The organism is Rhizobium sp. CNPSo 3670 (genome assembly GCF_057784555.1).
In genome coordinates this window covers 109,670-165,498 of record NZ_JBXSOL010000013.1, presented here as the reverse complement: position 1 = coordinate 165,498, position 55,829 = coordinate 109,670, and the positions used below count along the sequence as shown (strand labels likewise).

At 61.8% G+C, this 55,829-nt stretch carries 54 protein-coding genes and 3 pseudogenes (1 of these 57 cut by a window edge); 25 read left to right on the top strand and 32 right to left on the bottom strand.

The features are described from left to right. The 7 genes from AC13QO_RS16090 to AC13QO_RS16060 form a co-directional block, all read left to right on the top strand. A protein-coding gene (locus AC13QO_RS16090) for a carbohydrate ABC transporter permease (RefSeq protein WP_085777432.1) crosses the window boundary here: on the top strand, positions 1-287 show its final stretch. The gene continues 592 nt to the left of window position 1, outside the view; the window shows 287 of its 879 coding nt (coding positions 593-879); its start codon lies off the left edge, out of view; it ends in the stop codon at positions 285-287. Next, a complete protein-coding gene (locus AC13QO_RS16085) occupies positions 284-1,117 on the top strand; it encodes a carbohydrate ABC transporter permease (protein ID WP_085777431.1) in 834 nt (277 codons plus the stop codon). Before AC13QO_RS16090 ends, AC13QO_RS16085 begins: the two co-directional genes overlap by 4 nt. Positions 1,118-1,121: 4 nt before the next feature. Then, positions 1,122-1,325 carry a DUF2160 family membrane protein gene (locus AC13QO_RS16080; RefSeq protein WP_207241065.1) on the top strand — a complete coding sequence of 68 codons (204 nt, stop codon included), beginning with the start codon at positions 1,122-1,124 and terminating at the stop codon, positions 1,323-1,325. 4 nt (positions 1,326-1,329) lie between these two features. After that, positions 1,330-2,370 (top strand): NAD(P)-dependent alcohol dehydrogenase, encoded by a 1,041-nt coding sequence (locus AC13QO_RS16075; RefSeq protein ID WP_097599883.1) that lies wholly within the window; start codon positions 1,330-1,332, stop codon positions 2,368-2,370. 122 nt (positions 2,371-2,492) lie between these two features. Beyond that, positions 2,493-3,563, top strand: coding sequence for an ABC transporter ATP-binding protein (locus tag AC13QO_RS16070; RefSeq protein WP_488541202.1), 1,071 nt, complete (start codon positions 2,493-2,495; stop codon positions 3,561-3,563). A 25-nt stretch (positions 3,564-3,588) separates the two neighbouring features. Further along, the gene (locus AC13QO_RS16065; RefSeq protein WP_488541226.1) at positions 3,589-4,317 is read left to right on the top strand and encodes an SDR family oxidoreductase; all 729 of its coding nucleotides are present in this window, start codon (positions 3,589-3,591) and stop codon (positions 4,315-4,317) included. Positions 4,318-4,340: 23 nt separating this feature from the next. Then, positions 4,341-5,069 carry an SDR family oxidoreductase gene (locus tag AC13QO_RS16060; RefSeq protein ID WP_488541201.1) on the top strand — a complete coding sequence of 243 codons (729 nt, stop codon included), beginning with the start codon at positions 4,341-4,343 and terminating at the stop codon, positions 5,067-5,069. Positions 5,070-5,222: 153 nt separating this feature from the next. Here AC13QO_RS16060 and AC13QO_RS16055 read toward each other — a convergent pair whose 3' ends face one another. Continuing rightward, positions 5,223-6,029, bottom strand: coding sequence for a class I SAM-dependent methyltransferase (locus tag AC13QO_RS16055; protein ID WP_488541200.1), 807 nt, complete (start codon positions 6,027-6,029; stop codon positions 5,223-5,225). Positions 6,030-6,490: 461 nt separating this feature from the next. Between AC13QO_RS16055 and AC13QO_RS16050 the strand changes: the two genes are divergently transcribed. From AC13QO_RS16050 to tam, 3 genes are all read left to right on the top strand, one after another. After that, the gene (locus tag AC13QO_RS16050; RefSeq protein ID WP_488541199.1) at positions 6,491-6,952 is read left to right on the top strand and encodes a cupin domain-containing protein; all 462 of its coding nucleotides are present in this window, start codon (positions 6,491-6,493) and stop codon (positions 6,950-6,952) included. Between the two features lie 390 nt (positions 6,953-7,342). Continuing rightward, positions 7,343-8,623 carry a hemolysin family protein gene (locus AC13QO_RS16045; RefSeq protein WP_221113239.1) on the top strand — a complete coding sequence of 427 codons (1,281 nt, stop codon included), beginning with the start codon at positions 7,343-7,345 and terminating at the stop codon, positions 8,621-8,623. Positions 8,624-8,698: 75 nt separating this feature from the next. Continuing rightward, complete coding sequence (gene tam, locus AC13QO_RS16040; protein WP_488541198.1) at positions 8,699-9,469, top strand: trans-aconitate 2-methyltransferase; 771 nt, start codon at positions 8,699-8,701, stop codon at positions 9,467-9,469. Positions 9,470-9,571: 102 nt separating this feature from the next. On the opposite strand, the gene AC13QO_RS16035 is transcribed toward tam, so the two are convergent. From AC13QO_RS16035 to speB, 7 genes are all read right to left on the bottom strand, one after another. Next, positions 9,572-10,591 (bottom strand): Ldh family oxidoreductase, encoded by a 1,020-nt coding sequence (locus AC13QO_RS16035; protein WP_488541225.1) that lies wholly within the window; start codon positions 10,589-10,591, stop codon positions 9,572-9,574. Positions 10,592-10,605: 14 nt separating this feature from the next. Further along, positions 10,606-11,739: an alpha-hydroxy acid oxidase gene (locus AC13QO_RS16030; RefSeq protein ID WP_285193025.1), complete on the bottom strand. Its 1,134-nt coding sequence runs from the start codon at positions 11,737-11,739 to the stop codon at positions 10,606-10,608. A 142-nt stretch (positions 11,740-11,881) separates the two neighbouring features. Then, positions 11,882-12,679, bottom strand: coding sequence for an ABC transporter permease (locus AC13QO_RS16025; protein ID WP_097599894.1), 798 nt, complete (start codon positions 12,677-12,679; stop codon positions 11,882-11,884). Beyond that, positions 12,676-13,533, bottom strand: a complete 858-nt coding sequence (locus tag AC13QO_RS16020; protein WP_285193024.1) for an ABC transporter permease — start codon at positions 13,531-13,533, stop codon at positions 12,676-12,678. Before AC13QO_RS16020 ends, AC13QO_RS16025 begins: the two co-directional genes overlap by 4 nt. Beyond that, complete coding sequence (locus tag AC13QO_RS16015) at positions 13,530-14,564, bottom strand: ABC transporter ATP-binding protein (protein WP_097599896.1); 1,035 nt, start codon at positions 14,562-14,564, stop codon at positions 13,530-13,532. Before AC13QO_RS16015 ends, AC13QO_RS16020 begins: the two co-directional genes overlap by 4 nt. A gap of 60 nt (positions 14,565-14,624) precedes the next feature. Then, complete coding sequence (locus tag AC13QO_RS16010) at positions 14,625-15,707, bottom strand: ABC transporter substrate-binding protein (protein ID WP_488541197.1); 1,083 nt, start codon at positions 15,705-15,707, stop codon at positions 14,625-14,627. Positions 15,708-15,811: 104 nt separating this feature from the next. Next, positions 15,812-16,870, bottom strand: coding sequence for an agmatinase (speB, locus tag AC13QO_RS16005; RefSeq protein WP_097599898.1), 1,059 nt, complete (start codon positions 16,868-16,870; stop codon positions 15,812-15,814). Between the two features lie 173 nt (positions 16,871-17,043). Between speB and AC13QO_RS16000 the strand changes: the two genes are divergently transcribed. Together AC13QO_RS16000 and zwf are read left to right on the top strand one after the other, a co-directional pair. Then, positions 17,044-17,922: a LysR substrate-binding domain-containing protein gene (locus AC13QO_RS16000; RefSeq protein WP_488541196.1), complete on the top strand. Its 879-nt coding sequence runs from the start codon at positions 17,044-17,046 to the stop codon at positions 17,920-17,922. A 179-nt stretch (positions 17,923-18,101) separates the two neighbouring features. Then, on the top strand, positions 18,102-19,619 hold the full coding sequence (gene zwf, locus AC13QO_RS15995; RefSeq protein WP_285193020.1) for a glucose-6-phosphate dehydrogenase: 1,518 nt from the start codon (positions 18,102-18,104) through the stop codon (positions 19,617-19,619). A 12-nt stretch (positions 19,620-19,631) separates the two neighbouring features. Here zwf and AC13QO_RS15990 read toward each other — a convergent pair whose 3' ends face one another. From AC13QO_RS15990 to AC13QO_RS15980, 3 genes and pseudogenes are all read right to left on the bottom strand, one after another. Then, positions 19,632-19,949: a hypothetical protein gene (locus AC13QO_RS15990; protein ID WP_085777413.1), complete on the bottom strand. Its 318-nt coding sequence runs from the start codon at positions 19,947-19,949 to the stop codon at positions 19,632-19,634. A 119-nt stretch (positions 19,950-20,068) separates the two neighbouring features. Then, positions 20,069-20,525, bottom strand: a pseudogene (locus AC13QO_RS15985) (NUDIX hydrolase). An 86-nt stretch (positions 20,526-20,611) separates the two neighbouring features. After that, a complete protein-coding gene (locus AC13QO_RS15980; RefSeq protein ID WP_085780007.1) occupies positions 20,612-21,004 on the bottom strand; it encodes a hypothetical protein in 393 nt (130 codons plus the stop codon). Positions 21,005-21,202: 198 nt separating this feature from the next. Between AC13QO_RS15980 and AC13QO_RS15975 the strand changes: the two genes are divergently transcribed. Then, positions 21,203-22,759: a helicase HerA-like C-terminal domain-containing protein gene (locus tag AC13QO_RS15975; RefSeq protein WP_488541195.1), complete on the top strand. Its 1,557-nt coding sequence runs from the start codon at positions 21,203-21,205 to the stop codon at positions 22,757-22,759. A gap of 168 nt (positions 22,760-22,927) precedes the next feature. On the opposite strand, the gene AC13QO_RS15970 is transcribed toward AC13QO_RS15975, so the two are convergent. Beyond that, the gene (locus tag AC13QO_RS15970; protein WP_488541194.1) at positions 22,928-23,104 is read right to left on the bottom strand and encodes a hypothetical protein; all 177 of its coding nucleotides are present in this window, start codon (positions 23,102-23,104) and stop codon (positions 22,928-22,930) included. Here AC13QO_RS15970 and AC13QO_RS15965 point away from each other — a divergent pair. Both AC13QO_RS15965 and AC13QO_RS15960 read left to right on the top strand, forming a co-directional pair. Further along, positions 23,091-24,683 carry an ABC-F family ATP-binding cassette domain-containing protein gene (locus AC13QO_RS15965; RefSeq protein ID WP_488541193.1) on the top strand — a complete coding sequence of 531 codons (1,593 nt, stop codon included), beginning with the start codon at positions 23,091-23,093 and terminating at the stop codon, positions 24,681-24,683. The two genes, AC13QO_RS15970 and AC13QO_RS15965, sit on opposite strands and share 14 nt — an antisense overlap. A 469-nt stretch (positions 24,684-25,152) precedes the next feature. Next, positions 25,153-26,685: an ABC-F family ATP-binding cassette domain-containing protein gene (locus tag AC13QO_RS15960; RefSeq protein WP_488541192.1), complete on the top strand. Its 1,533-nt coding sequence runs from the start codon at positions 25,153-25,155 to the stop codon at positions 26,683-26,685. 161 nt (positions 26,686-26,846) lie between these two features. Here AC13QO_RS15960 and AC13QO_RS15955 read toward each other — a convergent pair whose 3' ends face one another. Genes AC13QO_RS15955 through AC13QO_RS15945 form a run of 3 tightly spaced genes read right to left on the bottom strand, consistent with a single transcriptional unit; the run spans position 26,847 to position 28,916 of the window. Continuing rightward, on the bottom strand, positions 26,847-27,626 hold the full coding sequence (locus tag AC13QO_RS15955) for a VOC family protein (RefSeq protein WP_488541191.1): 780 nt from the start codon (positions 27,624-27,626) through the stop codon (positions 26,847-26,849). 50 nt (positions 27,627-27,676) lie between these two features. After that, a complete protein-coding gene (locus tag AC13QO_RS15950) occupies positions 27,677-28,144 on the bottom strand; it encodes a DUF1579 domain-containing protein (RefSeq protein ID WP_488541190.1) in 468 nt (155 codons plus the stop codon). 43 nt (positions 28,145-28,187) lie between these two features. Further along, positions 28,188-28,916: a DUF899 domain-containing protein gene (locus AC13QO_RS15945; protein WP_488541189.1), complete on the bottom strand. Its 729-nt coding sequence runs from the start codon at positions 28,914-28,916 to the stop codon at positions 28,188-28,190. 86 nt (positions 28,917-29,002) lie between these two features. Between AC13QO_RS15945 and AC13QO_RS15940 the strand changes: the two genes are divergently transcribed. Further along, positions 29,003-29,524 (top strand): MarR family winged helix-turn-helix transcriptional regulator, encoded by a 522-nt coding sequence (locus AC13QO_RS15940; RefSeq protein WP_285193013.1) that lies wholly within the window; start codon positions 29,003-29,005, stop codon positions 29,522-29,524. A gap of 175 nt (positions 29,525-29,699) precedes the next feature. On the opposite strand, the gene AC13QO_RS15935 is transcribed toward AC13QO_RS15940, so the two are convergent. Continuing rightward, entirely contained in the window at positions 29,700-30,122 is a 423-nt protein-coding gene (locus AC13QO_RS15935) for an organic hydroperoxide resistance protein (protein ID WP_064837534.1), read from the bottom strand. 124 nt (positions 30,123-30,246) lie between these two features. Here AC13QO_RS15935 and AC13QO_RS15930 point away from each other — a divergent pair, with 124 nt between their 5' ends. Further along, positions 30,247-30,729, top strand: coding sequence for a MarR family winged helix-turn-helix transcriptional regulator (locus AC13QO_RS15930; protein WP_285193012.1), 483 nt, complete (start codon positions 30,247-30,249; stop codon positions 30,727-30,729). A gap of 39 nt (positions 30,730-30,768) precedes the next feature. Here the strand turns inward: AC13QO_RS15930 and AC13QO_RS15925 are convergent, their stop codons facing one another. The 10 genes from AC13QO_RS15925 to AC13QO_RS15880 form a co-directional block, all read right to left on the bottom strand. Continuing rightward, positions 30,769-31,005 carry a hypothetical protein gene (locus AC13QO_RS15925; RefSeq protein WP_285193011.1) on the bottom strand — a complete coding sequence of 79 codons (237 nt, stop codon included), beginning with the start codon at positions 31,003-31,005 and terminating at the stop codon, positions 30,769-30,771. Between the two features lie 139 nt (positions 31,006-31,144). Then, entirely contained in the window at positions 31,145-31,381 is a 237-nt protein-coding gene (gene rpsU, locus AC13QO_RS15920) for a 30S ribosomal protein S21 (protein ID WP_011424510.1), read from the bottom strand. Between the two features lie 56 nt (positions 31,382-31,437). Beyond that, entirely contained in the window at positions 31,438-31,722 is a 285-nt protein-coding gene (locus AC13QO_RS15915) for a cold-shock protein (protein ID WP_085777400.1), read from the bottom strand. Positions 31,723-31,889: 167 nt separating this feature from the next. Beyond that, entirely contained in the window at positions 31,890-32,099 is a 210-nt protein-coding gene (locus AC13QO_RS15910) for a cold-shock protein (protein WP_085777399.1), read from the bottom strand. 227 nt (positions 32,100-32,326) lie between these two features. Beyond that, positions 32,327-33,061, bottom strand: coding sequence for a L,D-transpeptidase family protein (locus tag AC13QO_RS15905; RefSeq protein WP_085777398.1), 735 nt, complete (start codon positions 33,059-33,061; stop codon positions 32,327-32,329). A 141-nt stretch (positions 33,062-33,202) separates the two neighbouring features. After that, the gene (locus tag AC13QO_RS15900) at positions 33,203-34,009 is read right to left on the bottom strand and encodes a L,D-transpeptidase (protein ID WP_285193009.1); all 807 of its coding nucleotides are present in this window, start codon (positions 34,007-34,009) and stop codon (positions 33,203-33,205) included. Between the two features lie 122 nt (positions 34,010-34,131). Continuing rightward, positions 34,132-35,055, bottom strand: a complete 924-nt coding sequence (locus tag AC13QO_RS15895; protein ID WP_285193008.1) for an alpha/beta hydrolase family protein — start codon at positions 35,053-35,055, stop codon at positions 34,132-34,134. A 118-nt stretch (positions 35,056-35,173) separates the two neighbouring features. After that, a complete protein-coding gene (locus AC13QO_RS15890) occupies positions 35,174-36,799 on the bottom strand; it encodes a cisplatin damage response ATP-dependent DNA ligase (protein WP_488541188.1) in 1,626 nt (541 codons plus the stop codon). A 228-nt stretch (positions 36,800-37,027) separates the two neighbouring features. After that, positions 37,028-38,038, bottom strand: a complete 1,011-nt coding sequence (locus tag AC13QO_RS15885) for a ligase-associated DNA damage response exonuclease (RefSeq protein ID WP_488541187.1) — start codon at positions 38,036-38,038, stop codon at positions 37,028-37,030. A gap of 51 nt (positions 38,039-38,089) precedes the next feature. Then, entirely contained in the window at positions 38,090-38,893 is an 804-nt protein-coding gene (locus AC13QO_RS15880) for an alpha/beta fold hydrolase (protein WP_488541186.1), read from the bottom strand. Positions 38,894-39,047: 154 nt separating this feature from the next. Between AC13QO_RS15880 and AC13QO_RS15875 the strand changes: the two are divergent. Then, a pseudogene (locus AC13QO_RS15875) lies at positions 39,048-39,788 on the top strand (glycerophosphodiester phosphodiesterase family protein); the annotation flags it as partial. Positions 39,789-39,997: 209 nt separating this feature from the next. After that, positions 39,998-40,207 (top strand): annotated as a pseudogene (locus AC13QO_RS15870) (glycerophosphodiester phosphodiesterase family protein); the annotation flags it as partial. Positions 40,208-40,226: 19 nt separating this feature from the next. Here the strand turns inward: AC13QO_RS15870 and AC13QO_RS15865 are convergent. Next, positions 40,227-42,017, bottom strand: coding sequence for a methyl-accepting chemotaxis protein (locus AC13QO_RS15865; protein WP_285193004.1), 1,791 nt, complete (start codon positions 42,015-42,017; stop codon positions 40,227-40,229). 462 nt (positions 42,018-42,479) lie between these two features. Here AC13QO_RS15865 and AC13QO_RS15860 point away from each other — a divergent pair, with 462 nt between their 5' ends. After that, positions 42,480-43,202, top strand: coding sequence for a LuxR family transcriptional regulator (locus AC13QO_RS15860; protein ID WP_285193003.1), 723 nt, complete (start codon positions 42,480-42,482; stop codon positions 43,200-43,202). A 312-nt stretch (positions 43,203-43,514) separates the two neighbouring features. After that, a complete protein-coding gene (locus AC13QO_RS15855; protein WP_488541185.1) occupies positions 43,515-46,823 on the top strand; it encodes an adenylate/guanylate cyclase domain-containing protein in 3,309 nt (1,102 codons plus the stop codon). A 154-nt stretch (positions 46,824-46,977) separates the two neighbouring features. Here the strand turns inward: AC13QO_RS15855 and AC13QO_RS15850 are convergent, their stop codons facing one another. Then, positions 46,978-49,287: a sensor domain-containing protein gene (locus tag AC13QO_RS15850; protein WP_488541224.1), complete on the bottom strand. Its 2,310-nt coding sequence runs from the start codon at positions 49,285-49,287 to the stop codon at positions 46,978-46,980. Between the two features lie 246 nt (positions 49,288-49,533). Here AC13QO_RS15850 and AC13QO_RS15845 point away from each other — a divergent pair, with 246 nt between their 5' ends. Beyond that, entirely contained in the window at positions 49,534-50,901 is a 1,368-nt protein-coding gene (locus AC13QO_RS15845; RefSeq protein WP_488541184.1) for a TIGR03808 family TAT-translocated repetitive protein, read from the top strand. A gap of 19 nt (positions 50,902-50,920) precedes the next feature. On the opposite strand, the gene AC13QO_RS15840 is transcribed toward AC13QO_RS15845, so the two are convergent. After that, positions 50,921-51,385, bottom strand: coding sequence for a YbhB/YbcL family Raf kinase inhibitor-like protein (locus tag AC13QO_RS15840; RefSeq protein WP_488541183.1), 465 nt, complete (start codon positions 51,383-51,385; stop codon positions 50,921-50,923). 69 nt (positions 51,386-51,454) lie between these two features. Beyond that, positions 51,455-51,691 carry a hypothetical protein gene (locus tag AC13QO_RS15835; RefSeq protein WP_285192999.1) on the bottom strand — a complete coding sequence of 79 codons (237 nt, stop codon included), beginning with the start codon at positions 51,689-51,691 and terminating at the stop codon, positions 51,455-51,457. 246 nt (positions 51,692-51,937) lie between these two features. Between AC13QO_RS15835 and AC13QO_RS15830 the strand changes: the two genes are divergently transcribed. Beyond that, positions 51,938-52,603 carry a glutathione S-transferase family protein gene (locus AC13QO_RS15830; RefSeq protein ID WP_488541182.1) on the top strand — a complete coding sequence of 222 codons (666 nt, stop codon included), beginning with the start codon at positions 51,938-51,940 and terminating at the stop codon, positions 52,601-52,603. 2 nt (positions 52,604-52,605) lie between these two features. On the opposite strand, the gene AC13QO_RS15825 is transcribed toward AC13QO_RS15830, so the two are convergent. Next, a complete protein-coding gene (locus AC13QO_RS15825) occupies positions 52,606-53,502 on the bottom strand; it encodes a LysR substrate-binding domain-containing protein (RefSeq protein ID WP_488541181.1) in 897 nt (298 codons plus the stop codon). A gap of 179 nt (positions 53,503-53,681) precedes the next feature. Between AC13QO_RS15825 and AC13QO_RS15820 the strand changes: the two genes are divergently transcribed. Then, positions 53,682-53,867: a hypothetical protein gene (locus AC13QO_RS15820; RefSeq protein ID WP_285192997.1), complete on the top strand. Its 186-nt coding sequence runs from the start codon at positions 53,682-53,684 to the stop codon at positions 53,865-53,867. 258 nt (positions 53,868-54,125) lie between these two features. Here AC13QO_RS15820 and AC13QO_RS15815 read toward each other — a convergent pair whose 3' ends face one another. Continuing rightward, entirely contained in the window at positions 54,126-54,587 is a 462-nt protein-coding gene (locus AC13QO_RS15815; protein ID WP_488541180.1) for a DUF2231 domain-containing protein, read from the bottom strand. 314 nt (positions 54,588-54,901) lie between these two features. On the opposite strand from AC13QO_RS15815, the gene AC13QO_RS15810 reads away from it, so the two are divergent. Next, positions 54,902-55,780 (top strand): SDR family NAD(P)-dependent oxidoreductase, encoded by an 879-nt coding sequence (locus tag AC13QO_RS15810; RefSeq protein ID WP_488541179.1) that lies wholly within the window; start codon positions 54,902-54,904, stop codon positions 55,778-55,780. Positions 55,781-55,829: the final 49 nt, after the last annotated feature.

The window sequence follows — 55,829 nt, the reverse complement described above, 5'->3', positions numbered from 1 at the left end:
AGATTTTCTGGTACGTGATCGTTCCGATGTTGAAGCCGGTGCTGCTGACAACCGTCTTCATCCGGCTGATGGACGCATTGCGCTCGGTCGACGAAATCTGGATGCTGACCAAGGGTGGCCCGGCTGAGGCGACCCGGTTCATCGGCCTTCATATCTGGATCAACGTCTTTCCGAAGACCGATTACGGCTACGGTGCGGCCATGTCGCTGCTGACGCTATACGTCACGATCGTTCTGAGCTGGCTGCTGTTCGTTGCCATGACCGGCCGCAAGGGAGGCGCACAATGAGACGTTCCGGTATAGCGTCCTTCGTCCTTTGGATCTGTCTGACCATTCTGACACTGCTTCCGGTCTGGTGGATGCTGGTCGTTTCCATGCGCCCCCGCGTGAAGCTTTATTCGAAGTCGTTCCTCATCGACGATCTTTACTGGAACAATTTCCTGGCGGTGCTGAACAGCTCGACCTTCCTGCAGTATCTCTGGAATTCGCTGATCGTGGCGACATCGAACGCAGCGCTGGTGTGCGCGCTCGGCCTGCTCGCGGCGTTCGGGCTGTCGCGTTATAAAATCGGCGGCGGTGACAACGTGTTTTTCTGGCTGATCACCAACCGCATGGCGCCGCCAGCCGTGTTTCTGCTGCCGCTCTTCCTGCTGTTTACCAAGTGGTTCGTGTTCGGCGATTTCATGCTGTTCGACACGAAGATTGGCCTGATCCTGCTCTATTGCGTCTTCAACCTGCCATTCGCCGTCTGGCTCTTGAAGGGCATGCTCGACGGGATTCCGCTGGAGCTTGACGAAGCGGCGCGGGTCGATGGTGCGACAACCGGCCAGGTGCTGTCCAACGTCATCCTGCCGCTAGCGCGGCCGGGGTTGGCCGTCACCTTCATCCTGACCTGGATTTTCGCCTGGAACGAGTACCTGTTCGCAGCGACCCTAACGTCGTCGGCTCACGCCAGGACGGTGACGACAGCGCTCGCTGAATATGTCTCGGTGACCGGAACGAACTGGGGCGAGATGGCGGCGATGGCGTTCCTGACCACGCTCCCGGCCCTTATCGTGCTCGGCTTCGTCCAGAAGCACATCGTGACCGGCCTCACGTTCGGCGCATTGAAAGGGTAAGATGATGGCTGGCGTTCAACCCCAGAAAACCCAACGCGACGGATTCCTGCCTATCCGAACCAACGGCTTCGACAGGGGCTTCATCTCGGTCGTGATCCTAATCCTGGTGCATCTTCTCTGGATGCGCTTCCTGGAGGGCGTATTGCCCCTATGGGTGGCGACGGTGCTCTGCCTGGCGCTCGCCGTGTTCATTATCCGAAAGGGCTGAAGACATGAGATCACTCGTCCTCGAACGCAAAGACGAACTGCGCATTCGCGACCTGGACCCGAAGGAGGCGCTCGGTCCAACCGACGTGCGCATCGCCATCAAAACCGTCGGCGTCTGCGGATCGGACGTTCACTATTACACCCACGGCGCGATCGGCCCGTTCGTTGTGCGCGAGCCAATGATCCTCGGCCACGAAGCCGCCGGCATCATCGAAGAGGTCGGCAGCGCGGTACAGAACCTGAAAGTGGGCGACCGTGTTTGCATGGAGCCCGGCATTCCCGACCCTCAAAGTCGCGCGTCGCGGCTGGGTCTCTACAATCTCGATCCCGCGGTGCGCTTCTGGGCGACGCCGCCGGTGCATGGCGTACTCCGACCGAGCGTGGTCCACCCGGCGGCCTTCACCTTTAAGCTTCCGGACAACGTTTCGTACGCCGCTGGCGCTATGGTCGAGCCGCTGGCTGTAGGCTTTCAAGCAGTTTCCAAAGCGAGGCTGACGCCCGGTGCGATCGCGCTGGTCACGGGCGCCGGGCCGATCGGCATGGTGACAGCGATCGCGGCGCTGTCGGCTGGTTGCGCCAGAGTTATCGTTACCGATGTTGTCGACGAAAAGCTTGCCGTGGCGCGCAAGCTCGGCCCTGCCATCATGACCGTCAATGTACGCTCGCAGGACCTGAAGAGTGTCATAGCCCGCGAAACCGACGGCTGGGGCGTCGATGTCGTCTTCGAATGTTCCGGCGCGGCCGACGTGATCGCCGACACGGCGCACCATGGTTGCCCCGGCGGCGCCATCGTCCTTGTCGGCATGCCCCTGAAGCCGGTCCCGCTCGATGTCGTCATCGCCCAGACCAAGGAGCTGCGCATCGAACACGTGTTCCGCTACGCCCATGTCTACCCGCGCATCGTCGCGCTGTTGGGATCGAACCAGATCAATGTCGACGCGCTGATCACCGATACCTACGCTTTCGAGGATTCTGTCGAGGCGTTCGATTACGCCGTGCGACCGAAGCCGTCCTCCGTGAAGATCCAGATCGAGCTTGGGAGGTAGCATGTACCTGCGGAAGTTGGATCTCAGTGGCGGATGCAGGATACACCTCGTGGTGAAGCTGCCCGTGGACCCGTCCCGAATGATCGGCGGCCAAGCCGCCACAACTGACTAAGGATTGACACATGGCGACGATCGAGCTCGACCAGGTCGACAAGCATTACGGCTCCTATCACGCACTGCGCAACATCTCGTTCGATATAGCCGACGGTGAGTTCGTCGTACTGGTCGGTCCCTCCGGTTGCGGCAAATCCACGCTGCTGCGGTCGCTTGCCGGCCTTGAGGAGATCACCGGCGGCACGATCAAGCTTGGCGGACATCGCGTCGACAACATCGCTGCCAAGGACCGTGACGTGGCGATGGTGTTCCAGAACTACGCGCTCTATCCGCACATGACCGTTCGGGAAAACATGGCCTTCGCCCTGAAGTTGCGCGGCGAGAATCTTGCGGATCGCAATACCAAGGTCGACAAGGCTGCCGAGATGTTGCGGCTTACGCCCTATCTCGACAGATATCCGAAGGCGCTTTCCGGAGGCCAGCGGCAGCGCGTTGCCATGGGGCGCGCGATGGTTCGCCGCCCAAAGGCGTTCTTCTTCGACGAGCCGCTGTCAAACCTGGACGCCGCGCTGCGCGTAGACATGCGTTCGGAAATCAAAACTCTTCACCAGCGCCTCGGCGCGACTTCCGTGTATGTCACGCATGACCAGATTGAAGCCATGACAATGGCGGACCGCATTGTCGTGCTTCGCGACGGCAAGGTGGAACAAATCGGTGCGCCACTAGAGCTTTACGACAGGCCGGCAAATATCTTCGTCGCCGGCTTCATCGGATCGCCGGCGATGAACATGCTGCCGGCCACAATCGATCTCTCCTTGAACTCCGCGCGGCTCGCTGACGGGTCGGCCCTTCCCCTTCCACAAGGCACGCGGGCGAGTAACGGCCAGGAGGTTATATACGGCGTACGTCCAGACCAGTGGATACTGTCGAATGGCGATGCGGGGGTACCGGCAACTGTCGAGTTGATCGAGCCCACGGGGGCCGAAATTCTGCTGGCAGTCCAATTGGCGGGCAAGCGGGTCTTGTGCGCCTTTCGCGAGCGCCACGCGCTGAAGCCGGGCGACAGGATACGGCTCGACGTCGATCCTGCCGCGGCTCATGTGTTCGACAGGCAAACCGAGCAAAGACTCCCGTTCTGAGCAACAGGCATCGGAAGGATCAACCATGTCGGACTTTACAGGAAAAACGGTCATCATAACCGGTGCTGGCAAGGGTATCGGTCGCGCCTGCGTTGAACTGCTCAGCCACCGTGGCGCTCGAATCGTAGCCTTGTCGCGGACGCAGGCCGATCTGGATGATCTTGCGGCAAAGTTCGGTGCAACCGTAATATCAGTTGACCTCGCCGACAATGCAGCAGCACGCGCCGCCATGAAGAAGGCGGGACTGGCAGACGCGCTGATCAATTGCGCGGGAACCAATGTGCTTGAAAGCGTCATCGATATGACGGAGGAGGGCTATGAGCAGGTCCTCGGCATCAACCTGCGGGCCGCGCTGATTTGTGCGCAGGAGTTCGCGCGGGCTCGCATTTCAAACGGCGGCGGCGGTACGATCGTGAATGTGACCTCGATCGCCGGACATCGTGGTTTCGTGGATCACGTGGCTTACGCCGCTTCGAAGGCGGGGCTGGAAGGCGCGACACGTGTGATGGCCAAGGAACTCGGCGCCCATGGAATCCGGGTCAATGCAGTGGCGCCTACGGTTACCATGACGGAGCTTGCCGCTAAGGCGTGGTCCGAGCCTTCCAAACGTAACCCGATGATGGTTCGCCACCCGATGGCGCGCTTTGCAGAGGTCGACGATGTCGCACGATCGATTGCACTGCTTATTTCAGAGGACGCAGCCATGATCAGTGGCGCAGTCCTGCCAGTCGATGGCGGCTTCCTTGCTGTCTGAAAATCAAAAGGCGAGACAAGACGATGACTAAATCACTCGAAGGAAAGATCGCTGCGGTAACCGGCGCAGCTTCCGGTATCGGCCTGGCGACGACCCGTGCCCTGGTCGATGCCGGCGCCAAGGTCGTGATGGTCGACTACAACAGACAGGCGCTTGAAACATACGCTGCCGAGTTCGGCGACGCCGTGGTCATGCAGGTCACCGATCTTCTGGACGCCGCAAGTTGTGCGGCCATGGTGCCGGAAATCCTGGCAAAAGTCGACCACCTCGACATCCTGCACTGCAATGCAGGGTCCTACATTGGCGGGGATCTTATCGATACCGATACCGCGGCAATCGATCGGATGCTGAATCTCAACGTGAACGCCGTCATGAAGAACGTCCGCGACATCGCTCCGCATATGATCGAGCGCGGGACCGGAGACATTTTGGTCACTTGCTCCGTAGCCGGCCATGCGCCGATCCAGTGGGAGCCGGTCTATTCCAGCTCCAAATGGGCGATTACCAGTTTCGTCCAGATCATGCGCCGGCAGTTGAAAAACCACGGAATAAGGGTCAGCCAGGTCTCGCCCGGCCCTGTCGTTTCCGCTCTGCTTGCCGATTGGCCCGCGGAAAACCTTGAGAAGGCAAAAGCCAATGGGAGTCTGATCGAGCCCTCAGAGGTCTCCGATGCCATCATCTTCATGCTGACCCGCCCGCGAAACGTGACGATCCGGGACATGATTGTCTTGCCGACAAATTTCGACATCTAGGTAATGAATACCAAGTCGTTGCAGAAGCTCAGTTCCGGGCTTCACGTCATAGGTCTGACTGCTTTGAGGCCTTTAGCGGCCTTTCAGCTTTTGGGCTGCCGAAGAACGATAGCTGACGCGGGGCCGGCGCAGGCCCCTGCATGCTCTCCAGTGTCAGGCTGGGACCAAGCCACGCACCATACGGAACATCATCGGAAATGACCGGGGTCCATCGGGCAAGCCAACCAGATACCCAGCACGAACATGCTGTTCGATCGAACCTCGGGCGTCGTCAGAAAGTGCCATCAATGTGCTTGTGGTGCTGCCTGGGCCGTCTGTGAAGGTGGCCCAATAGTCCGCGAAGGACGCATACTCGCAATCCACGACAATGGGAATCTCGGTCACGTCAACGAGGCCGATCTTCCGCCACAACGTCGCCTGACCATCCGGCCAGAAGAGCTGGCGCCCTGCCCGCATGGATCTCAGCCTTGCGAAGTCGGTCTCAAGGACGGCGCCGGTGTTAATCACGAGGTCGAAGGCGGGCATGCCACCAAGGAACTGAGTAACGGCGGACGCGACCACACCGCCTGGACGGGTCACGCGCTTCATCTCCGAAACTACCTGTTCAATTTCCGGGATGACGTCCAAGGCAAGGGTAGAAACTGCAGCATCGAAAGAATTGGCGTCGAACCGCAGTTTCCGGACGTCGCCATGTTCATATGCGATATTGGGGTGGGATCGTCGACGGCGGGCTCCTTCCAGGTATCCCTCCGATGCGTCAACACCGATCACCTGCGCTCCCGCCTCGGCTAGTGCTTTCGACAACACTCCCGTCCCACATGCTACATCGAGCACGCGATCGCCGCGAGTAACATTGGCACGACTGAGAAATGGGCTTGCCAGATGTTCGCTCCAGCGCCCTATGAATGTCTCGTAGACGTGGGAATCAGCCCAATTATATCGTAGCTCTGCTGTTTCCATGGCTCGCCATGCTCCCTCGACCACGAATGGACCGTAACGGCCATTCAGGTAGCGCGTATCGCCGTCACACCCAATCCAGCTGAACCTTATTAACGTTTCTCAAGAAAATATGACATAGCGGGAACCCATAAAATCACACTGGCCTTCTCGTCGATCGCTGCTCCGAGTCCCCGCTTGTCGGTCTGACCAATGTGATCCGCGCAGGTCGCGGTGAGACAAGACTCAGAACGCGGCAGGACCGTGTCATTTTCACGCAGGCCGCCCTGGATCGGGGACCTTGCGGAAGCGGCCCGCTGCACCGATATCCGCCGCGACGCTTCATCAGGTACATCCCGTGCCGAAGCCATCCGGCGATCTTTCCCCGGCAACGGGGCAGTTGCCAAAGGCGGCGCAAACGTCTAACGGCTGCGCCGGCAAGAAGGCGCCTACAAGAAAAGCCTCGTTAAGAAGAAGAAAGAGACATGATGTCCAACTCGTTTGTGAAAATGCCTGCCGAAAACACGAAGCGATATTTCGTGCTCGGCGAACGGATCGAGCGGCGGCTTCGGCTCCGCGGAACCTGGTTCAACATCTTCGACGTCACAGTGCCATCCGGCAGCCGGACGCCGAAACACGCGCATGCAAGCCCGGAAGTCTTCCGCATTCTCGAGGGCCGCTTGACGATCTGGCGGCTGACCGACAGTGGTCCCGAGGAGATCGAGGCCGATGTTGGCGAGATCGTCACGATCCCGCCTTTCACGGTGCACGGCTATGCCAACCGCGGGACCGTTCCGGCAGTCTTTTCGGCCGTCGTCGATCGCGAGATGGCAGAGTTCATCGAAACGGAAGGCACCAGCGAGCCGCTGAAAGCCCCCTCGCCTGAGACCATCGCCCGGATGACGGCCGCTGCCAATGCTTATGGAATCACCATTCTGGCGGCGTGACATTCGAGCGCGTGATGCCGCAGCGTTCGGCGTTCGGCATCACGCAGGAATGCGTGAAGGCATGCTTGCCGCCGTTTTTCGAAACTGTCACATCAAGGCGCTATAAGGAATTCGCCCAGCGCATCTTGCGCCGGACCTGTTTCACCGCCAAAATTGCGCCATGCCTGATAGCGACCCATCCAGTACAAGCTCCGCCCGTTCAAACCGGAAAGCCGCCGCAGAAGATGCCGGCCCCTGTCGTAGACGGTGTGGCGATGTCTGCCTCGCGCCTCGCATCCAGCCGAGTTCACAGAAAGCTTTGCCGATGGGTGATGCGCATATATAGCGTCTCTGCGAAAGCTCCGCCGCCTCGCCTTATGCGGCATCAAAACCTCAACGAATAGGGTCCCTGTGTTTCTGGAAATTGGAATTGTGGCGTTTCTCACCATCCTGAATGGTGTGCTCGCCATGTCTGAGCTGGCTGTCGTGTCTTCTCGAACAGCCCGCCTGAAGGTCCTCTCCGACAATGGGAGCAAAGGTGCAGCTCAAGCCATCAAACTTGCCGAAAACCCCGGTCGCTTTCTTTCCACGGTTCAGATCGGCATCACGCTCGTCGGTGTTCTCTCCGGCGCTTTTTCCGGGGCCACGCTTGGCGGCCGCCTGACAGCATGGCTGGAGGCGCAGGGAATGTCATCGACGGCCGCTGACGCCATTGGCGTCGGCTCCGTCGTCGTGGCGATCACCTATCTTTCCCTGATCGTCGGCGAACTTGTGCCAAAGCAGATCGCATTGCGGGAACCGGAAGCGGTTGCGGCGAGGGTCGCGCCCGCCATGGCGCTGCTTTCACGAATTGCGCTGCCGCTCGTCTGGCTTCTGAACGCGTCGGGAAATCTGATGCTCAAGCTGCTCGGCCAGACAGGAAAAGCCGGCGACAACGTCTCTGACGAGGAGATCAAGACCGTTCTGGCCGAGGCGCAGTCGGCGGGCGTCATCGAAAGCGAAGAGTCGGCGATGATATCAGGCGTCATGCGGCTGGCGGACCGCACCGCCCGGGCGCTGATGACGCCGCGGCGGGACGTCGAAATTATCGATATCGACGACAGTCTCGATGAAATCCGGGCGCAGTTGCACCGGACGAAGCGGTCTCGACTGCCGGTCCGCAAAGGCAGTTCGGATGAGGTGATCGGCATCCTGCCGGTCAAGGATTTTTACGATTCGATATCGGAACACGGCAGCGCCGATATCAAGGCTCTGACGCAGGACGTCCCGGTCGTATCAGACCTTGCAACCGCGACCAGCGTGATCGAAGCCATCAGGAAATCGCCTGTTCATATGGTGCTGGTGTTTGACGAATACGGCCATTTCGAAGGGATTGTTTCGTCAGGCGACATTCTGGAAGCGATCATGGGCGCGCTGCAGGAGGGACCGGTCGATGAGCAGGCCATCGCGCGTCGAGACGATGGTTCCTATCTCGTCTCCGGCTGGGCGCCGATCGACGAATTCGCCGAGTTCCTGAACCTCAAGCTCGAGGATGATCTCGAATATCAGACGGTGGCCGGCCTGGTGTTGGAGGAGCTGAAACATCTGCCGGAATTGGGGGAGAGCTTCACGAGAGATGGATGGCGCTTCGAGGTCATTGATCTCGATGGCAGGCGCGTGGACAAAATCCTCGTCTCTGAAGTTCGCGACTGAGCTCTACGGGCGCAACATCGAAACGTTCCGCATCCGCCACAGGAAAGACGTGGCCCGACATCAGGAGGTATCGCCATGGCATGGTCCGCCAGCCAATATGTGAAGTTCGAGGACGAGCGCACGCGGCCGGCGCGCGATCTTCTGGCGCAGGTACCGCTGCAGAGCCTTCGCCGCGCCGTCGACCTCGGCTGCGGCCCGGGCAATTCGACCGAGCTGATCATCGAGCGTTATGGGGCTGCCGGCGTCTCCGGCCTCGACAGCGACATCAACATGCTGGAGGCGGCCCGCAAGCGGCTTCCCGGCACCGCCTTCGTCGAGACGGATCTTGGCAGCTGGCAGCCGACGGAGCCCGCCGATCTGCTCTTTGCCAATGCCGTCTTCCAGTGGCTGCCCGATCATCTCGACATTTTCGAGCGGCTGATGGACGGGCTTTGCGAAGGCGGCGTTCTTGCCGTGCAGATGCCCGACAATCTCGGCGAACCCTCGCATCTGGCGATGGAAGAGACTGCCCATGCCGGCCCTTGGAAGGCCGCCTTCGAGGCGAAGAGCGTGCGCCGTCAGCCGCTGGCACCGCCGTCCACCTATTATTCCAGGCTGATTGCCAAGGCGGCGCGCGTGGATATCTGGCACACCATCTACAATCACCCGATGGCCGATGCGGGGGCGATCGTCGAATGGGTCAAGGGAACCGGGCTGATGCCCTATCTCGCCCATGCCGGCGAGAGACATCGCCAGGCTTTTCTCGCCGATTATCTGGAACGGGTGGAAAAGGCCTATCCGAAGCTGTCGGACGGGCGGGTGCTGCTGCGCTTCCCACGGATTTTCATCGTAGCAGTGAAGAAATGACCGACTGCGGCCCGATGATGACTTCGCACCAATGGTTTCGAAGCTTGTGTCGATCACTCTGTCGTGGCCACGAAACCACTGCACATTTCCGAACGACGTGCTTTATTTGACGGCGGCCAGTCCGCCAGCCAACAGCGTATCCAGTTGGGCAATCTCCGCTGCGGTGAGGCTGATCCCTTCGGCTTCCGATTTGAAGCGCGCGGCGAAGCGGCGCTGCGACGGAAGCCGCGCGCCTTGCCCGACGATCGTTTCGAAGAGCGCTTCGGCGCGTGCGAACGGATCGCCGGGACGGCCCCTGGCGAATGCTTCGGGTGACATCGCAATGATCAGTTCGCCATGGAACGGCGCCAAGGTCGTCGTGCCGAGGTAGTCTAAGACCTCGGGACTGGTGAGATCGCCGATCATGATGCCGGCGAGCAGCTCTATCATGGTGGCGATGGCGGACCCTTTGTGGCCGCCAAAAGGCATCATTGCGCCTTCAAGCGCGGCAGTCGGGTCAGTGGTGGGATTGCCGTCAGCGTCGATCGCCCAACCCTCCGGCAGTTGCTTGTCGGCGCGGCGGTGCAGTTCGATCTCACCGCGCGCCGCCACCGACGTGGCAAAATCGAACACGTAGGGCGGCCGGTCTTTGCGAGGCCAGCCGAAGGCAAGTGGATTGGTGCCGAGCAGAGGCTTGCTGCCTCCTGATGGGGCAACCGTCGCATAGCTCGGACACATCACCAATGCCGCCAGGCCGTGCGCCGTCAGCGCCTCGACCTCGGGCCACAGGGCCGAGAAGTGCGAGCAATCGTTGATGACCATCGCGGCGATGCCAAGCCGCCTGGTGCGTTCCGCCAGGGCGGGTACGCCGAGTTCAAACGCCGCGCTGGCGAAACCGCCCCGCGCATCGACCCTGACGATGGCGCTGCCGTCATCCGGTGCAACGACGGGAGCGGCATCAGGCATCACCTTGCCCGCCTTTACCGTGCGCAGCGCACCCTCGATGCGGTATATTCCGTGCGACTTGCAGGCATCGCGTTCTCCGGCCACGATGACATGCGCCAAAGCCGCCGCCTGCACCTCGTTCAATCCTGCGCGTTCGAAGATGGCAACGACTCGATTTTGCAGGGCTTCGACGCTCATGGTAACGGCTTCAGTCACGCAATTCTCCATCCGAGATCAAGTTCCGCTTTCGCCCGCCCTGCTTTTGGCCGCCAGTGACACGCTGGCAAGTCCTCAACTGCCTTGCAGCCCAGCTGCGCCATCGTTGCCCTCAGTTCGGCTTTCAGGACGTTCATCAAATGATCGCCGCCGCGACGCCCGATGGCGGCGGAAGCAAACAGGAATGGCCGGCCGATCAGGACAAAATCGGCGCCGAGCGCCAGCATCCGGGCGATATCGAGGCCGGAGCGCACGCCTCCGTCTGCGAGAAGTAAGGCCTTGCGGCCAAGTCGTGCGCGGATTTCACCGATGACCTCCGCCGCCGACGGCGCGGCGTCGAGTTGGCGCCCCCCATGATTGGAGAGGATCAGACCATCGCCGCCCAAGGACATATATTCCTCCGCTTCGTCGGCGCGAAGCACACCCTTGACCAGGATCTTGCCTGGCCATGCGTCTCGGATTTTCTTGAAGCGCTCGCGCGTGACGTGACCCGTCATCACCCTGCCGACAAATTCGGCCGCTGCGGCAAGGCTCGAGCCCTTCGGGTAGTAGGGCGAGAGATTGGCGAAGTCGGGAGCGCCGTTTTGCAGAATGCCCATCGCCCATGACGGACGCATCGCCACCTGCATGATCGTCGAAAGGTCGTAGACCGGCGGGATGCTCAAACCATTGCGGATGTTGCGCTCGCGCCGCGTGGACGCTGGAATGTCGACAGTCACGACAAGAACGTCGTAGCCCGCTCTGCGCGCCCGCTCCACCATGTCCTCTTCCATGGCGGGATCATTGGGTGGATAGAACTGGAACCAAGTGTGATCACCGCCTGCAGGACGGATCGTCTCAAGCGAGGTGTTGGCGAAAGTGCTGAGGATATAGGGAAGGTTATGCTGCCTGGCAGCCTGTGCCAGCGGTAGCTCCGACCCGGGCCACAGAAGGCCGGCCAGCCCAAGCGGCGCGACGGCAAATGGCGCGTCGAAACGATGACCGAACAGGCATGCGCCGATATCGGGCTCGTCAGCGTCGGCCAGGTAGCCCGGCATAAGCACAACCTCTTCCATGGCCGCCAGATTGCGCCGCAAGGAAGCTTCGCGCCCGAGTCCGCCGGCGAGATAGTCCCAAGCGAAACGCGGCATGCGTCTTTGGGCGGCTTTTTCCATGTCCGCGACGCAGGGAAACCGTCGTTCTAGCGCTAGGTCCATCTCGGGTGCTTCGATGTTGAGGAGGACGGGGACCGCTGATCGCCTGGCGTTTCGCGGCGGGGACTGGTTGCTTCGATCAGGGTTCGTTTGACGTCATCGCGCCAAGCAGTTTCGGCAGGTCGCCGAAGCGGGCGACGAGGCTGAAGACGATCGCTGCGGTCGCCACGAACAGGATCGTCACCGCCGCCATGGTCGGCGTGTAGCCGTATCGGAGCGAATTGAAGATCTTAATCGGCAGCGTTTCCAGCGTGAAACCGACCGTCATGTAGGCAACGATGTATTCGTTGAGCGACAGCACAAAGGCAAAAGCGTAGCCCGACACGATGTACGGCGAAATTAGCGGCAGAACGACGGTTCGGAACACAGTACGGTCGTCGCCTCCCAAGGTCGAGGCGGCCTCTACCAGCGAGCGGTCGATCGCCGAAAAGCCGAGCGAAATGGTCACCAGCGGCAGCGTGACGAAGAAAATGGCGTGGCCGATCACTGCCGTCCAGGGTTGCCCGTAAAATCCGGTCGTGGCCCAGAAAGTCAGCAGGCCGAGCGCCGTGATAACCGGCGGCAAGGTAAAGGGCGCCACGCCAAGCAACTGGAAAATATTGGCCCAGGGAGCGTGGCGGCGCCAGAGGAACCAGGCGAGTGGCAAGGCGATCAGCACCGCAAGCGCCGCCGACGACAGCGCCAGCACAAGCGACGCGATCAGCGCGTTGCGCCATTCCATATCGAGAAATATCTGGCCATACCAGCCGAGCGAGAAGCCTTGCGGCGGGAAGGTCAGGCTCTGCTTGGCATTGACCGAAACGCCGGCGACAATGATCAGCGGCAAAGCGAGAAACAGTCCGACGACCCCGAAAAGAACGTTGCGGAGAATGGTCATTTAGTCGCTCCTCCTCGGCGGCCAACGAGCAGGGTGAGCGCTACAAGGGCCAGTGTGACCAACACCAGGAAAACCGCCATCGCAGCCGCGAAGGGCATGTTCGACTGATAGATAGCCTGGTCGGTAATGTGCACGGAAAGCGTCCAGTGCTGCGGGCGGCCGAGCAGTTGCGGCAACAGATAGGACCCGAGCGCGAAGATGAAGACCATGATCAGCGTGGCGAGAATCGTGTCGCGCAACGCAGGCACGACGACGGTGAAGAAGGCCTTGACCGGCGAAGCGCCAAGCGTACGCGCGGCCTCCGAAAGCGTCGGATCAAGCCGCACCAGCGCGGGGTAGAGCACCAGGACCGTGTAGGGGAAGGCCTGATAGACCATGCCTGTGACGACGGCTCCGATGCTTGGCGTCAGGGCGACTGCCTGCTGCATGAGGCCGAGCCATACAAACAGGTTGGTGATGCCGGCCGTGCGCGAAAACAGCGTCGACCAGGCGAAACCGATGATCACCTCAGACAAAGACAGGATCGAAAGGAGTGCGACCAGCCAGGCGACCTGGGTGCTCCGCTTCATGCGGATCAGCAGGTATGTGAAAGGCAGGGCCAGAACGACACAGGTCGCGGCCACCGCGATCGCAAGGAGCAGCGAGAAGCTGAGCACGCCGCCGAAGAAGGCTGAGAGGAAGCGAACATAATTGTCGAAGACGAAATCAGGCGTGTAGAAGCCGCCCTGCTGGCGTTTGAAGAAGCTGACGGAAATCATCGTGCCGAAAGGCACGACGAAGAACACGATCAGCATGATTGCCGGGAATGCGAGTGGGGCATAGTCGCCGAGCGTCTGCGGGGGTTCGCGTCTCATTGCTCGAGCACCACGCAATCCTTGTCGGTCAGCGCAATGCCCACCCTCTGGCCCACCGCCACGTCAGGGCGCTCGCGTGGCGTCGAGACCGCAATGAACTGCTGCCCGCCGACATTGACAAAAGTCTCGACGACTCCGCCGAGATCGCGCACGAAGGTGACCTCGCCCGTCAATGCGCCGGCCTCGGGCGGCCCCAGGCGCACGTCTTCCGGCCGGATCGAAAGCGTGGCGCGCTCGATACCTGCCGACAGCGACAGGGCTGCGACCGGCTGCCCCAATATGCTGACTGCGCCGCCCTCTCGCCTGGCTTCGACCAGATTTGTCTGGCCAATGAAATCCGCGACGAAGCTGTCTGCCGGCCTGCGATAAATCTCCGTCGGCGACGCCGCCTGGCGTATCTGACCGCCGTTCATGACCACGACCGTATCGGCCATGGTCATCGCCTCGCGCTGGTCGTGCGTGACGGCGATCGTGGTGATGCCGAGCCGCTGATGAAGCTGGCGAAGCTCCACCTGCATGGCTTCGCGCAGCTTGGCATCAAGCGCTGACAGCGGCTCGTCGAGCAGAAACAGTTTCGGCGAAATCGCCAGTGCCCTTGCGATTGCGACGCGTTGCCTCTGGCCGCCGGAAAGTTTCGACACGGAGCGGTCAGCGTAGCCCGGCAAATAAATCATCGCCAGCAGCTCTTCGACGCGCTTCGCCTGCTCGTCCTTCGGACGGCCGCGAATGCGCAGCGGATAGGCGATATTCTCGCCTACCGTCAGGTGCGGGAACAGCGCCAGCGACTGGAACACCATGCCAAGCTCGCGCTGGTGCGTCGGCGTCCTAGTGATGTCTTTCCCGTTGAGCGTGATGCGGCCCGAGGTCGGCAGATCGAGACCTGCGATCATGCGCAACAAGGTCGTCTTGCCGCAGCCGGAGGGGCCGAGCAGACAGACGAATGCCCCGTGCGGCACCGTCAGGTCGACATTGTCGACGGCGCGAATGACGTTGAAGTCCTTGACGATATTCTGAAGCGTGAGTCCCGACATATGCCTCTTCCCGACCGAAAGGCAGGCCCCTGAACGGGGCCCGCGAAAGCACAATGAGCGTCAGCTGGCGATCATTTCCGTCCACTTCTCGTTCAGCCAGTCGGCCTTGGAGAGGTACATGTCGTAGTGTGGAATGATCGGTTCGATGTCGGAGGAAACCGCCGCAAATTCCTTCTCGTTCAGATCGGTCGTTTCGCGCTTGACCGTTGGCGACGTGCCCACCTTGCGTGACAGCACGGCCTGGATGGACGGCTGACACATATAGTCGATGAAGATATGCGCCTCGTCCGTCTTCTTCGACGCCTTCGACAGCGCCCACGAACCTGCGTCCTGAATGCCGCCCTCCTTCGGGAAGGTCGAGCGAACGGGCTGGCCGTCCGCGGCGGCGAGGCCGGTCACGTCGTGATAATACTGTCCCATCGGAATTTCACCCGACTTCAGCGCCTGTTCGAACTGCGCCTCGTCGCGATACCACAGTCGTACATTCGGCTTCAGTTCGGCCAGCTTGGCGAAGACCTTGAGGATGCTCTCCTCAGTGTCGAGGGCCTGGGCGCCGCCGAAATAGGTCTTTGCCGTCACGTCGAGCAGGAAGGAGTTGGACACGAGCGCCAGCAGACCGAGCTTGTCGGCATTGGCAGGGTCCCACAGCGCTGTCCAGCTGGTCGGCGCTTCCTTGTAAACATCTGTGTTGGTGACCAGGGTGATGAACCATGAGACCGCGCCGATGCCGGCGACGCGGCCATCCGGGTATTTGTTGATGAAGCGCTCAAGCAGGTTGCTGGAATTCTTGATCTTGGCGAGATCGAGCGGAGCCCAGAGCTCTGTGGCCTGGCCCTTGCGCATCGACACCTGCGACATCATCGAAACGTCAGCCGGCGCCTGACCTGCCTGGGCTGCCTGCTGCATCTGCACCAGCCAGGCCTCACCGGTCGGTTCTGCGACGGATTCGACCGCGATGCCGGTCGCCTTGGTGAACTCCGGAAAGATGTTCTTGTCGAACGAGTCCTTGAAGTAGCCGCCATAAACACCGACCTTCAGCGACTTGTCCTGGGCGCGCAGCACATTGGGCATCGCCAAAATTGCCATACCAGCACCTATTCCGACGCCGAGCACGGTGCGGCGGTTCATTGTCAATTTCGTCATCGTCTTTCTCCTAACCGATGCGGCACGCCGCTTCCCTCTTTCAATGTATTCGAGGCCTTTGCGGCCTTCTTGTCGTTCCTGGCCTTGAGCTGCGGCCAGGCCCGTCACGCGGTACGGCGGATTGCCGGGCTGAACGCCATCAGGCTCAATATTTCGAACAACATCTGCGCGCCGGCATGGGCTGTGTTGGTGGTAGCGTCATACTGGGGCGCAACCTCGACGACATCGCCGCCGACCAGGTTCACGCCTTTGAAGCCGCGGATGAGCTCCAGGACCTCGCGGGTGCTGAAGCCGCCAATCTCCGGCGTGCCGGTGCCCGGCGCGAAGGAAGGATCGAGGCTGTCGATGTCGAAGGAAAGATAGGTCGGCCCGTCACCGATGATGGCCTTCGCCTTCTCGATGATTGCAGGGATGCCCATTGCCGAGATCTCCTCGGCATGGATCACCGTCATGCCCGAGGCATAAGAAAACTCCCAGAGATATTCCGCCGAGCCGCGAATGCCGATCTGAATCACGCGCGTCGGGTCGAGCACGCCGTCGAGCACGGCGTTGCGGAACGGTCCGCCGTGGTGGAACTTGGTCAGGTCGTAAGCACCGCCGGTGTCGCAATGGGCGTCGATATGGATCATGCCGACCGGCCGCTCCTTGCCGACGGCCCGCAGAATCGGATGGGTGATCGAGTGGTCGCCGCCTACCGAGAGCGGCAGCACTCCTGCGGCAACGATCTGCGCGACGCGTTTTTCGATATCCTCATGTGACAATTCCAGACGGTAGCGGCTCTGAAACGCTACGTCGCCAATGTCTGCCACGCGCAGTTCCTGAACCGGCGCGCAGCCGAGCACATGGTTGTAAGGACCGATGCGCTCAATGGCGCGCAACGCGCGCGGTCCAAAGCGCGAGCCCGGGCGGTTCGTCACGCCAAGATCCATGGGCACGCCGAGGATCGCCACCTGCAGATCACCGAAATCCGGATTCTCGTTGTCGACCTGCATCAGCGGGGCGGAGAGGAATGTCGGGATTCCCGAATAGGGCGCGAGCCGGGTGCCGCTCTTGTTAAAAATCTTCTCCGCTACCTTGCGGAACTCCGGATGGTGCAATTCACCGCCGTGGCTGTCGCCATATCTGGTTCGGAGTTCGGAAAGCTTGGTTTCATTCCAGGACATGACGGCCTTCTTGAGGATGACGATGCTGCGATCAGGATGGCAAATCGGTCCTCGGCTGCAGCTCTGCCGCAGAGGCCGATGGCTTCTTCAGTGATTGAACGGCAAGCTCGCTGGAAAATCAATTGATATTAATCTACAGTTTCATGCGATTTTTTCTCACAGGTCGTTGTCTCATGTCCAGCCGTCTGCCGCCCCTCAACCCGCTGCGCGCGTTTGAGGCCACTGCCCGCCATGGATCGGTTTCCGCCGCGGGACGCGAGTTGAACGTCACCCACGGCGCGATCAGCCATCAGATACGCACCTTGGAGGAATCGCTCGGCGTGCGCCTGTTTGAGCGCGGCGGCAAATGGTTGAAGCTGACCAGCCAGGGCGCGTTGCTAATGCCGGTCGTCTCCAACGCATTTTCGGAGATCGCAGCAGCGAAAGCCGCGATGACCCGGCCGGCGACTGGCGGCACGCTGCGGATAACCTGTGTTGCGGCGGTGCTGTCGCTCTGGCTGATGCCACGGCTGCAGGAGTTCACCGATCAATACCCCGATATTCAACTCGACCTGCGCGCCTCGAATGACCCGAAAAATCTGAGTTCCCCGAATGTCGACCTGTGCATTCTCTACGGCGGCGGCAACTGGCCCAATTATTGGTCGCGCCTCTGGAGCCGGATGGAGCTCTTCCCCGTCGCCAGCCCGGCCCTCATGAACAGGCGGCCGTTGCGCTCCCTGCGCGATCTGCGCGACCACATGCTCCTGCATGCCGATCGCGGCAATGAGTGGAACACCTGGCTCACCGCAGCCGGCGTTGCGATGCCGGCGCGCCAGCACATGATGAGCGACGCGCGCCTGTCGATCGAGGCCGCCATGTACGGCCATGGCATTGCGCTCGGCGACAACATCACCACCGCGCACATGATTGCACGGGGCGAGCTGGTCGCGCCATTCGATCTTACGGTTCCGGCCAATGACGCGGTCTATGTGGCCTGCCGATCCGAGGCTCAGGCGACGCCAATCGTCCGCGTCTTCATCGAGTGGTTCTATGCTTCTCTCGTCCGAAACTGAGCATGGGTTGAGGCTGCTTGGCTGAGCGCCACATTGACATCGCCACGCCCCTTGCAACTCGCCGGTTCTCGGCACTCCCGCCGCCCCAGTGTGTCAAATGGGCGTTACCTCTCGCCGCCTATGTTGCGGCGAAGCCGGCAGGCATTATAGTCGGCCGCACAATCTCGGAGATGACACATATGCACGCTGCCCCTACCCCGCCGGTCACCCTCGTCATCTTCGGCGCCACCGGCGACCTGACGCGCCGCCTCCTGGTGCCGGCGATCATCAACCTGACGCGCCAGGGCCTCGTTGGTGAGGACCTCAGCATTCTCGGCATCGGCATCGAAGCGGGCGACGACGAATTCCTGCGCGGGCGGCTCGATGCCTTCCTCAATCATCTGAACGGAGACGAGCAGACGGTCAAGGACCAAGCCTGGGAGAGCCTGCGCCGGCGCATTTCCTATATGTCGGGCGATTTTACCAAGGATGACATCTTTATCGAAATCGGCAAGCGGTTGGGGCCGAACGCCAATGCCGCCTTCTATCTCGCGGTGCCGCCATCCTTCTTCGGCACCATCGTTGAGAAGCTTGCCGCCCATGGGCTCACCGATGAAAGCGAGGGCGTCTTCCGCCGCGTCGCGATCGAGAAGCCGTTCGGCACCGATCTCGCCTCTGCGCGGGCGCTCAATGCGCAAATCCTCACCCAGATCGGCGAAAGCCAAGTCTACCGGCTCGATCATTTCCTCGGCAAGGAGACGGTGCAGAACCTGATGACGGCGCGTTTCGCCAACATGATCATCGAGTCGCTGTGGAACAGCCGCTATATCGACCACGTGCAGATCACTGCCGCCGAGGTCGTTGATGTCGGCGGCCGCGGCAAATTCTACGATGCCACGGGGGCGCTGCGCGACATGGTGCCGAACCATCTCTTCCAGCTCTTGGCGATGATTGCCATGGAACCGCCGAACAGCTTCGATGCAGAGGCGATCCGCAACGAGAAGAGCAAGGTGCTGAAGGCACTGCGCATCTATACGCCAGAGGAGGCAAAGACGCATGGCGTGCGCGGCGCCTATGCGGCCGGCCCGTTGAACGGCGTCGATCTTCCCGCCTATCGCGACAGCAAGGATGTTTCCCCCAACAGCCGGACCGAGACCTATGTGGCGCTGAAGCTTTATGCCGATACCTGGCGCTGGGCCGGCGTCCCTTTCTATTTGCGAACCGGCAAGGCACTGACGGCGCGCGACACCGAGATCGTCATCACCTTCCAGCCGGTGCCCTTCGCGCAGTTTCGCGAGACCGAGGTCAATCGCCGCCTGCCGCCGAACCGGCTGGTGATCCAGGTACAGCCGGACGAGGGTTTGAGCATGGAAATCTCAATCAAGTCGCCGGGGCTTTCGGTCGATACGACGCCCGTGTCGCTCGATTTCCGCTATGCCGACAAGTTCGATATCGGCAAGACGACCGGATATGAATCGCTGCTCTACGACCTCTTCATCGGCGACCAGACGCTGTTTCAGCGCGCCGACGGCATCGAGGCCGGCTGGGCGGCGGTGCAGCCCTTCCTTGACATCTGGAGCAAGGATCCGAGCACGCCCGAAGCTTACGCGCCGGGCAGCATGGGTCCCACCTGCGCCGACGAGCTCATCGAGCGCGACGGACGCAAATGGCACGAACTCGGGGTCATCCTGCACCGCGACAGCCAGAACGGCAAATAGGGCGTGCCTGGATCATTGACCTTCGCGGCACGCCGGGCTGACGGAGGCGCCGCTGTTGCCGCCCTGCGTGGCAAGCGCGCCACGGGCCTTGCGCGGCGGGCAGCGCGCCCAGTCGACGCGGCCGCTCGGAACGCCGTTGTCGACGCTGCCTGTTTCGATCGAGTCGAGCGGGATGACCAGCCCGGCTTGCGGCTCCGCGCCCGGCGCCGTGCCGAGCGGCGGCGTGCCATCGAAGCGGCCGCTGGCATCCATGCCCATGTTCGATTGGGCAAGAACCGGACCGGAAAGGCTGAGGAGAGCGATCGACGTTGCTGCAATGAACCTGCGCATGATGCTGTTCCTTCTGATGTCAACGATGCGGCAGAAACAGCAATTCTACTCCCTTGTTCCCTCTGGAGCGAGTACGGGCGATCAAAGTTTGGCGAGCAGATTCAAAACGTCCTTGGGGCTCAATCACGCCAGCGCGACAGCAGCGTCTCGAGGCCCGTGGGAAAGAGATCGAGGCCGGCGTCACGCAGCATGTCGCGACTGAACCAGCGCGCCGTCGCCGCCGTTTCGTCCAGTTCGCAATAGCGGATCTCGTCGCGCTCGTAGAGGGCTTGATCGGCCAGTTCGACATCGGCGGCGAAGATGAATTCATGGCCGATCGAACCATGGTGTTCGAAGATATTTTCGAGAACATGCCAGGGGCCGACGATGCGGATTTCCGTGCCGAGCTCCTCCCGGATTTCGCGGTGCAGGGCCTGTTCGCGCGTCTCGCCGAATTCGATCGAGCCGCCGAGCGGCCGGACACCTTTGATGCGGCCGCTGTCATCTTCCACTTCCGCGGCGAGCAAGCGGTTCTCTCGCCAGGCAAGGCCGATCACCTTCACCCTGATCTGCTGCGGCGGGCGCCCAGACGGTCATGCAGTTCGTCCATCTTGAGAGCTTCGGGGAGCGACAAAATTAAGCCCCGCAGCGGCGCCGCGGGGCCCTTGCCGTTCTGTCGTCGTTCAGACGAACTGGCTGAGGCCGGGGACGGAGGCGACGACTTCGTCGACGACCTCTTCGCCGGCATATTGCTTGGCGATCGCAATGGTCTCCTTGGCGAGCGAGGTGATCTCGCCCATGCCGAGGCCCTCGCCCATAAGCTGCTGGCCGAGCCCCATGATGCCGCCGCCGCCGAGCGAGCTCATCAGCCCGCCGAGCAGACCGCCGCCGCCGGCACCCGCGCCATTGAACTGGGCGACGAGATCCGCGCCGCCGGGGATGGCCTCGATCATCCGGGCAACCGGGCCGTCGGCGGCCTCGCGCTGCAGGAAGCCGAGCATCATGCCGAGCGCCTTCTCCGCCTGCTCCGGGGAAATGCCCACCCGATCGGCGATTTCAGTCACAATTCCATTCATCGTCAGCCTCCTCATATTTTTGACGTTAACGTCAACGTTAATCGAGATTCGAATGCAACTCAAGCCAGCGGTTTCGCTTTCGATGCAAACAGTTGTCCGCATTCGCCTGCCTGCTTATAACAGGGAAACAATGGTTCGATGAAGGCGGCGGAAGCCAGACCTTCTCAACAAACGGCGGCAGGCCGAAGGGAGATTGCGATGATCGAAGACGGCAAGATTTTCATCGGCGCGAGCCGCAATCCCGACGACAGCATCAACAAGCCGGAATATCTCGACCTGAAGTTCGGAAACCGCCACGGTCTCGTCACCGGCGCCACCGGCACCGGCAAGACAGTGACGCTGCAGGTGCTGGCCGAAGGTTTTTCGCGGGCCGGCGTTCCGGTCTTTGCGGCCGATATCAAGGGCGATCTTTCCGGCATCGCCGCCAAAGGCGAGCCCAAGGATTTTCTCACCAAGCGCGCCGAGCAGATCGGTTTCACCGATTACGAATTCGACCAGTTTCCGGTGATCTTCTGGGATCTGTTCGGGCAGAAGGGCCACCGAGTGCGCACCACCGTCGCCGAGATGGGGCCGCTGCTGCTCGCCCGGCTGATGGACGCTTCCGAGCCGCAGGAAGGCGTTATCAACATCGCCTTCAAGATTGCCGATGAGGCCGGCCTGCCGCTGCTCGATCTCAAGGATTTCACCTCGCTTTTGAACTATATGGGCGAGAATGCCACCGAGCTTTCCAGCCAGTTCGGCCTGATCTCCAAGGCCTCGGTCGGTTCGATCCAGCGGGCGCTGCTCGTGCTCGAACAGCAAGGCGCCGAGCACTTCTTCGGTGAACCGGCGCTGAAGATCTCCGACATCATGCGCACCCACACCAATGGTTACGGTCAAATCTCGGTGCTTGCCGCCGACAAGCTGATGATGAACCCGCGGCTCTATGCCACCTTCCTGCTGTGGCTGCTGTCCGAGCTGTTCGAGGAACTGCCGGAAGTCGGCGACCCCGACAAGCCGAAGCTCGTCTTCTTCTTCGACGAGGCTCATCTGCTCTTCAACGACGCGCCGAAGGTTCTGATCGAACGCGTCGAGCAGGTGGTGCGGCTGATCCGCTCCAAGGGCGTCGGCGTCTATTTCGTCACGCAGAACCCGCTCGACGTACCGGAAACGGTGCTCGCCCAGCTCGGCAACCGCGCTCAGCATGCGCTGCGCGCCTATTCGCCGCGCGAACAGAAGGCGGTGAAGACGGCCGCCGATACGTTCCGCCCGAACCCGGCCTTCGACTGCGCCACCGTCATCACCAATCTCGGCACCGGCGAGGCGCTGGTCTCGACACTGGAGGCCAAGGGCGCACCATCAATCGTCGAGCGCACGCTGATCCGCCCGCCATCGGGCCGCGTCGGCCCGCTGACCGATGGCGAGCGCCAGCAGGTGATGGACAGGAGTCCCGTCCTCGGCGTCTATGACGAAGACGTCGACCGCGAATCCGCCTTCGAAATGCTGGCGGCGCGGGCAAAAAAGGCGGCGGAAGCAGAGGCCGCCAAGCGGGCGCAGGAAGAAGCGGACGAACAGCCGGGCACGACCTCCGGCTGGAACCTGCCGGGCTTCGGCGGCGATGACGACAACCGCCAGGGCCGCGGCCAATCGCGCGGTCGATCTGGCTACCAACGGGAAACGGTGGTGGAAGCGGCGATGAAGAGCGTCGCCCGAACGGTCGCCACCCAGGTCGGCCGGGCGCTGGTGCGCGGGATCCTGGGGAGCTTGAAGCGGTAGGCATTTGCCGCGGCAGCGCGCTTGAGCCCCTCATCCGCCTGCCGGCACCTTCTCCCCGCTCGCGGGGCGAAGGGACCAGGCCGCGACCTCTCCGACCCTCACGAAGCTCTCGCGTGGCACGTCCCCTCGCCCCGTTTACGGGGAGAGGGTTAGGGTGAGGGGCAGTCATCAGGTCTGCTTGAAAGAATGCAGAATCGCCACTTTGCCTTGAACCCAACGCCTTCCTCCCCTAAATTTCCCGCCATCGACCATTTCAACAGGATGTGTGCAGCAATGGATTTCAACCCGATCGCAATGCCAGTTCGCCTTGCCAACCGGGAAATCCATATCGATGCCTGCATCCATCACTCTCTCGCAAATTTCCTGGGCCACGCCTGACGGGCGGCCGCTTTTTTCCGATCTCGATCTCAGTTTCGGTAGGGACCGCAGCGGTCTTGTCGGACGCAACGGCGTCGGCAAGACGACGCTGCTGAAGCTCATCTCCGGTCAGATCCGGCCGCATTCGGGATCGATATCGATCAGCGGCAGCCTCGGCATGCTGCGCCAGAGCGTTCAGGTTGCGGCCGACGAAACCATCGCCGATCTCTTCGGCGTGGCCGCGGCGCTCGCACTTCTGCGTCGTGCCGAAGCCGGCGCGGCAACGGCCGACGAGCTTGCCTCGGCGGACTGGTCGCTGGAGGCACGCATCGCAACTGCGCTCAACCGAACGGGACTCGACGCGGAGCCGGAGACGCAGCTTGCCGCACTCTCCGGCGGGCAGCGTACACGTGCGGCGCTTGCTGCGCTCATCTTCAGCGAGCCGGATTTCCTCCTGCTCGACGAACCCACCAACAATCTCGATCGCTACGGCCGCGCGGCGGTGATCGCATTGATTTCAGGCTGGCGGGCCGGCGCCGTCGTCGTCAGCCATGACCGGGAACTGCTCGAAAGCGTCGACCAGATCGTCGAACTGACGTCGCTTGGCGCGACGCGCTACGGCGGCAACTGGAGCCATTACCGCGAGCGCAAGGCCCTCGAGCTTGCCGCCGCAGCGCATGATCTTGCCGATGCCGAAAGGCGCATGGCGGAGGTCGCCAGGAAGGCGCAGGCGAACCTGGAGCGTCAGGCACACAGGGACAGCGCCGGGCGGAAGATGGCCGCCAAGGGTGGCATCCCACGCATCATGCTCGGCGGCATGAAGGAGCGAAGCGAAACCACCGGCGGCGACAATGCGCGTCTTGCCGAAAGACGGCGCACCCGGGCGCTCGAAGAGGCAAAGGCGGCGCGCGAGAAGATCGAGATCCTGCAGCCATTGTCGGTGAGCCTGCCGGCGACGGGGCTGCCGGCTAGCAGGATCGTGCTGAAGATCGACGGCGTGACGGCAGGCTATCAGCCTGATCAACCCGTCATCGACGATCTCTCCTTCGACGTGACGGGACCGGAACGCATCGCCGTCACCGGGCCGAACGGCTCGGGCAAGACGACGCTACTCGCGCTCATCACCGGCGAGCTCAAGCCCCGGGCCGGCACCGTCTCGGTAATGACCGGTTTCGCCATGCTCGATCAGAAGGTGAGCCTTCTCGATCCGTCAGCCTCGATCCGCGACAATTTCCGCCGGATCAACCCGCACGCCGATGAAAACACCTGTCGGGCCGCGCTTGCCCGCTTCATGTTCAGGGCCGATGCGGCGCTGCAGACGGTTTCGCGCCTCAGCGGCGGCCAATTGCTGCGCGCCGGACTTGCCTGCACACTCGGCGTCGCACCACCGCCGCTGCTGATCCTTGACGAGCCGACCAACCATCTCGACATCGACTCGATATCAGCGGTCGAGGCGGGTCTCATCGCCTATGACGGGGCGCTCATCGTCGTCAGCCATGACGAGATGTTTCTCGAAAACATCGGCATAACGCGGCGGCTGGAACTGCCGCGCGATGCGGATGGGTGATTTCGAGCTAATCGCAGCGCCCTCCGCCGGCACCGCTCCATTCCCCACCGCTTATGAGAGCGCGGCATCCTCCAATCTCTCTCATGCTGAGGTGCGAAGCCCGAGGGGGCTCTCTTGAGTACTGGACACCGAGCCACCTCTGCACTCAGCGGCGGCTGATTATGCCGCCCTTGCCTCTTTTTTCGCGCAATGGTATTTCCATCCTGCAACCCTTTCGAGAAAGGAGGATCACGCTATGCAGTATTATTTCCGGCATCATCGCCAGCGTGGTCCCGTCGACGCCCTGCAAATGCGTTTGCAGGGCTGACCAGAGACGCTTTTACATCTCTTCCTGGTCTGCCCTTCGTGGCCGATGCGCCGCCGTCAGATGACTGCGCGCATTCCCTTTATCCCGGGCGCGAAAGACGCAATCCGTGATGGCCTGATGCCACCGATTGCGTCTGCTCCCGGTCAGGACCAGAGAACGAACATGACCCTCATCAATATGCGCAATCTCGGCGTGACGCTGAGCAAGCCGCTGTTTTCCAACCTCAATCTCGTCGTCAATTCAGGCGACCGCATTGGCCTCGTCGCCGCCAACGGACGCGGGAAATCCACCCTGCTTGCCTGCATCACCAGCGCGCTGGAGCCGAGCGAGGGCGAGATCACCAAAGCTCGCGGGCTGACGATCGGCCATGTCGCGCAGAATGTGCCGGCCGCCCTTTTCGACACGCCGTTCTGTGATGCAGTGCTGCAGGCGCTGCCGGCCGATGAGGCCGAAAGCGAGAGCTGGCGCGTCGACCTCGTGCTGGAATCGCTCGAGGTGCCGGAGGTCATGCGCGGCCGGCCGCTGAAGCATTTGAGCGGCGGCTGGCAGCGGCTGGCGATGATTGCCCGCAGCTGGGTCGGCGAGCCCGACGTGCTTCTGCTCGACGAACCGACCAACCATCTCGATCTCGAAAGGATCGCGCAGCTGGAAAGCTGGCTGAATGCGCTGCCGCGCGAGGTGCCGGTCATTCTCTCCAGCCATGACCGCGCCTTTCTCGATGCGACGACCAACCGGACATTGTTCCTGCGGCCGGAGCAATCGCCGGTCTTTGCGCTCCCCTATAGCGGGGCACGCGCGGCCCTCGACGAGATCGACGCCTCCGAGGCACGGCGGTACGAGCGCGACATGAAGGCGGCGGAACAATTGCGCAAGCAGGCCGCCAAGCTCACCAATATCGGCATCAATTCCGGCAGCGACCTGCTCGTCGTCAAGTCGAAGCAGCTGAAGCAGCGGGCGGAGAAGCTGGAGGATGCGGCAAGACCGGCGCATCTCGAACGTTCGGCCGGCGCCATCCGGCTTGCCAACCGCGGCACTCATGCCAAGGTGCTGGTGACACTGGAAGACGCGGCGGTGACGACGCCGGACGGGACGCTGCTGTTCAAGACCGGTCGTCAGTTCATCTGCCAAGGCGACCGCATCGTGTTGCTCGGGCTCAACGGCGCCGGCAAGTCACGGCTGGTGTCGATGCTGAAACAGGCGGTCGAGAGACCGGAGGCCGGGCAGGATGGGATCAAGGCGACGCCATCACTGGTTCTCGGCTATGGCGACCAGGCGCTTGCCGATCTTGCCGATAAGGATACGCCGATCGGCATGATCATCCGCCGCTTCGATGTCGGCGACCAGCGGGCGCGGGCGTTGCTCGCCGGGGCCGGCATGACGATCGATATGCAGGCAAAACCGATCGGCCAGCTTTCTGGCGGCCAGAAGGCACGGCTCGGCATGCTGGTGCTCAGGCTGACGGAGCCGAACTTCTACCTGCTCGACGAGCCCACCAACCATCTGGACATTGAAGGCCAGGAGGCGCTGGAAAGCGAGTTGATGGCGCAGGAGGCGAGTTGCCTGCTGGTCTCGCACGACCGCAGTTTCGTGCGGGCGGTGGGAAACCGCTTCTGGCAGATCGAGAAAAAGCGGCTAGTGGAGGTGGAGAGCCCGGAGGGGTTTTTTGCTTCTGTGGGATCGAGGGATGATCGGTGATGGCGGTGCCGGGAGGCCCCCTCATCCGACCCTTCGGGCCACCTTCTCCCCGCTGGGGAGAAGGGGCATCGAGACGTCGCCACAAGTCTCTTCTCCCCTCGGGGAGAAGGTGGCGGCAGCCGGATGAGGGGGCCTCCCGGCACGCCGCCAAAGCCAAAACTCTACCGCTTCGGCGCCACCAGGCAGAAGAAGGCGCCCTGGGGATCGGTGGCCTGGATGATCCAGCTGCCGCCCGGGACTTCCATCGGGCCGTTGACGACCTTGCCGCCGCCCGATGTGACGCGTTCGATCGCCGCGTCGATGGCGGGGACGATGAAATAGTAGCTCCAGCAGGGCATGGGCACGCTGTCGGGCTTGGTCATCATGCCGCCGATCTGCCGGCCGTCATGGGAGAAGAGGTAATAGACGCCCATCGGCCCCATATCCATCTCGCTATCCTTCGTCCAGCCGAACAGCTTGGAATAGAAGGAAACAGCTTCCCTGCCGTTGCCGGCATAGAGTTCGTGCCAGCCGATGTTGCCGGGCGCGTCGGGGGCGAGTTCCGGCCAGGTCTGCTCCATCGGCGCCGGCGTCATGATGCAAATGACGGCGCCATGCGGATCGGCGACGACAGCGAAGCGGCCGACGGTCGGGATGTCCTGGGGCGGCCGGCGGACTGCGCCGCCATTGGCGGCGAAATCTCTCGCCGTCTGATCGACATCGTCGACGCCGACATAGCCCGTCCAGTTCGGCGGGATGCCTTGGCCTTCGAGCTCGGCCGGAAACTCCATCAGACCGGCAACCCCGATGCCGTTCGCTTCGAAGACCGTATAGGTCGGCATGCCTTCCACCTTCATTTCGGAGGTGGTCCAGCCGACGACGGAGCTGTAGAATTTTGCGGCGGCTGAGGTGTCTGATGTCATCAGCTCACACCAAATGAACTTTCCATGCGTCTTGGACATCATGCTCTCCCTCTTCTGACGCCGCCTTTTCGCTTGGGGCGTCGTGATTGTCAGATTTTGCGGATGTAATGCGCTTCCATGAACTGCTTCCACGAGCCGTCCTCCTGCTTGGCGCTGGAGGTGAAAGTGCGGTGATTGTCGTCGATGAAGGTGATCTGCTCGCGGTAATCGGCAAGGCCATCGCCGCTGAAGTCGGGTCCAGTGGTATAGAGGTCGAGAACATTGCCGGAGGCGTCGACCTCGCCTTCATAGACCCACATATAGTCCATCATGCTGCCGATCCAGCTGCCGACATATCTGCCTTTTTCAGCGTTGTAGCCGAGCGTCAGGATCGTGGTGGCCGGCTTGCCATTCGGCATGTGGCCGGTCCCTTCGGCGACGAACCAGATGCCGTGCAGCGAACGGACGGTCTCCGTCCATTCCTTGCCATCGGACATCTCGGGTGCGGTGACGCTCCAGTCGCCGACAAGTCTTTCCAAAAAGGAATGCTCTTTCAGCACTTCGGCGGCCTTCATCATGCTCTCCTCCCTTCGAATGATGATATCCCAGATGTTTGATTGCTCAGTGACAGCAGGACGATGTCTTCGGAGCATCCTCATATTCGTCATGGCGGCGCACGAAATTCATCGTGCTTTCCTCGTTGCGGCCCTTCGGCGCGCGGTCGAGGATCATCAGGGTGCCGATCAGTTCCTCCGGACCTCGGGCATAACTGGAATAGGTATGAAAGACCTCGCCCTTGTCGTTGCGGTAGAAGGCGCTAAGGCCCGGCAGTTCGTCATGCGCCTCAGCCGGCTCGATAGAGGTTAAATTGTAGAAGACCTTGTCTTTGGCAAGGTCCTCCGGACTGAAAGAGACGTGATAATCGAAATTGAAATCGCTGCCGAAGGACGAGACCCAGGGAAATTTCCAGCCCATGCGCCTTTTGTAGGCGGCGATCTTGTCGAGCGGAGCACGCGAAACGGCCACCCAGGTGACGTCGTGATGGTTGAGATGCGGCAGCGCGCCATCGACGTGATCCGACAGGAAGGAGCAGCCGGGGCAGCCGGCCTGCCAGTCGGGACCGAGCATGAAATGATAGATCAGAAGCTGGCTGCGGCCATCGAAGAGATCGGCGAGCGATTTCTCTCCCTCGGGCGTTTCGAAGACATAGTCCTTGTCGACCTTCACCCAAGGCAGCGCCATGCGCTCGGCGTTGATGCTGTCGCGCAGCTTCGTCGCCTCCTTTTCCTTCAAGAGCAGGGCACGCCGGGCCTCCAGCCATTCCTCACGGGAAACAACTTCGTTCTGCATGAAATGCGCCCTCCTCCGGCGCTGCCGGCGAGCCGGCTCATCCCCCTCTCCTTGACTAATTACATTGATATCAATATAAAATGAGCATGTCAAATTCGATCGAGATTCCCTTTTCGACGACGCTGATGGTGCGCGACACCTGCCTCTGTCTGCATGTGCAGCGCGCGGCACGCGCGCTTGCCCGGCTGTTCGACGATGCGCTGCGGCCGGCCGGCCTCACCAACGGGCAGTTCTCCCTGATGATGTCGCTGAACCGGCCGGAACCGCCGCCGATGGGACCGGTCGCCGCCCTGCTCGCCATGGACCAGACGACGCTGACGGCGGCGCTGAAGCCCTTACAGCGCAGAGGCTGGGTGGCAGTGGTGGCGAACCCGAAGGACAGGCGCGGCCGGCTGCTCAGCCTTACCGCAGAAGGCAAGGCGGTACTGGCAAGAGCACTGCCGATCTGGGAAAGCACGCATGCGGCCCTTGACGATGAATTGCCGGGCGGCGGCGTTCTACGGCTGCGGCAGGATCTGCAGGCGCTGTCGGGGGTGACGGTGGAAGCGCCGAAGCCGGCTGAGGCGTCGCGCCGGCCGCGTCAAAGTGGACGGGCGACGGGCGACTAGGGCAACCTGCCCCTCATCCGCCTGCCGGCACCTTCTCCCCATTTTGACGGGGAGAAGGGATATGCCGCAACCTCTCCGTCCCAAGCCGACCTTTCGCAGGGCACGTCCCCTCCCCCCGTCAGAACGGGGAGAGGGTTAGGGTGAGGGGCAATTCCAAGGCGCTGAATCGCCGTGATCAGGCGACGGTGACCGGAACTTCGGTCGAGGTGCGCATGGCGTGGCTGTAGGGGCAGACGATGTGGGCCGCGGCAGCAAGTTTTTCGGCGGTTTCGCGGTCGAGGCCGGGGATATCGACCGTCAGCGCTACTTCGATGCCGAAGCCGGTGCCGTCTTCGCGCGGGCCGATGCCGACCTTGGCGGAGACGGTCGTCTCTTCCGGAATCTTGACCTTCTGCTGGCCTGCAACAAATTTCAAGGCACCGAGGAAGCAGGCGGAGTAGCCGGCAGCGAAGAGCTGTTCGGGATTGGTGCCGGTCGCGCCGTCACCGCCGAGTTCCTTGGGAACGGTCAGTGTCACGTCCAGAACGCCGTTCTCGGAAACGGCGCGGCCGGCGCGGCCGCCGGTGGCAGAGGCTTTGGTCGTATAGAGAATAGGCATGACGATCTCCTTTGGTTGGCCCTTCGATCGGGTTGAGTTTTACTATCGCACAATTAAATTGTACGCAAGTTAATTTTGCAAATTGCATTTCACGAATGGAAAGAGGACAATCGCGGCCTCGGGGATGACGGATATGAATGCGCAAACGGTAAAGACGATGGAGATACCTGAGGAAGAGAAGAGGCTGGAAAAGCAGCTATGTTTCGCCGTCTACGCGACGGCGCATGCTTTTACCCGCGCCTATAAACCGATCCTTGACAGGGTCGGCCTCACCTATCCGCAATATCTGGTAATGCTGGTGCTGTGGGAACGCAGCGCACTACCGGTGAAGACGATCGGCGAGCAGTTGGACCTCGATTCCGGCACGCTGTCGCCGCTGTTGAAACGGCTGGAGCAGAGCGGGCTGATCAAGCGCATCCGCGATCTGCGCGACGAGCGACAGGTGATCGTGTCGCTGACGCCGAAAGGCGAAGCGATGAAGTCAGAGGTCGATACGATCATGACGGCGATCGGAAAAGCCGCCGGCTGCACGATCGAGGAAATGGCCGAGATGCGCGACATGCTGCATCGGCTGCGGGCCAATCTCGGCCGGGCCGGCGACGGCTGAAAGCCCCTGCCCCAAGCCGGTATGACGTCTGCGGCGGGATCAGGACCGCCGAGTGGCGGCCTTCGCCGTCGAGCGGCGCTTTTTTGCAGGCGCAGGTGCGGCATCCGCGTCCTCGGCCGCCTGCTGCAGACGAAGCGCCCTCAGCTTCTCCGTCTTCTTGTCACGCGCCGATGCCTCGGCGGCAATGATGGCGCGGGCCGTGTGATCGGTCGCTTCGGCCTTGTCGCGAGACGAAAGCTTGGCGGGGTTGAAGAATTCTCCCTTGGTGGCGGTCATGTGCCCCCTTTCTCGGGTAGTGTCGGCGTTTGATCCTTGCATTTCGGATGCCAACATCATTTTACGGCCGGGACGTACTTCCACAAGGCCGAGATGTGGCGACCGGCCCGTGACATAGGGCCGGCATGCCACGGCCGGATCAGCGAGCGCGGACAGCCTTCTTCGGCGCCGGCAGCAGGCCCTCGCGCTGCAGCTTCTTGCGGGCAAGTTTGCGCTGGCGGCGGACGGCCTCCCCCTTTTCGCGGGCACGCTTCTCCGACGGCTTCTCATAAGCGCTGCGCGCTTTCATTTCCCGAAAAAGCCCTTCACGCTGCATCTTTTTCTTAAGCACGCGCAACGCCTGATCGACATTGTTATCCCTAACGAGTACCTGCAAGCGAATATCCTTCCTGTCGGCGGCGAGGCCGCTGTCATATGATAAAAAACGGCGGGCTACTTGCCCATGCGGATTCCCGAAAATTTCAGCCACGGCTCGGCATCATCGGCTTTGGCGGCCGCCTCAAGTGACGCCGCCCGTGGCGATTCCCCGATGTCGATATCGTCATCGGTGATGCGGCGCTCGAAATTCTCGCCGGTGAACTGAACGCGATATTGCACGTGCCCGTGATCGTTGGGCAGGATGCTGGCGATCCGGCATCGCTTGTCTGCCTTTGCCGTGCGGGTCAGGCCGGACTTCAGCACGATCATGTCGCCGACCTTGTAGCTTGGTCTGCTCATTCTGCGTCCCTCAACTCTTCGGCTGCTCAACTTCAAAACAAAAGGCCGGGCTTGAACCCGACCTCTTCCAGTCATTCAGCCACCAAGCTGCCTTTGACGGTCAGCGCGCTGCCAGTACATCCGTGGTCAGCGCGCCGCAATCTGTGGTCAACCAAGGCGAATGACAATCATGCGGCCTGAAGGTTGTCGGCCGCGCTCTTGCCGGAACGCTTGTCGCGGACCAGGTCGTAGCGGACCTTCTGGCCTTCGGTGAGTTCGCGCATGCCAGCGCGCTCGACTGCCGAAATATGGACGAAAACGTCCGTGGAGCCGTCATCAGGCTGAATGAAACCGAAACCTTTGGTGCCATTGAACCATTTGACTACGCCTGAATTCATAACGATTTCCTTTTCAACCGTTTGAGTGCACCCGTGGCAGAATATCCGCGGGAAATATCGATGCTGAGAGGAGATCTGACGAAGCGCGTTGGCGCATGGACAAAGGTCACGAGCATATTCGATAGGCACCATGTAGGCCTTTTACCGAATTAAGCAATGCTAAATCGAAAATAAAACTTTTCCGAGCGGTGAGCAGAGGCGGCCGACTGGCGACCGCCCCGGCGGCGTCACTGCCAGACGACGATCGGCGCCTTTGTCGGAACGCGGTCGTAGAGATCGATGATATCCTGGTTCAAGAGCCTGACGCAGCCCGAGGAGACGGCCTTGCCGATCGAGCGCCAGTCGGGATTGCCGTGCAGGCGATAGAGCGTGTCCTCGCCGTTCGAGAAGATATATAGGGCGCGGGCGCCGAGCGGGTTCTTCAGGCCCGGCTCCATGCCGCCGTTCTCGATCGAGTATTTGACCAGTTCCGGCTGGCGGGCAACCATCTCGTTCGGCGGCTTCCAACGCGGCCATTTCTGACGCCACTGGATGACGCCCGATCCCTGCCAGGCGAAACCCTCGCGGCCGATGCCGACGCCGTAGCGCATCGCCATTCCATCGGCCTGGACGAGATAGAGGAAACGCGACGGCGTATCGACGACGATGGTGCCGGGCGGCTGGCCGGTGGGGTCGAGGACACGCTGTCGATAATAGCGCGGATCGATCTCTTCATAGGGAACGGCGGGAATGAGGAAGCCGCCGTCCTCGATCGGGCCGTACATGACGGCAAGCTCAGGCCCGCTCGGCACGCTGGAGGCACCAGGCGACTGGAACAGGCGCATGGGCGAGCGGTAAATGATCGATGTATCGCCCGATGTCACTGTGTTGACGGAGGAGGCGCAGCCGGTGAGCGCAGAGGCTGCCGTCAGAGCCGAAAGGGAAAGAAAGCTGCGGCGGGAAAGATGTCTATCGGAACTCATGACGCGGGACTGATTTCCTTTTGATGCGGGAATCCTGGAATAACGACACCAGGAAATCTATCGGCTTGCGCCAAATAAACCATAGCTTCACGCAGACGTGTTCCGGCCGGAGCCGACGATATGAAGAGCGCTGTTGCAGCGCTACATCACAACGATCTCGGCCTTGGCAGGAAGCCGCTCGTAGAGATCGACGACATCCTGGTTCAGCATGCGCACGCAGCCCGACGATGTCGCCTTGCCGATCGACTGCCAGTCGGGCGTGCCGTGGATGCGATAGAGCGTATCCTGGCCGTCCTTGAAGATATACATGGCGCGCGCGCCGAGCGGGTTCTGAAGCCCGGGATTCATGCCGCCGTTTTCCGCCGAAAAGGCGCGGACTTCCGGCTGGCGCGAGACCATTTCGACCGGCGGCGTCCAGCGCGGCCATTTCTGCTTCCACTGAATGACGCCGCGGCCCGACCAGGCGTAACCGTCGCGGCCGAGGCCGACGCCGTAGCGCATCGCCTTGCCGTTAGCCTCGACCAAATAGAGGAAACGCGCCTTGGTGTCGACGACGACGGTGCCAGGGCGCTCGGTCGTCTGGTAATCGACTTCCTGGCGCAGGAACTGCGGCTGGATGCGGCTGACCGGGATCGCCGGCAGAGTGAAATCCTCGACGCGCTGCTCGCCATACATCGCCATATGCACGGGATTGGTGAGCGGCAGGCCGTAGGTCTGATGGAACTGGGTCTTGTAAAGCTCGCGCGTCTGCGGCACCGGCTGATCGGGAATCGGCCGCACCCGGCGCGGATCGACGCCCGGCGGCTGGTAGAAGACCGGCGAGGTTTCCTGGACGAAGCGGGCGGGCGAATCGGCAGCAACATCGGGGATCAGGATGTTGCAGCCACTGAGCGGCGCCGCAGCAATCATAAGCCCGGCAATCGGCAAAACCCGGCGCAGAAAATTCATGGACCACCCTAATCAACGATCGGCGAGACAGCGATATCTGGCGCGACGATTGCATTCGCGGCTGGTGCGAGGCTGGCGTTCGTCGCAATGCACGACTATGGCTGTTCCGCCGGCGGCAGAGCTTACGCCGCCACCCCGTGGAAGAAGCGGATGCTCTGTTCGATCTCGGCTGGCAACGCCGAGGTGTGGTTGCCGGCGACGGTGTCGGTCTCGATATGGACGCCGGCGGCGCGGGCGCGGCGGGCGAGCAGATCGGCGCGGTCGTTGAAATGCGACTCTTCCGTACCGTGGACGACCCGGATAGGGCATTTGAAGCTGTGGGCGTAACAGAGCGCCGAACGCACCTCGAATTCATGCGCATCGCTGTCGTCGAAGCGGATGTCCTGCGGATAGCGGCTGAAGAAACGGAAGGCGTTGGGATTGCCCGAAATCGGCGCGGCGGCGCGGAATTTTTGGCTGCTCATCGCCGTCAGCATGGTCAGCGTGCCGCCGATGCTATGGCCGGCGATGAACAGGCGGCCGGGATCGACGCCCGGCAGATGCGCCAGGCGCTCGGTTGCGGCAAGCACATCGTCGACCTCATCGTAGAAGCCGGAAAAATTGCCCCTCTGGCCGTTTTCGCCGCGCAGCGACGGCATCATCACGACATAGCCGGCATCCATGTAGGGCTTCATCAGCTGCCAATGGCCGATGCCCATGGCATTGCCGCCATGCAGGAAGAGCACGGCCGGCTTGGCAGTGCGCTCGCGTTTGTACCGGGAAACCCATGCCACCAGTTCGAGCTCGCCGCCATAGCCGGAGCGGTAGAATATCTTCTCGGCGTCGGCAGGCGCGGTCAGCGGTTCGTATTTATCCGGCGCCGGGCCCTTTTGCAGGAGCTTCGTGCGGAAGCGGCGGCGGACCGCGGCATAGTCGTGCTTGGCAAGGCGCGGCTCGTCGGGGACATCGAAGGCGGTCGCCATGCGCGGCAGGACGAGCGCGCCGGCAAGCCCCGCCAGCACGGCGCGGCGTTGGCGGAAAAAGGAATTTTGTTCATGCGAGCTCATGACGCGGCACCCAAATCATTTCCCCGGCACGCCAGATTTGCATCGGAAAACCGATGCCGCCAATACACATGATGTTGAAAATATTGCCCTGCGTCATTGTTGCACAGGAGCGCAAAGCTCAGCCCGGCTTCGCATCGATCATGGCGATCAGCGTGCGCAGCCGGTCGGCCTCGTAAGGAGGTTTGTCGGGGCGAAGGCGGGCGATGCGGGGGAAGCGCATGGCGACCCCCGATTTGTGGCGTGTCGAGCGGTTGATGCCCTCGAAGGCGACTTCGACGACGAAGCCGAAATCCCGGTCGGCGCGCACGGCGCGGACCGGGCCGAAACGCTCGGTGGTGTTGTTGCGCACGAACTTGTCGAGCAGTTCGAGTTCGGCATCGGTGAAACCGAAATAGGCCTTTCCCACCGGCACCAGCTGTTCGCCGTCCTCGTCATCGGCCCAGACGCCGAAGGTGAAATCGGAATAATAGCTGGAGCGCTTGCCGTGGCCGCGCTGGGCATACATTAGCACCGCATCGACATTGTAGGGGTTGCGCTTCCACTTGAACCAGGGGCCTTTCATGCGGCCTGCCTGGTAGATGCTGTCACGCCGCTTGATCATCACGCCCTCGATCACCGGATCGGGCGGGGCCGCACGCAGCGCATCGAGCTCCTCCCACGAGGAGAAAGGCACGAGCGGCGAGAGGTCGAACCGATCATGGGGCGCGCGCTCGATGATATCGGAGAGACGCTCGCGGCGCTCGACATAGGTGCGCCCGCGAATATCCTCGTCATCGTCGAAGAGCAGGTCATAGGCGCGGATGAAGGCGGGATAATCGTCGAGCATCTTCGCCGTCACGGTCTTGCGGTTCAGGCGCTGCTGCAGGTCGGAGAAGGTGCGGGTCGGGCTGTTGGAACGGGCGGTGCCGCCGACAAGCAGCTCACCGTCGACGACGCCGGAAAAATTGATCGCCTCAAGAATATCGGGAAAGGCGCCCGAAATGTCGTCGCCGGAGCGGGAATAGATCTTCCGCCTGTCGCCGGAGCGCGACAGCTGGACGCGGATGCCGTCCCATTTCCACTCGGCGGCGTAGTCGGCCGGCTTGAGACCTGCCAGGTCTCCCTCCTCCACGGCATTGGCGAGCATGACGGAATGGAAGATCGCCGGTGTCGCCAGAGCCGGTTTGTCGCCGCCGCCCGCCAGCCATTGGAACAGCGTCTCGTAAGGCGGCTGCAGGCCGTGCCAGAGAGTCTCGATCTCGGTGACGTCCTTGCCGCCGAGATCGGCCAGCGCCTGTTTGGCAAGACGGGCGGAAACGCCGATGCGCAACGCGCCGGTCGTCAGCTTGATGAAGGCGAAACGGCCGGAGGAATCCAGCCGGTCGAGCAGATCGCGGACATAGGCGCGCACTTCGGTGCGGCCGAGACCGTTCATGCGGGTGACGACCTCGCCGAGACGCGGCTGAGCAAGGGCGGAACGGTCTATATCCCGCTCATTGTCCCAGACGAGCGAGATGGTTTCGGCGAGATCGCCGACGTAATCGTAGGAATAATGAAACAGCACCTCGTCCATGCGCTCCAGCACGAGGTCGCGCAGCATGGCAGGCTTGACGTCGCGCACTTCGAGCGTGCCGGCGATGGCGGCCAGGCCGTAACCGCGGTCCGGGTCGGGCGTATCGCGGAAATAATCGGTGAGCAGCTTGAGCTTGCCGTTGCGGCTGGGGGTCAGGACCAGGCGGTCGAGGAGGTCGGCGAAGGCTTTCATGCGGGCCTCCGCATTCCAGGAGAAAATCCCTCCCCAACTTTGCGAGGAGAAGGCCCCTTCCCAACCCCTCCCCACAGGTGGGAGGGCCTAACGCGCGGCACTGCTCTGCCTTCTTTCAACCACAGCATTCGCGGCGATGATTTTGTGGCGGGACGGCGCAGCAGGTTAAGCCCCTCCTCCTTGTGGGGAGGGGTTGGGGAGGGGTTTTGACGCGTTCTCCAGTTCATCTCAATCCGCCTCATCCTCATAGCCCACGAGATGCAACGGTTTCGCCTTGATACCCTGCAGGTGGCACCAGCGCACCAGCGCCTCCTCGCGGCCATGGGTTACCCAGACTTCGGCCGGATTCAGCTCCCGGATCGTTTCGGTCAGTTCCGGCCAGTCGCAATGATCGGAAATGACGAGCGGCAGTTCGACGCCGAGCTGTTTGGCGCGCTGGCGCACCATCATCCAGCCGGAGGCGAAGGCCGGCAGCGGCTCGTTGAAGCGTCGCGCCCAGCGGTCGGCGAAGGCCGAGGACGGGCCGATGACGATGGCGCCCCGGAAGGTGGATTTGTCGCGGCTTTCGATCGTGGCGGGCTGCAGCTCGCCGAGATCTATGCCTTGGCCGACATAATAATCGCAGAGCTTTTCCATGGCGCCGTGGATATAGATCGGCTCGACATAACCGGCATCGCGCAGCAGCCGGATGACGCGCTGGGCCTTGCCGAGCGCGTAGGCGCCGACGAGATGGGTGCGCTCGGGAAATTGCCGGAGCGAGGCCAGCAGCTTGCCGGTCTCGTCGATCGGATCGGGATGATGGAAAACCGGCAGGCCGAAGGTCGCCTCGGTGATGAAGACATCGCAGGCGACCGGCACATAGGGCGCGCAGGTCGGGTCTGGGCGGCGCTTGTAATCGCCGGAGACGACGATGCGGGTGCCGTTCTTCTCGATGGCGATCTGGGCCGAGCCGAGCACATGGCCGGCGGGATGAAAACTTACCTTGACGCCATTGATCCCCAGCTCTTCGCCGAAATCGGCTATCTGCTCGCTGGCGCAGAAGCCCTCGCCATAACGCAGGCGCATGATGTCGAGCGTCTGACGGGTGGCGAGCACGTTCACATGCCCCGGCCGGGCGTGGTCGGAATGGCCATGGGTGACGAGCGCCCGTTCGACAGGCCGCACCGGATCGACGTAAAAGCCGCCCTCCGGGCAATAGAGCCCTTCCGGGGCGGGATAAAGCAGCGCATCAGCTCTCATGATGCAAGAGATAGCGGGAAACGGGCGCGGGGCCAGAGGAAGCGATCGTCATCACCTGATCCCGTCGAGAAAGGATATGATTGCTGCGTTGAACTCCGCCGGCCGCTGCAAAGGGGCGAAATGGCTGACGCCAGGCAGGTAGATCATCTGAGCGTCCGGGATGCTGCCGGCAAGATATTCGGCATGCTCGGCTTTGATGAATTCGTCGTGTTCGCCGAGCACGATCGCGACCGGAACGCCGATGCGGCCGAGGTCCTCCGCCCCATAATTCGGCTCGGTCCGCATCATTAGGCTGACCGCCTCGACGAAGGAATTGAAATCGTCCGGCGTGGCGGACAATGCCGCATAATCCCTGGCGTGGCGGGCGAAACATCGGTCGATGACCGGGGTCGGAACGAATTCCAGCGTGCCACTCGGATCCATGTTGCAGGCGAAGAAAAAGACGCCCTCCACACGCGACGGCGCCGTCATGGCGAGGGTCAGCGCGATGCAGGCGCCGTCGCTCCAGCCGACGAACGCCGCCGTTTCCAGCCGCAGTTCGTCCATCACCGCCAGCACGTCGGCAGCCATCAGCTCATAGCTGTAGGGACTGACATCGCGGGTGCTTCGTCCATGGCCGCGGTTATCGATCAGCACGACACGGCGGCCACTGGCAAGGAGCGCCGGGACCTGGTAGCCCCAGTTGCCGCTATGGCCGAGGCCGCCATGCAGCAGAATGACGGCAGGGCCTGTGCCGTAGCTCGCATACCAGATGCGGGCGCCTGCGCGCCCGACATGGCCTTCGACAGCAGCCAATGGCAACGGGGCCGCCCCCTGCGCTTCGAAATGAATGAGCTCGTCGTCCTGTCGTTCCATAGCGGTCCCAATCCTTTCCGGCGAATAATCCCGTGCATAGAAAAGCCGGAAAACAGCCCAAGAACAACCAGAATCGCTTTCTAGCTGTTGCCTTCGTCGATGCAATCAGGAGGAGCAGAGAGAGGGCAGGAAGCTTTTTTATTGCGCGACGGCGATCGCGCTCGCGGCCACCGGCATCTATCTCAACAATACCATCCGCATTGCCGAGCATCGGCCGGGAAAGCCGGTGCTGCTCGCCCATCGCGGCATCGCCCAACGGTTCGACGAGACCGATCTGAAAAACGACACCTGCACGGCGAGCCGCATGCTGCCGCCGAAACACGACTATCTGGAGAACACTATTGCCTCGATGCAGGCGGGTTTTGCCGCCGGCGCCGATATCGTCGAGATGGACGTGCATCCGACAACGGACGGCGAATTCGCCGTCTTTCACGACTGGACGCTCGACTGCCGCACCGACGGACACGGCGTGACCCGCAAGCATTCGATGGCTGAAATGAAAGGGCTCGACATCGGCTACGGCTATACCGCCGATGGCGGCAAGACCTTTCCCTTTCGCGGCCAGGGCATCGGCATGATGCCGACGCTGGCGCAAGTACTTTCGGCCTTTCCAGATCGGCGCTTTCTCATCAACATCAAGAGCCGCGAACCGTCCGAGGGGGAAAAGCTCGCCGCCGTGCTGAACGCGCTTCCGGCGGCACAGCGGGCCGGCATCATCGTCTATGGCGGCGACGAGCCGATCGACGTTCTCGGCCGGCTCGCACCGGATATCAAAACCGCCTCGCGCAAAAGCCTGAAGGGCTGCCTGTTCGGCTATATCAGCTATGGCTGGACCGGCCTCCTGCCCGAGGCCTGCAAGCATCGGATGATGCTGGTGCCGGTTAGAGCCTTTCCGGGTTAGATTGAAGCATTCTGTTGGCTCAAACGGAGTCGGATGGTCGATCAGCCGGCCCGTTTCAGCCAACCCGAAGGGCCGGGCATCTTTCCGCCAGGATCAAAGGCGATCGGCTCGGACGTACCTGGGGGTATGCCCGTCGCCAATCGCCTTTGCCCTGACGAAAACCTGCTCCGGCAGAATGCTTCAATCTAACCCGGAAAGGCTCTAATATCGCGCCTTGGCTGTGGGGCTGGCCGGACCGCTTTCTCAACCGGATGCAGGATGCCGGAACGGAGGTTTTCGTGCTCGGCCCCTATCGCGGCGGCGATTTTTCCACCGGCATCGACGATGCCGCGCAGCTGGCGCGGCTGCCGCGGGATTATGCGGCAGGCCTATGGACGAATGAGATCGAGACGATCGGCAAGCTCATGAAATGAGGCGGAGTCTCCGCGCGCCTCAGAACTCCTGCCAATCGCCGCCGGCGACTGCCGTATTGCCGTGGAAGGCCGCGCTCACCTTCGCGGCCATTGCACGCGGTGCCGATGGAATGGGTCTGGAAGCCGCGGTTGCCACGGCGGGGCGTGATTGGCGCAAGCCCGCGCCTCCGATGTTGAACTGCCCCAGCAGCCGGAAGAGCGCGTCGGCCTCCTTGGCGAGGCTGTGGGCGGCGGCCGTCGATTCCTCGACCATGGCCGCATTTTGCTGCGTACCCTGGTCCATGGTGTTAACTGCAGTGTTGATTTCCTTCAATCCCGTCGCCTGCTCCTTGGAGCTTTCGACGATTGCCAGAACATTGCCGTTAACCTGCTGAACCTGAGCGACGATTTCTTCCAGAGCCTTGCCGGTCTCCCCGACCAGGCTCACTCCGCTCTTCACGTGCTCGTTGGAGGCGCTGATCAGCTCCTTAATCTCCTTCGCCGCTTTGGCCGATCTCTGAGCCAGCTCGCGAACTTCCTGTGCGACTACGGCAAAACCCTTGCCGGCATCGCCCGCGCGTGCCGCCTCGACGCCGGCGTTCAGCGCCAACAGATTGGTCTGAAACGCGATTTCGTCGATCACGCCGATGATATTGCCGATCTCGGCCGACGATGTTTCGATCTTGCCCATGGCTTCGACGGCGTTGCGGACAACCGCGCCGGAGCGCTCGGCATTCTCGCGGGTCGTCCGCACCAGCTGGCCGGCCTCCTGGGCGCGGTTGCTGGAATCGGAGACGGTTGTGGTGATCTCTTCGAGCGCGGCGGCGGTTTCCTCGACGGAGGCCGCCTGCTGTTCCGTGCGCTTCGACAGATCGTCCGAGGCGGAACGAACCTGCTGGGCTCCGGCAGCGATGCCGGTTGCGTTTTCGGCCACGGCCTGCATCGCTGCGCGCAGCTTGCCGACGGCGGCGTTGAAGTCGGTCCGGATTTTTTCCAGCGTCGGAATGAATGGAGTTGCGACTTCCTGGGTCAGATCACCGCCGGACAGCGCCATCAGGGATGCCGCCAGCTGATCGACGTTGTTGACGCGGGCGGTCACGTCCGTCGCGAACTTGACGACCTTGAAGACCTTGCCGTTCATGTCGAAGATCGGATTGTAGGATGCCTGGATATAGACCTTTTTGCCGCCCTTGCCGATGCGCAGGAACTCGTCAGCCACGAATTCGCCGGCTGACAGACGCACCCAGAACCGCCGATAATCGTCACTGTTGGCGTAAGCGCTGTCGCAAAACATCGAATGATGGCGGCCCTGGATCTCGGCCAGCTGATAGCCGAGCGCCGATAGGAAATTCTCGTTGGCCGTCAGTATCTCGCCCTTCGGCGTGAATTCGATAACCGCCTGGGCACGTGACAGCGCGCTTATCTTGCCGGCATCCTCGGCGCTCTGCAGCTTCTGCTTGGTGATATCGGTCGCGAACTTCACGACCTTGTAGGGTTTCCCGCCGCTGAAGACCGGATTGTAGGAGGCTTCGATCCAGATTTCCTTGCCGCCCTTGCCGATGCGTTTGTACTGGCGCTGATCGAACTCGCCTCGGTTGAGCCTCGCCCAGAACTCGCGATAATCGGCCGACGAGGCTTCTGCCGGCTCGACGAACATCCGGTGATGCTGGCCGACAATCTCGGACAAGTCGTAACCGAGGGCAGCACAGAAATTGGCATTGGCCGTGAGAATCTTGCCGGTAAGGTCGAATTCGATGATGGCCTGTGACCTGCTCATCGCTGCAAGCACGGCCTTGGCATCCGAACCGAAGCCGAATCCTATTTTCTTCATGCTGTTCCCCCATCGCTCAAATCGAGCGCATGACTGCCGCCACCCACCGCGGGCTTGCGCTGGACGGGCACCCCTAAAATAAAATCCGATAAATTCTTTAAGCTTCCTTTAACCGAGCCGTCTCGAAACCGGATGCGTGACATCCGAGCAACGGTGAAAAATAACGAAGCACAAACAGCGACTTGACCTGAGGCTTCGCCAGGGATGCTGATCTTTCGGGACGTTATCAAACATGTCGCCACCGATTTTTTCGCCTTTGCCGGGTTCGAATGTTCGAAGATCCGTAAACTCTTTGTTAATCAACGGCCGCCCGCCCGTTGCCGACAGTCAAGGGCCTTTCCGTTTTTCTCTGCACATGCATATTTTTTCCGTCCTTCGAGCCGGCAGAATCAACTTCAGATACGAGCGGCAAGTGGACACATCAGCCGCCAAGCGCCGGATGCGAGGCAATCGGAGAAAGACATGCCGCTCGAGGCCGAGTTCAATCGAATTGAGGAAGTCGCTGCAGGCTTCAAGACGCATTACGAAGTCTTCAAATACATGAAGCGCCTCACCCAGGACCTGGGGATGACGGCCTTCCTGATCATGACGCTTCCTTCGGTCGATGTCGTCGAAATCGGTGCGACGAAGATCATCACCAACTGGCCGGCGGAAATGGTCGATTATTACGACGCCCATAACCTGATGGTCGACAGCCCGGTCATCCGGAGGATGCTGAGATCGACCAGCCCCTTCAATTATGATGTCGAGGCGATCAATACCGATCGCGGCGAAGGCAAGAAGTCCACCGTCATCGAGTTGTTCAGGCGGTACGGCATGGAAAAAGGCGCCTATTTTCCCGTTCATGATGCCGCGGCAGGACGCGGTGCGATGTCGATTTCGGGGTTTCGGAATTTCAGCATGGTCGAAATGGCGAAACTCCTGTTTATCGCGACGCTCATTTATGATCGGCTGTCCCAGCTGACATTGAACGAGAAACACAAGCCGGTTTCCTTTACGCAGAGCGAGCTGGACTGCTTGAGGATGACGGCTGGCGGCAGGAAGAGCAGCGAAATTGCGAAGCTTCTCGATCTGTCGGAAAGCGCGGTCAACAATCAGATCGGCAGCGTGATCAGGAAGCTGGGATGCACGACGAGAACGCAGGCAGTTGTCAGCGCTCTGCGTCTCAACATCATTCGGGTCTAGACGCGGAGCCTCAATAGGTTATCTGGGTGGGAGTGAGCCAATTGATGCCTGCATCACAACAATGGACGCCGTGCATATCCTTGAGCTCTAACCGCGTTTTCCGCAAGAATTTCCTCGCATGAAAGAGGCCGAATCCAGGTCGCTACCGGCGGCGACCGTCATTGTGACCACAGACCGCCGTCGAGCCGGCGCTGATGTCGCAAGGGGCGATTTATCGCTTCAGTAACATGATCGCGGTCACGGAATGATGATGCGCGACGGCAGTTCTTGGTCTAGTATGGCGGGGCGAATTCTAGCGAGGGGGAAGCCGTCGTGGACATTGCCTCCTGGTTGCGAGGCCTTGGCCTTGAGCAATACGAACAGGCATTCCGCGAGAATGCGATCGATGCAGACGTTCTGTCCGACCTGACCGACGCAGACCTCCGCCAGCTCGGTATTCTGCTCGGGCATCGCAAGCGGCTCCTCAAGGCAATCGCGGAATTGGAGCGGACTGCAAACCGCTTCGATTCGACCGCTGCCGAGCCCGTCGCCGAGCGCCGGCAGCTCACCGTCATGTTCGTCGATCTCGTCGGTTCCACAGCGCTTTCGTCGCGTCTCGATGTCGAGGATCTGCGTGAGATCATCGGGGCTTTCCATCGCTGTGTCGCCGATACGATCGCCGGCTTCTCCGGCTTTGTGGCCAAGTACATGGGCGACGGCGTGTTGATCTATTTCGGTTACCCGCAGGCGCGCGAGAACGACGCGGAGCAGGCGGTGCGAGCCGGCCTTGCTCTCGTGGACACTATCGGGCGGCTGCAGCAGTCCGAGCCCTTGCGGGTTCGCGTCGGCATTGCCACCGGCCAAGTGGTCGTCGGCGATCTGATCACCTCGGACGAAGGGCAGGAGCGCGGCGTCGTTGGCGAGACGCCGAACCTTGCGGCACGTTTGCAAGCTCTTGCCGAGCCAGATGCCGTTCTGATCGCACCGCAAACGAGGCAGTTGCTCGGTGAACTTTTCCAATACCGCGATCTTGGGGCGGTCGCTGTGAAAGGGTTTCCGGAGCCCATCCGCCCATATCAGGTCGTGAGCGAAAGCGCCGTCGATAGCCGGTTCGAGGCGCTGCACGGGACGACACCTCCGTCCCTGATAGGTCGTGAGGAGGAGCTCGAGGTGCTGCTGCGACAGTGGCATTGCGCGAAAAATGGTGAAGGCCGCGTCGTGCTGCTCTCGGGCGAACCTGGGATAGGCAAGTCGAGGCTCGCCGTTGCCTTGCAAGGGCGTATCCAGAATGAACCGCATACCCGCCTTCGCTATTTCTGCTCGCCACATCGCCAGGACAGCGCGCTCCATCCGACCATTGCGCAGCTCGAACGGGCCGCCGGCTTCGAGCGGGAAGACACGCTGGAGAGGAAACTCGACAAACTGGTGGCGCTGCTTGCTCCAATCTCGCAAGAGGATGGAACGTTGCTCGCCGAGCTGTTGTCGCTGCCGACCGAAGGCCGCTTCCCACCTCTTCAGCTCACGCCCCAAAGAAAGAAAGAAAAAACGTTCGAAGTGTTGATTGCTAAGCTCGAGGCGCTGTCGAGACATGGCCCGGTTCTGATGCTCTTCGAGGATGTGCACTGGCTCGACCCCAGTTCGCGCGAGCTCCTCGACCTCGTCATCGAGACGGTGCCTCGCCTGCGGGTCCTGCTTCTCGTCACGTTCCGTCCCGAGTTTGAACCGACCTGGACCGATCAGGCCCACGTAACGATGCTCCTGCTTAACCGGCTCGGCCCACGTGACGGCGCAGCACTCGTTAAGCAAGTGGTCGGCAGCCGAGAACTGCTTAGCGAAATCGCTGCGGAGATCGTCGAGCGTACCGATGGAGTGCCGCTCTTCATCGAAGAGCTGACGAAGGCAGTGCTGGAGAGCGGCGATGCCCATACTGTACTTTCGCATGCGGCCACGACTGCGTTGAACGTTCCGGCCACATTACAGGCTTCATTGATGGCGCGGCTCGACCGTCTTGGCTCTATCGCCAGGGAGGTCGCCCAGGTCGGCGCCGTCATCGGACGCGAATTCTCCTACGAATTGTTGGCAGCCGTCGCACGGCGAAACGCGATTGAATTAGATGGAGCGCTGGATCAGCTCGTCGCCGCCGGTCTCGCATTCCGCCGCGGGACGCGGCCACTGGCCACGTACCTCTTCAAACATGCGCTCGTTCAGGACGTAGCCTATGGCACGCTTCTACGAGGCAAACGCCAGGAATTACACAGGCGTGTCGCAATCGCGTTAGAGGAACAATGGACCGAAATCGCCGACGTGCAACCCGAACTTCTCGCGCATCACCTGCAAGAAGCCGGAGATTGGGCGGCTGCTCTCGAGCGCTGGCAACAGGCCGGAGAGGCCGCGGTGGCCCGAGCTGCCACTCGCGAAGCCGTGTCGCATTTTGCCAGTGCTATCGAGTGCAGCAAGAGACTGGGCGATGTATCCGGCGGCGCCGAACGAGTGACACGACTCCACCTTTCCATGGCCAATGCTCTGATGCAGGCCCAGGGGTATCGCTCCGAGCGCCTTGGGAAAACACTTGAAGACGCATATCTTGCCGCCGCAACTACAGATCTGGTCAAGTTGCAATGTGACGTTGTGCTTTCACTCGGTCCTTTTCATTTTGCCACCGGGCGCAATCGCGACTACCTGACGATCGCCGATGAGCGACAAACAAGAAGCGCCGATCTTCTGCCTCCGGCGTATCTGGGTGGCCTTTGGACATGGAAGGGGGTTGCTCATTTCAACCGGGGAGAACAACCCCTGGCAGCCGAGGCCCTGCGTAGGTCGTTGGATGTGACTGATCGCATTGATCCCGGTCAGCACATTTTGCTAGGCGGTGGAGATCAACGTGTTGTTGCCCAGTTCTATTTTAACAATTCGCTGATATTCATGGGTTTCGTCGATGCTGCGGTCGAATTGAAAAAGCAGATTGCAGGAGCTGTTGATCAACTCGATAAGCCATTCGACCGCGCCTGGCACTTTCTCACCCAGTGCGATTTGTGCGCCTTATTTGGCCAGTATGAGGAGCTCCTCGAGAACGCTTCTAAGATCGTCGAGATTTGCGAACGGCATGGCTACGCGGCCCGTCGAAGCGGCGGCCTCAGGTGGCGTGGTTATGCCCGCTGGCATCTAGGTGAACCGGATGCCGGTATCGAAGACGTTCTGGAGAGCTTGCTTCTTTGGCGAGGTCAGGGGGTCGTATTTCACACCCCCTATCGGGCATGCATCCTTTGTGATCTTCTCCTGCCCGCCGGTCGCATCGAGGACGCATCGCGATTGCTGGATGGCGTCGACGGACTGGTTTCCGATACGGACGAAGCGTGCTGTCTGGCAGAATGCGTTCGCCTTCGCGGCCAGATTGCTGCGGCAAGAGGTGATCTGACGGGCGCCGCGCGCCTGTTCGAAACAGCCATTGCCACTGCCCACCGGCAGCATGCAAAACTCTTTGAGCTTCGCGCCATCACACAGCTAGCACCGGCTCTGGCACGACAAGGTCGCGTCGAAGATGCCGCAGCGCGTCTGCGAGCGGCGGTCGATATGTTTGACGCCAGGCATCAGATCGTGGACCTGATTGCGGCACAATCGGCGCTGGATATGCTGTGCAGTTAAGGCGGGTCTCTTTGCATCGAGGAGAGCTGCCTTGCGGCCGCTGATGCTCAGTGATTTTCAACGGATATCGATCGACAACAACCAGCCGGTTTCCACCGGGGCAAAGCGATATTGTGGAACTCGCACATCAGCGTAGGCGGCAAGCGGAGGCCGGTCAGGGAGCGTGATTCCACGGCAACTGCGCCTGCAGCAACAACGGAACCTGCTCCGGTAAGACGGGCTTCGAGAAACGGTAGCCCTGCGCTTGCTCGCAGTGGGCCTGCCGCAGGAAAGCCATCTGGGCATCGGTCTCGACGCCTTCGGCGAGAACCGACAGCTTCAGCTTCTGCGCCAGCGAAATGACGGCCGAGGCGATGGCGACGGCCGTTTCGTCGCCCGGCAGGGCCTCGACCAGCGAACGGTCCATTTTCAGCCTGTCGAAGGGGAAGGTCTTCAGTGCCGCAAGGCTGGAATAGCCGGAGCCGAAATCGTCGATCGACAGGCGCACCCCGAGCGCCCTCAGCTGCTCCATCATGGCGAGCGCGCGCTCGGCATCCTGCATCACCACGCTTTCGGTGACCTCGAGCTCCAGCCAGCGGGACTGCAGGCGGTTGCGCTCCAGCGCCTCGGCGACATGGCTGGCGAAATCCGGATCGGCGAACTGCTTCGCCGAAACATTGACGGCGATCGTCACCGGCGTCAGGCCCATATCCTGCCAGTTGCGCGCCTGGCGGCAGGCCTCGTTCAGCACCCAGAGGCCGAGGGGAACGATGAGGCCCGTCTCTTCGGCAATCGGGATGAAACTCGCCGGCGGCACCCTGCCCTTTGCCGGATGGTTCCAACGGACCAGCGCCTCGATGCCGGTGATGCGGCCGGTGGCGACATCGACCTGCGGCTGATATTCCAGGAACAGCTGATCGGCTGTTATCGCCTGATGGAGCTCCTCCTGCTCGCCGCGCGGCATGCCGACCCCGCTGCTGTCGCCATCATGATGCTGCAGCGTGTTGCGGCCGAATTGCTTGGCGCGATACATGGCGCGATCGGCATTGGCGAGAAGCTCTTCCGCGGTTGAGCCGTCGACGGGAAAGGCGGCGACGCCGATACTCGAGGTGATGATGATCTCACCGCTCTCGCCTTGCATCGGCCGAGTAATCGCCTTCTGCAGATCGCGAAGGCGGCGGGTGATGCCGGCATCGTGGCTCGACTGGTGGACGAGCACCACGAGGAATTCGTCTCCGCCGAGCCGCACCACCATATCCGAGGGACGGATGCTGTTGGCCATGCGGGTGGCGATCTCCTTCAACACCTCGTCGCCGGCGGCGTGGCCGCGGCCGTCATTGACGTCCTTAAAGTTATCGAGATCGATATAGGCGACCGTGACCTTGCGATTATTGCGCCGGGCCTGGTCGAGGATGCCGGCCAGCCTTTCCTTCAGAAAGGCTCGGTTCGGCAGGCCGGTGAGATCGTCATGATGCGCCATGAAATGGATGCGATCGTCGACGCGCTTGCGTTCGATGGCGATGCCGGCGATGTGGGTGGCGAGCGCCACCAGCCTCATTTCATGCTGGGTCGGACGGCGTACCTCCCTGGAATAAAGGGCGAAGGTGCCGAGCACATTGTTCTCAGAGGTAGCGATCGGCGTCGACCAGCAGGAGCGAAAGCCGAAAGGCGCAACCAGCCCGCGGAAATCCTCCCACAGCGGATCGCTCATCACGTCCTCGACGATGACGGGCTGGCCGCGCCAGGCGGCGGTACCGCAGGAGCCGACCTTGGGGCCGATGGTGACACCGTCGATGAGCCGGCTGTAGCCTCCGGGAAGATTGGGAGCCGCACCGTGATAGAGCCGGGTGCCCTGGCCGTCGAGCAGAAGAACCGAGCCGTCGATATCCGTCAGCTGGGCTTCGATCATCAGCACCAGCGCCTCGAGGATCATCGGCAGCGGTTCATTGCGGGCGATCATCTCGAGCAGTTTCGCCTGGCCGCGATGGAGATCCTCCTGCAGCTTGCGTTCGGTGATATCGCGGGAAGCGCCGATCAGCCCGACGACCTCGCCGCGATCGTTGCGCAGCGGTATTTTCGAGGTCAACCGGCATACCGGCTTGACGGCGCCGGGAAGGACGACCGTCTCCTCCATGTCGATGCGTGCTACGCCGCTCGCCATGATCTGCTGCTCAATATCGAAATGGCGGCGCGCCGCCTCGAAGTCGAACAGGTCGAAATCGCGCTTGCCGGCGATCTCTTCGGCGCTGAGGCCGAGGCTGGCCGCCGTGACGGCGTTGGCGAAGACAAAGCGGCTGTCACGATCCTTGACGTAGAGGAAGTCCGGAAGTTCATGGATAATCGCCTTCAGGCGCAGGTTTTCGACGCCTTCCGAGAGGAGATGGGCGGTAGACGCCATCATCGCCTCGGTCGCGGCAACGAAGCGCCGGGTTTCGGCCGTCAGGGAATCGAGCGATTCCCATCGCCCGGCACTCGCTTCGTGCATAACGCCATTCTCCTGCAGCGGCTGAAGGCCCGCAACATCCATTTATTTTCCCTTCAAAGTAGTCTCCATTCCCTTCGGGTTGCTTAAATGAAAGAGTGAATAACACACCAATATAAGCGGCGAGATCCTGCCATAGGTCCCTGTCGCAGCAAGAATTTCTGATTGATGTGACGGGCCTGTGCCAAAAGAGGACAGGCGGGCTGGCACATTTTCTGCTACGGGCGCGTCATGACAGGAGAGCCCGGAATGCCTTTTCGCCGCGACATGCTTCTCTTTCTCGGCGCCTCCGCGCTTGCGGGCGGGACATCGCGCACGCTTGCCTCGCCGCTGACGGCTGCCAGCCAGCCGGATCTCCGCGGTACGATCGACGCGGTGGAATATCGCGCCGTTCCCGAAATTGGGGACCGCAAGATCCGCAACCTGGAGCAGATGATCAGACAGGCGGCGGCCGAGAACGTGCCGGTCTTCCTGCCGCCCGGTACCTATAAGATCTCCAACCTCAGCCTGCCCGACAATACCCGCATCTCAGGCGTGCCCGGCGCCTCCCGGATCGTTTATACCGGCGACGGCCATCTGTTTGCGGCCGAAAACATCAGGCGCATCGAGCTTTCCAATCTCGTCATCGACGGCGGCAACCGCTGGCTCGGCGACTACGCCGGCGGGCTTCTGCAATTTACCGGCGTCGACGAGGTGCTGATCGACAATTGCGAGATCGGCGGCAGCCGCAAACACGGCCTGCAGCTGGAGCGCTGTGGCGGGCGGATCGAACGCAGCCGCATTTCGGGCGCCGCCCAGTCCGGCCTCTACGCTGTCGATTCCGCCAATCTTTCGATCGTGGCAAATACGGTCTCGGATTGCGGCAATGGTGGCATTCTCGTGCATCGTTGGAAGAAGGCGGAGGACGGCACGGTCGTCTCCGGCAACCGGATTTCCAACATCCGAGCCAATGACGGCGGCACCGGCCAGAACGGCAACGGCATCAATGTCTTTCGCGCCGATGGGGTGATGGTGGTGAACAACCAGATTTCCGACTGCGCCTTTACCGCTATCCGCGCCAATTCAGCCTCGGACATCCAGATCACCAGCAACCAGTGCCGGCGCTCCGGCGAGACGGCGATCTATGTCGAGTTCGCCTTCGAAGGGGCGGTCGTTTCCGCCAACGTGATCGACGGGGCGGCGAACGGCATTTCGATCGCCAATTTCGACGAAGGCGGCAGGCTCGCAAGCGTCACCGGCAATGTCGTGCGCAACCTGACGCTGAAAGGTCCCTACACCCACGAGGTCGGCTTCGGCATCGGCATCGCGGCGGAGGCCGATACGCTGGTGTCTGGCAATGTGATCGAGGGCGCGCCGCGCTGGGGCCTGCAGATCGGCTGGGGGCCCTATCTCAGAAATGTCGTCGTCAGCGGCAACGTGGTACGCAAGGCGCCTGTCGGATGCGCGGTCTCGGTCGCCGAGGGCGCCGGCACGGCCGTCATCACCGACAACATCTTCCAGGAGACGGCCGAAGGGGCTGTCCTCGGCTTCGCGTGGGACAGACAAGTCTCCGCCGAAATGGCAGGCGGCAGCGCGCCCTATGCGCAGCTGACCGTCGAGCGGAACCGTATTTCATGACAGGCGGCTCCGCCTCTGGTCATTGCGTCTGATAGGTGCCGGTGACGGTCGCTTCCGCCAATGCATGTTTCCTTGCCTCCGCCCACATCGCGCTGATGCCGGCGGCATCCGGAGTAGAAAGCTTCGGCACGTCGAGGGCCGCCAGGCGGAAGATGTAGTGATGCGGGCGATCGCCCGCCGGCGGCTGCGGACCGTCGTATCGGGCATTCCCGAAATCGTTCTTGTAGAAGCGGGGGGCTTGCTCCGGCGCCGTATCGACACTTTCGGCAAGGGCGCTCCACTGCGCCGGGATATTGGCAATGCCGCAGTGGCGGAACGTGCCGCGGGGAGCATCCGGATCCTCGACCACCAGAGCGAAGCTCCGGGTCCCGGCGGGAGCACCGCTCCAGGCAAGCGGCGGAAAGAGGTTCTCGCCGGCTCGCGCATATTTCTTCGGGATCGGCTGATCCTGGGCAAAAGCCTTGCTGATCAATGTCAAGGTCATGAAGCTCTCCTTTCCTGATCGGGGCTCCTTCCTAATCGGGGCTACTTCCTAATCGGGGCTCCTTCACCGTCAGGGACGACCGCTCCCTTTTTTATGCTCGCTCTCCTGATTGCGGCCACGCATGATGACCCGATCGTCATTGTGAGGGTCCGGATCGGCCTTCAGATCGCCTTTCCGATAGGCCTCCTTTGCCTGCGCATTGCGTTGCAGATCCGCCTTGGCGTCGAAATCCTCGCCGGCATTTGCGGTTTTCTCGCGTTTCTCGATGACACGAAGCTGTTGTTCATGTGTCTTCTTGCCCGTCATGTGTTCCTCCTTTGCCTGGTGCGCGCTGCGCACGCGGGTCATCGCATTCGACGCCTCGACGGCGCCAATCACTGGGTCCAACCCGCCGGCCCTTTCATTGTTCCCCCTGTCAGGCAATTGTGCTCGATCTGCCGCCGGGAAGGCGCTCGCCAGATCAAAAGCTTTCATCATCCCATCAGCGGCGAGGACTTTTCCGGGGGTGATCCGGTGTTTACCTTTTCTGCGACAGATCGAGGGGGTATCGTCATGCTGACAATCTATGGAGTCTATCGATCGCGCGCTTCGCGCGTCTACTGGATGGCGGAGGAGCTCGGGCTCGAATTCCGCTCCGTGCCGGTGCTGCAGGCCAGGCGGCTCGCCGACCCGCTCGCCGAAGAGGCGCCGCTCAACACGCATTCGCCTGAATTCGCAGCCCTCAACCCGATGGCCCAGATCCCCAGCATTCGCGACGGCGATCTCGTCATGCACGAGTCGCTGGCAATCAACCTCTACCTCGCGCGCAAGCATGGCGGGCCACTTTCCGGCCAAACCGTCGAGGAAGACGGATTGCTGACGATGTGGACGATCTGGGCGGCTTCGCAAGTCGAGCCGCATTCGGTGCGCATCGTGCTGACCTATGACAACGGGCTTGAAAACAGCGAGGACGGCAGGCAGACGATCGCCGCCGCCTGCTACGGGCTGCGCCGGCCATTTGTGGCGCTCGAAAGCCATCTCGCCGGCCGTCAGTGGATCGTCGGCGAGCGCTTCACCGTCGCCGATCTCAACATCGCCGAGGTGCTGCGCTATGCCCAGAGCGAGACGGACCTTTTCGACATGCATCCGAACATCAAGGCCTGGATCGAGCGCTGCCAGACGCGCCCGGCCTACCAGGCGATGCAGGCTGTCCGCGGCAAGGAGCCGATCGAAGTTTAACGCTACTGGAAAAGCGCCAGCGTGCCGGCCATTTCCTCACGGATCCAGGCCTTGAAATCCTTGACCTTCTTCGGCTCGCGCGCGCCTTCGGCCGTCACGAAATAATGGCCGAAGCCGGTTTTCGCGCGAATGCCGAAAGGCGCTGCCAGCCGGCCTTCTGCAAGCGAATAGCCAGCAAGCATCTGCCAGGCGAGCATGACGCCCTGGCCGGCGATCGCCGCATCTAGGCAGAGCGAAGCGTCGTTGAAGACGTGGCGCGTCGACAGTGTCGCGCCCGACAGCCCGGCCTCGCGCATCCAGACTTCCCAGCTGAACATGGCAAGGCCATCGATGATGGCAGGCAAAGCGAGGATGTCGGCGGGCTGTTTCAGGTTCGCCGCCATCTCGGGCGAACAAACGGGAAAGACCTCCTGCTCCAGCAGCAGCTCGGCCTTCACATCGGGCCATTTGCCGGCGCCGACGCGGATGCCAATGTCGACGTCTGAGATCGCGGGATTGACGAGATTGGTCGTTGCATCCAGCCGCAGCTTGATGTCGGGGTAACGTTCGGCGAACCGATGAAGCCGATGGACGAGCCAGCGGGCGGCGAAGACCGGCGCCACCGAAATGGTCAGGATCGTATCGTCCTTGCGGCTTGCGATCGAGACTGCCTGCGAAAGACGGGCAAAGCCTTCGTCGAGCGCTGCAAGCACCGGCCGGCCGGTTTCGGTAGCGATCATGCCCCGGGCGGTGCGCTCGAAGATCACTTGCCCCAACTGCGCTTCGGCCTTGATCACCTGCTGGCTGACGGCGCCGACCGAGACGCCGAGCTCGTCTGCCGCCGCCTGCAACGAGCCGAGACGACCGACAGCCTCCAGCGCCCGCAGACCGTTGAGATGGACGCTATTCAGGTTCTTCATATAGTTTTTCTATAACGGTACCGCAGTAATCTCAATTGAAAAAGCACCGGCGCAGGCAGACATTGCAGGCATACAGAATCCCCGCTCGGCCAGCGATGGCACGATGCGCGGGAGAGCTTGTTCGGCACCAGCCGCCGGGTGATCATCTTTCCGCGCCGCTGGAGAATGCGAGGTTTGCCATGTCGTGGCTGAAGTTTTTCTTTAAGTCTGCCGCGCGGACGCAGATCGACCCGGCCTGGAAGGATGACCCGTTGCGGCATCCCGAGGTCCAACGCATGTCGCTGCGCGAAATCGCCGATCTGCCGCTGGGAGCGGAGACCGGTTTTCATGCCGAGGCCAGGCCGCAGCTGGCGAAATGCGCGTGAGCACCGCTGCCGCACATTTGCTGAATTGGACGAGGCGAGCGCACCGGTGGTGAATGCAGGAAGCAGCGCTGGAGGGCGTCCTTCGAGGCTTCGCCCTTTGGGCTGCGTGCCTCAGCATGAGGAGCGTTGGAGGGTGCCGCAGCCAATTGGAGGCGTTGGTGGTTCCGAACCGAAGCGCTCCGAGAGCCTTATCCTGAGGTGCCCCGCAGGGGCCTCGAAGGACGAGGCGGGCATGCTGCCGTTGAAGCATGCCGTTCATTATCTCGTCGGATTGCCCGGATCCTCGCTGACGCCGACGCGGTGGCGATAGACCATTTCCCAGCCCTTCCAGCCGTTGAACAGAAGAAGGGCGGTTGCGACCAGAGACAGCACCAATCCGGTCGGCACGATGAAGTCGCCGCCTTCGGCCATCCGCCGCCAGAGGTTGAAGGCCTCGATCAGGACGAGGACGACGTTGCCGATCATATGGAACCAGGCGTCGCGCAGGTCGCGAATGCGGCTGTCGCCGAGAAAGTCGGTCAATCCGGCAACAGCCGCCAGCGCCGCCATGACAAGGCCGGCGCCGAGCATCCAGTTGGTCGCATCTGCCCAGGCCGGATCGCCTGATCTGGCGTAGACGATGTCGACGACCAGCGTGCCGACGAAGGCAGCGACCGGGAACGGGATCAACATCGGGTGGATCGGATGACCGGCAATACTCAGGGTGCTTTTCGGATTCATCTTATTGTCCTACGACCTATTTCAAGGCGTCTTCCCTATGGCCGGAGACCTGCCCGGCCTCCGAATTCCAGGTATCGTGATCTCCCCGAGCAAATTTGGCCATGTCGAACAACTCGCCGGATTCCAGTTGCATCTAACATCTGAACCGCCTTGTTTGTTCCCGTCATAATCGACATGCTGAAACCTGCGGCTGTGGAGAAGAGACGCCGGCACAGAAGGTCCGCGACTCGCAAAAAGCAATCGCCCGGCAGAAGCCTCTCTGCCAATATGCGCTTATGCCGCGTTGATCGCCAGTTCATCAGGGAGAGCCCACTATGAAAGACGTCGTCGCTTTGGTCACCGGCGGGAGCCGCGGCATAGGGCGCGGCACTGCCCTTGCTCTGCTTGCCGAAGGCGCCACCGTTCATGTGACCGGCAGGACGCGTTTCGAGGCGGAGGCAATGCAAGCGGGATCGGCGGGATCGCTCGAGGGGCTCGAGTTTGAAGCGGCAAAACTGCCGGGGCGCCTTTCCGTCCATCGATGCGATCACGCTAGCGACGCCGACAGCGAGCGGGTGGCCGAAGCGATCCGGGCCGGCGGCAGGCTGGATATTCTGGTGAACAATGCATGGCCGGGCTACGAACGTATGGTGGAAGACGGTGAATTCACCTGGCCCAGGCCATTTTGGGAGCAGCCGGTATGGCGGTGGGAGGCGATGATTGGCACCGCGCTCAGGGGCGCTTTCATGATGTCGCGCGCCGTCGCTCCGTTGATGATCTCGGCGCGACGCGGCCTCATCGTCAACATCTCCTTCTGGGCCGCCCAGCTCTACGATGGCAATGCGGTCTATGGCATCGCCAAGGCCGCCGCCGACAAGATGGCCGCAGACTTCGCCCATGAGCTGCGCCCTCATAGTGTCGCCGCCGTTGCGCTTTATCCGGGGCTCGTCCGCACCGAAGCCGTTCTTGAGAACGCCGAGCATTTCGACATGAGCAATTCAGAATCACCTCAGTTCATCGGCCATGTCATTGGCGGGCTGTGGCGCGACCCGCTGCTCATGTCGAAATCCGGGCGCGTGCTGATCGCCGCGGCATTGGCGCGGGAATTCGGCATCGCCGATGTCGACGGCACCCGGCCGGTTCCGCTTAGCGCTGCCGACTTTGCCGGGAACGCCGGGCCCTCTGCCGCAGCCAGCAAACTGGCAGACTGTTGAAATATCGAGGGCCCGATGATAATTGCTGCGTCGGGTCTGCAGTTCACCC

Bases quoted from the DNA above. Each gene is read 5' to 3' on its own strand.
- AC13QO_RS16025 (WP_097599894.1), bottom strand. From the start codon at position 12,679: ATGACCATTCTCCGCAACGTTCTTTTCGGGGTCGTCGGACTGTTTCTC.
- AC13QO_RS15850 (WP_488541224.1), bottom strand. From the start codon at position 49,287: ATGCACGAAGCGAGTGCCGGGCGATGGGAATCGCTCGATTCCCTGACG.
- AC13QO_RS16070 (WP_488541202.1), top strand. From the start codon at position 2,493: ATGGCGACGATCGAGCTCGACCAGGTCGACAAGCATTACGGCTCCTAT.
- AC13QO_RS15950 (WP_488541190.1), bottom strand. From the start codon at position 28,144: ATGATGAAGGCCGCCGAAGTGCTGAAAGAGCATTCCTTTTTGGAAAGA.
- AC13QO_RS16055 (WP_488541200.1), bottom strand. From the start codon at position 6,029: ATGGAAACAGCAGAGCTACGATATAATTGGGCTGATTCCCACGTCTAC.
- AC13QO_RS15890 (WP_488541188.1), bottom strand. From the start codon at position 36,799: ATGAAAGCCTTCGCCGACCTCCTCGACCGCCTGGTCCTGACCCCCAGC.
- AC13QO_RS15810 (WP_488541179.1), top strand. From the start codon at position 54,902: ATGAAAGACGTCGTCGCTTTGGTCACCGGCGGGAGCCGCGGCATAGGG.
- AC13QO_RS16030 (WP_285193025.1), bottom strand. From the start codon at position 11,739: ATGCCGCGTTTCGCTTGGGACTATCTCGCCGGCGGACTCGGGCGCGAA.
- AC13QO_RS15830 (WP_488541182.1), top strand. From the start codon at position 51,938: ATGCTGACAATCTATGGAGTCTATCGATCGCGCGCTTCGCGCGTCTAC.
- AC13QO_RS15945 (WP_488541189.1), bottom strand. From the start codon at position 28,916: ATGCAGAACGAAGTTGTTTCCCGTGAGGAATGGCTGGAGGCCCGGCGT.
- AC13QO_RS15845 (WP_488541184.1), top strand. From the start codon at position 49,534: ATGCCTTTTCGCCGCGACATGCTTCTCTTTCTCGGCGCCTCCGCGCTT.
- AC13QO_RS16060 (WP_488541201.1), top strand. From the start codon at position 4,341: ATGACTAAATCACTCGAAGGAAAGATCGCTGCGGTAACCGGCGCAGCT.
- AC13QO_RS15970 (WP_488541194.1), bottom strand. From the start codon at position 23,104: ATGGATGCAGGCATCGATATGGATTTCCCGGTTGGCAAGGCGAACTGG.
- AC13QO_RS15895 (WP_285193008.1), bottom strand. From the start codon at position 35,055: ATGAGCTCGCATGAACAAAATTCCTTTTTCCGCCAACGCCGCGCCGTG.
- AC13QO_RS16020 (WP_285193024.1), bottom strand. From the start codon at position 13,533: ATGAGACGCGAACCCCCGCAGACGCTCGGCGACTATGCCCCACTCGCA.
- AC13QO_RS15835 (WP_285192999.1), bottom strand. From the start codon at position 51,691: ATGACGGGCAAGAAGACACATGAACAACAGCTTCGTGTCATCGAGAAA.
- AC13QO_RS15815 (WP_488541180.1), bottom strand. From the start codon at position 54,587: ATGAATCCGAAAAGCACCCTGAGTATTGCCGGTCATCCGATCCACCCG.
- AC13QO_RS15990 (WP_085777413.1), bottom strand. From the start codon at position 19,949: ATGCGCAGGTTCATTGCAGCAACGTCGATCGCTCTCCTCAGCCTTTCC.
- AC13QO_RS15940 (WP_285193013.1), top strand. From the start codon at position 29,003: ATGTCAAATTCGATCGAGATTCCCTTTTCGACGACGCTGATGGTGCGC.
- AC13QO_RS16075 (WP_097599883.1), top strand. From the start codon at position 1,330: ATGAGATCACTCGTCCTCGAACGCAAAGACGAACTGCGCATTCGCGAC.
- AC13QO_RS15840 (WP_488541183.1), bottom strand. From the start codon at position 51,385: ATGACCTTGACATTGATCAGCAAGGCTTTTGCCCAGGATCAGCCGATC.
- zwf (WP_285193020.1), top strand. From the start codon at position 18,102: ATGCACGCTGCCCCTACCCCGCCGGTCACCCTCGTCATCTTCGGCGCC.
- AC13QO_RS15880 (WP_488541186.1), bottom strand. From the start codon at position 38,893: ATGGAACGACAGGACGACGAGCTCATTCATTTCGAAGCGCAGGGGGCG.
- AC13QO_RS15955 (WP_488541191.1), bottom strand. From the start codon at position 27,626: ATGTCCAAGACGCATGGAAAGTTCATTTGGTGTGAGCTGATGACATCA.
- AC13QO_RS15905 (WP_085777398.1), bottom strand. From the start codon at position 33,061: ATGAGTTCCGATAGACATCTTTCCCGCCGCAGCTTTCTTTCCCTTTCG.
- AC13QO_RS15820 (WP_285192997.1), top strand. From the start codon at position 53,682: ATGTCGTGGCTGAAGTTTTTCTTTAAGTCTGCCGCGCGGACGCAGATC.
- AC13QO_RS15885 (WP_488541187.1), bottom strand. From the start codon at position 38,038: ATGAGAGCTGATGCGCTGCTTTATCCCGCCCCGGAAGGGCTCTATTGC.
- AC13QO_RS15980 (WP_085780007.1), bottom strand. From the start codon at position 21,004: ATGAATGGAATTGTGACTGAAATCGCCGATCGGGTGGGCATTTCCCCG.
- AC13QO_RS16015 (WP_097599896.1), bottom strand. From the start codon at position 14,564: ATGTCGGGACTCACGCTTCAGAATATCGTCAAGGACTTCAACGTCATT.
- AC13QO_RS15825 (WP_488541181.1), bottom strand. From the start codon at position 53,502: ATGAAGAACCTGAATAGCGTCCATCTCAACGGTCTGCGGGCGCTGGAG.
- AC13QO_RS15975 (WP_488541195.1), top strand. From the start codon at position 21,203: ATGATCGAAGACGGCAAGATTTTCATCGGCGCGAGCCGCAATCCCGAC.
- tam (WP_488541198.1), top strand. From the start codon at position 8,699: ATGGCATGGTCCGCCAGCCAATATGTGAAGTTCGAGGACGAGCGCACG.
- AC13QO_RS16050 (WP_488541199.1), top strand. From the start codon at position 6,491: ATGATGTCCAACTCGTTTGTGAAAATGCCTGCCGAAAACACGAAGCGA.
- AC13QO_RS15965 (WP_488541193.1), top strand. From the start codon at position 23,091: ATGCCTGCATCCATCACTCTCTCGCAAATTTCCTGGGCCACGCCTGAC.
- AC13QO_RS15935 (WP_064837534.1), bottom strand. From the start codon at position 30,122: ATGCCTATTCTCTATACGACCAAAGCCTCTGCCACCGGCGGCCGCGCC.
- AC13QO_RS15960 (WP_488541192.1), top strand. From the start codon at position 25,153: ATGACCCTCATCAATATGCGCAATCTCGGCGTGACGCTGAGCAAGCCG.
- AC13QO_RS16010 (WP_488541197.1), bottom strand. From the start codon at position 15,707: ATGACGAAATTGACAATGAACCGCCGCACCGTGCTCGGCGTCGGAATA.
- AC13QO_RS16000 (WP_488541196.1), top strand. From the start codon at position 17,044: ATGTCCAGCCGTCTGCCGCCCCTCAACCCGCTGCGCGCGTTTGAGGCC.
- AC13QO_RS15930 (WP_285193012.1), top strand. From the start codon at position 30,247: ATGACGGATATGAATGCGCAAACGGTAAAGACGATGGAGATACCTGAG.
- AC13QO_RS16065 (WP_488541226.1), top strand. From the start codon at position 3,589: ATGTCGGACTTTACAGGAAAAACGGTCATCATAACCGGTGCTGGCAAG.
- AC13QO_RS15900 (WP_285193009.1), bottom strand. From the start codon at position 34,009: ATGAATTTTCTGCGCCGGGTTTTGCCGATTGCCGGGCTTATGATTGCT.
- AC13QO_RS15925 (WP_285193011.1), bottom strand. From the start codon at position 31,005: ATGACCGCCACCAAGGGAGAATTCTTCAACCCCGCCAAGCTTTCGTCT.
- AC13QO_RS16080 (WP_207241065.1), top strand. From the start codon at position 1,122: ATGGCTGGCGTTCAACCCCAGAAAACCCAACGCGACGGATTCCTGCCT.
- AC13QO_RS15860 (WP_285193003.1), top strand. From the start codon at position 42,480: ATGCCGCTCGAGGCCGAGTTCAATCGAATTGAGGAAGTCGCTGCAGGC.
- AC13QO_RS15910 (WP_085777399.1), bottom strand. From the start codon at position 32,099: ATGAATTCAGGCGTAGTCAAATGGTTCAATGGCACCAAAGGTTTCGGT.
- AC13QO_RS16085 (WP_085777431.1), top strand. From the start codon at position 284: ATGAGACGTTCCGGTATAGCGTCCTTCGTCCTTTGGATCTGTCTGACC.
- AC13QO_RS15915 (WP_085777400.1), bottom strand. From the start codon at position 31,722: ATGAGCAGACCAAGCTACAAGGTCGGCGACATGATCGTGCTGAAGTCC.
- AC13QO_RS16035 (WP_488541225.1), bottom strand. From the start codon at position 10,591: ATGAGCGTCGAAGCCCTGCAAAATCGAGTCGTTGCCATCTTCGAACGC.
- AC13QO_RS15865 (WP_285193004.1), bottom strand. From the start codon at position 42,017: ATGAAGAAAATAGGATTCGGCTTCGGTTCGGATGCCAAGGCCGTGCTT.
- speB (WP_097599898.1), bottom strand. From the start codon at position 16,870: ATGTCCTGGAATGAAACCAAGCTTTCCGAACTCCGAACCAGATATGGC.